This is a genomic window from Reyranella sp., from assembly GCF_004296935.1.
In the GTDB taxonomy this organism is placed as follows: Bacteria; Pseudomonadota; Alphaproteobacteria; order Reyranellales; family Reyranellaceae; genus Reyranella.
In genome coordinates, this window is the sequence record NZ_SCVH01000056.1 from 1 (window position 1) to 49,454 (window position 49,454).

Annotated in this window: 51 protein-coding genes and 1 pseudogene; 36 read left to right on the forward strand and 16 right to left on the reverse strand. The window is 66.5% G+C overall.

Annotated elements, in window-relative coordinates:
* Positions 1-103 precede the first annotated feature (103 nt).
* Complete coding sequence (locus EPO55_RS07030; protein ID WP_296335876.1) at positions 104-544, forward strand: hypothetical protein; 441 nt, start codon at positions 104-106, stop codon at positions 542-544.
* 9 nt (positions 545-553) lie between these two features.
* Here EPO55_RS07030 and EPO55_RS07035 read toward each other — a convergent pair whose 3' ends face one another.
* On the reverse strand, positions 554-1,528 hold the full coding sequence (locus EPO55_RS07035) for a tripartite tricarboxylate transporter substrate binding protein (RefSeq protein ID WP_296335877.1): 975 nt from the start codon (positions 1,526-1,528) through the stop codon (positions 554-556).
* Positions 1,529-1,633: 105 nt separating this feature from the next.
* Here EPO55_RS07035 and EPO55_RS07040 point away from each other — a divergent pair.
* Positions 1,634-1,939: pseudogene (locus EPO55_RS07040) on the forward strand (glutamate--tRNA ligase family protein); the annotation flags it as partial.
* 60 nt (positions 1,940-1,999) lie between these two features.
* Entirely contained in the window at positions 2,000-2,101 is a 102-nt protein-coding gene (locus EPO55_RS07045) for a hypothetical protein (protein ID WP_296335930.1), read from the forward strand.
* On the opposite strand, the gene EPO55_RS07050 is transcribed toward EPO55_RS07045, so the two are convergent.
* Positions 2,082-2,648, reverse strand: coding sequence for a TMEM165/GDT1 family protein (locus EPO55_RS07050; protein WP_296335878.1), 567 nt, complete (start codon positions 2,646-2,648; stop codon positions 2,082-2,084). The genes EPO55_RS07045 and EPO55_RS07050 overlap by 20 nt on opposite strands.
* 154 nt (positions 2,649-2,802) lie before the next feature.
* Here EPO55_RS07050 and cysS point away from each other — a divergent pair, with 154 nt between their 5' ends.
* On the forward strand, positions 2,803-4,134 hold the full coding sequence (gene cysS, locus EPO55_RS07055; protein WP_296335879.1) for a cysteine--tRNA ligase: 1,332 nt from the start codon (positions 2,803-2,805) through the stop codon (positions 4,132-4,134).
* A gap of 77 nt (positions 4,135-4,211) precedes the next feature.
* Here the strand turns inward: cysS and EPO55_RS07060 are convergent, their stop codons facing one another.
* Complete coding sequence (locus tag EPO55_RS07060; protein WP_296335880.1) at positions 4,212-4,520, reverse strand: putative quinol monooxygenase; 309 nt, start codon at positions 4,518-4,520, stop codon at positions 4,212-4,214.
* Between the two features lie 11 nt (positions 4,521-4,531).
* Positions 4,532-5,305 carry a thioesterase family protein gene (locus EPO55_RS07065; protein WP_296335881.1) on the reverse strand — a complete coding sequence of 258 codons (774 nt, stop codon included), beginning with the start codon at positions 5,303-5,305 and terminating at the stop codon, positions 4,532-4,534.
* A gap of 124 nt (positions 5,306-5,429) precedes the next feature.
* Here EPO55_RS07065 and EPO55_RS07070 point away from each other — a divergent pair, with 124 nt between their 5' ends.
* Genes EPO55_RS07070 through EPO55_RS07090 form a run of 5 tightly spaced genes read left to right on the forward strand, consistent with a single transcriptional unit; the run spans position 5,430 to position 7,721 of the window.
* Complete coding sequence (locus tag EPO55_RS07070; protein ID WP_296335882.1) at positions 5,430-5,786, forward strand: metalloregulator ArsR/SmtB family transcription factor; 357 nt, start codon at positions 5,430-5,432, stop codon at positions 5,784-5,786.
* Positions 5,767-6,228 (forward strand): SRPBCC domain-containing protein, encoded by a 462-nt coding sequence (locus tag EPO55_RS07075; RefSeq protein ID WP_296335883.1) that lies wholly within the window; start codon positions 5,767-5,769, stop codon positions 6,226-6,228. The genes EPO55_RS07070 and EPO55_RS07075 overlap by 20 nt, the downstream gene beginning before the upstream one ends.
* Entirely contained in the window at positions 6,225-6,920 is a 696-nt protein-coding gene (locus EPO55_RS07080; RefSeq protein WP_296335884.1) for a thioredoxin family protein, read from the forward strand. The genes EPO55_RS07075 and EPO55_RS07080 overlap by 4 nt, the downstream gene beginning before the upstream one ends.
* 37 nt (positions 6,921-6,957) lie before the next feature.
* The gene (locus EPO55_RS07085; protein ID WP_296335885.1) at positions 6,958-7,443 is read left to right on the forward strand and encodes an SRPBCC domain-containing protein; all 486 of its coding nucleotides are present in this window, start codon (positions 6,958-6,960) and stop codon (positions 7,441-7,443) included.
* On the forward strand, positions 7,440-7,721 hold the full coding sequence (locus tag EPO55_RS07090) for a DUF427 domain-containing protein (RefSeq protein WP_296335886.1): 282 nt from the start codon (positions 7,440-7,442) through the stop codon (positions 7,719-7,721). Before EPO55_RS07085 ends, EPO55_RS07090 begins: the two co-directional genes overlap by 4 nt.
* Before the next feature lie 33 nt (positions 7,722-7,754).
* On the opposite strand, the gene EPO55_RS07095 is transcribed toward EPO55_RS07090, so the two are convergent.
* The 3 genes from EPO55_RS07095 to EPO55_RS07105 all read right to left on the reverse strand — a co-directional run bounded on the left by EPO55_RS07095 (position 7,755) and on the right by EPO55_RS07105 (position 10,513).
* Positions 7,755-8,345 carry a hypothetical protein gene (locus tag EPO55_RS07095; protein ID WP_296335888.1) on the reverse strand — a complete coding sequence of 197 codons (591 nt, stop codon included), beginning with the start codon at positions 8,343-8,345 and terminating at the stop codon, positions 7,755-7,757.
* Between the two features lie 108 nt (positions 8,346-8,453).
* Positions 8,454-9,233 carry an alpha/beta hydrolase gene (locus tag EPO55_RS07100; RefSeq protein ID WP_296335889.1) on the reverse strand — a complete coding sequence of 260 codons (780 nt, stop codon included), beginning with the start codon at positions 9,231-9,233 and terminating at the stop codon, positions 8,454-8,456.
* Positions 9,234-9,238: 5 nt separating this feature from the next.
* On the reverse strand, positions 9,239-10,513 hold the full coding sequence (locus EPO55_RS07105; protein WP_296335890.1) for an LLM class flavin-dependent oxidoreductase: 1,275 nt from the start codon (positions 10,511-10,513) through the stop codon (positions 9,239-9,241).
* Between the two features lie 213 nt (positions 10,514-10,726).
* Between EPO55_RS07105 and ccrA the strand changes: the two genes are divergently transcribed.
* From ccrA to EPO55_RS07165, 12 genes are all read left to right on the forward strand, one after another.
* Positions 10,727-12,016, forward strand: a complete 1,290-nt coding sequence (gene ccrA, locus EPO55_RS07110) for a crotonyl-CoA carboxylase/reductase (RefSeq protein ID WP_296335891.1) — start codon at positions 10,727-10,729, stop codon at positions 12,014-12,016.
* A gap of 145 nt (positions 12,017-12,161) precedes the next feature.
* Positions 12,162-13,802, forward strand: a complete 1,641-nt coding sequence (locus EPO55_RS07115) for an acyl-CoA dehydrogenase family protein (RefSeq protein WP_296335892.1) — start codon at positions 12,162-12,164, stop codon at positions 13,800-13,802.
* A 279-nt stretch (positions 13,803-14,081) separates the two neighbouring features.
* Complete coding sequence (locus EPO55_RS07120) at positions 14,082-14,966, forward strand: TauD/TfdA family dioxygenase (RefSeq protein WP_296335893.1); 885 nt, start codon at positions 14,082-14,084, stop codon at positions 14,964-14,966.
* Between the two features lie 13 nt (positions 14,967-14,979).
* On the forward strand, positions 14,980-15,627 hold the full coding sequence (locus tag EPO55_RS07125; protein ID WP_296335894.1) for an HAD-IA family hydrolase: 648 nt from the start codon (positions 14,980-14,982) through the stop codon (positions 15,625-15,627).
* Positions 15,624-17,042, forward strand: coding sequence for an NAD(P)/FAD-dependent oxidoreductase (locus EPO55_RS07130; protein ID WP_296335895.1), 1,419 nt, complete (start codon positions 15,624-15,626; stop codon positions 17,040-17,042). The genes EPO55_RS07125 and EPO55_RS07130 overlap by 4 nt, the downstream gene beginning before the upstream one ends.
* Before the next feature lie 28 nt (positions 17,043-17,070).
* Positions 17,071-17,283 carry an HIG1 domain-containing protein gene (locus EPO55_RS07135; RefSeq protein ID WP_296335896.1) on the forward strand — a complete coding sequence of 71 codons (213 nt, stop codon included), beginning with the start codon at positions 17,071-17,073 and terminating at the stop codon, positions 17,281-17,283.
* Between the two features lie 4 nt (positions 17,284-17,287).
* Positions 17,288-17,884: a cob(I)yrinic acid a,c-diamide adenosyltransferase gene (locus EPO55_RS07140; RefSeq protein WP_296335897.1), complete on the forward strand. Its 597-nt coding sequence runs from the start codon at positions 17,288-17,290 to the stop codon at positions 17,882-17,884.
* A 10-nt stretch (positions 17,885-17,894) separates the two neighbouring features.
* Complete coding sequence (locus EPO55_RS07145; RefSeq protein WP_296335898.1) at positions 17,895-18,344, forward strand: GNAT family N-acetyltransferase; 450 nt, start codon at positions 17,895-17,897, stop codon at positions 18,342-18,344.
* A 237-nt stretch (positions 18,345-18,581) separates the two neighbouring features.
* On the forward strand, positions 18,582-19,331 hold the full coding sequence (locus EPO55_RS07150; RefSeq protein ID WP_296335899.1) for an electron transfer flavoprotein subunit beta/FixA family protein: 750 nt from the start codon (positions 18,582-18,584) through the stop codon (positions 19,329-19,331).
* A gap of 1 nt (position 19,332) precedes the next feature.
* Entirely contained in the window at positions 19,333-20,268 is a 936-nt protein-coding gene (locus tag EPO55_RS07155) for an FAD-binding protein (RefSeq protein ID WP_296335900.1), read from the forward strand.
* Positions 20,269-20,304: 36 nt separating this feature from the next.
* Positions 20,305-21,177, forward strand: a complete 873-nt coding sequence (locus tag EPO55_RS07160) for a 3-hydroxybutyryl-CoA dehydrogenase (protein WP_296335901.1) — start codon at positions 20,305-20,307, stop codon at positions 21,175-21,177.
* A 10-nt stretch (positions 21,178-21,187) separates the two neighbouring features.
* Complete coding sequence (locus EPO55_RS07165) at positions 21,188-21,646, forward strand: hypothetical protein (protein ID WP_296335902.1); 459 nt, start codon at positions 21,188-21,190, stop codon at positions 21,644-21,646.
* 18 nt (positions 21,647-21,664) lie between these two features.
* Here the strand turns inward: EPO55_RS07165 and EPO55_RS07170 are convergent, their stop codons facing one another.
* Positions 21,665-22,123 carry a TlpA disulfide reductase family protein gene (locus tag EPO55_RS07170; protein ID WP_296335904.1) on the reverse strand — a complete coding sequence of 153 codons (459 nt, stop codon included), beginning with the start codon at positions 22,121-22,123 and terminating at the stop codon, positions 21,665-21,667.
* 143 nt (positions 22,124-22,266) lie between these two features.
* Here EPO55_RS07170 and argH point away from each other — a divergent pair, with 143 nt between their 5' ends.
* Genes argH through EPO55_RS07185 form a run of 3 tightly spaced genes read left to right on the forward strand, consistent with a single transcriptional unit; the run spans position 22,267 to position 27,597 of the window.
* A complete protein-coding gene (gene argH, locus EPO55_RS07175; protein ID WP_296335905.1) occupies positions 22,267-23,709 on the forward strand; it encodes an argininosuccinate lyase in 1,443 nt (480 codons plus the stop codon).
* Positions 23,706-24,992 (forward strand): diaminopimelate decarboxylase, encoded by a 1,287-nt coding sequence (lysA, locus tag EPO55_RS07180; RefSeq protein WP_296335906.1) that lies wholly within the window; start codon positions 23,706-23,708, stop codon positions 24,990-24,992. Before argH ends, lysA begins: the two co-directional genes overlap by 4 nt.
* A gap of 13 nt (positions 24,993-25,005) precedes the next feature.
* The gene (locus EPO55_RS07185; protein ID WP_296335908.1) at positions 25,006-27,597 is read left to right on the forward strand and encodes a TIGR02302 family protein; all 2,592 of its coding nucleotides are present in this window, start codon (positions 25,006-25,008) and stop codon (positions 27,595-27,597) included.
* A gap of 126 nt (positions 27,598-27,723) precedes the next feature.
* Here EPO55_RS07185 and hpt read toward each other — a convergent pair whose 3' ends face one another.
* Entirely contained in the window at positions 27,724-28,263 is a 540-nt protein-coding gene (hpt, locus tag EPO55_RS07190; RefSeq protein WP_296335909.1) for a hypoxanthine phosphoribosyltransferase, read from the reverse strand.
* Between the two features lie 10 nt (positions 28,264-28,273).
* Complete coding sequence (locus tag EPO55_RS07195; RefSeq protein WP_296335910.1) at positions 28,274-28,963, reverse strand: zinc-ribbon domain-containing protein; 690 nt, start codon at positions 28,961-28,963, stop codon at positions 28,274-28,276.
* 150 nt (positions 28,964-29,113) lie between these two features.
* On the opposite strand from EPO55_RS07195, the gene EPO55_RS07200 reads away from it, so the two are divergent.
* Positions 29,114-29,842: a lysophospholipid acyltransferase family protein gene (locus tag EPO55_RS07200; RefSeq protein ID WP_296335911.1), complete on the forward strand. Its 729-nt coding sequence runs from the start codon at positions 29,114-29,116 to the stop codon at positions 29,840-29,842.
* On the opposite strand, the gene EPO55_RS07205 is transcribed toward EPO55_RS07200, so the two are convergent.
* Both EPO55_RS07205 and EPO55_RS07210 read right to left on the reverse strand, forming a co-directional pair.
* Positions 29,839-30,255: a hypothetical protein gene (locus EPO55_RS07205; protein ID WP_296335912.1), complete on the reverse strand. Its 417-nt coding sequence runs from the start codon at positions 30,253-30,255 to the stop codon at positions 29,839-29,841. The two genes, EPO55_RS07200 and EPO55_RS07205, sit on opposite strands and share 4 nt — an antisense overlap.
* Positions 30,252-30,923: a nucleotidyltransferase domain-containing protein gene (locus EPO55_RS07210; protein WP_296335913.1), complete on the reverse strand. Its 672-nt coding sequence runs from the start codon at positions 30,921-30,923 to the stop codon at positions 30,252-30,254. The genes EPO55_RS07205 and EPO55_RS07210 overlap by 4 nt, the downstream gene beginning before the upstream one ends.
* A gap of 113 nt (positions 30,924-31,036) precedes the next feature.
* Between EPO55_RS07210 and EPO55_RS07215 the strand changes: the two genes are divergently transcribed.
* Positions 31,037-33,352, forward strand: a complete 2,316-nt coding sequence (locus EPO55_RS07215; RefSeq protein WP_296335914.1) for an adenosylcobalamin-dependent ribonucleoside-diphosphate reductase — start codon at positions 31,037-31,039, stop codon at positions 33,350-33,352.
* Positions 33,353-33,509: 157 nt separating this feature from the next.
* Here the strand turns inward: EPO55_RS07215 and EPO55_RS07220 are convergent, their stop codons facing one another.
* Entirely contained in the window at positions 33,510-34,511 is a 1,002-nt protein-coding gene (locus EPO55_RS07220; RefSeq protein ID WP_296335916.1) for a tripartite tricarboxylate transporter substrate binding protein, read from the reverse strand.
* 140 nt (positions 34,512-34,651) lie between these two features.
* Here EPO55_RS07220 and EPO55_RS07225 point away from each other — a divergent pair, with 140 nt between their 5' ends.
* On the forward strand, positions 34,652-36,022 hold the full coding sequence (locus tag EPO55_RS07225) for a Do family serine endopeptidase (protein ID WP_296335917.1): 1,371 nt from the start codon (positions 34,652-34,654) through the stop codon (positions 36,020-36,022).
* A 34-nt stretch (positions 36,023-36,056) separates the two neighbouring features.
* Positions 36,057-37,346, forward strand: coding sequence for a replication-associated recombination protein A (locus EPO55_RS07230; RefSeq protein WP_296335918.1), 1,290 nt, complete (start codon positions 36,057-36,059; stop codon positions 37,344-37,346).
* A gap of 4 nt (positions 37,347-37,350) precedes the next feature.
* Here the strand turns inward: EPO55_RS07230 and EPO55_RS07235 are convergent, their stop codons facing one another.
* On the reverse strand, positions 37,351-38,838 hold the full coding sequence (locus tag EPO55_RS07235; RefSeq protein WP_296335919.1) for a L,D-transpeptidase family protein: 1,488 nt from the start codon (positions 38,836-38,838) through the stop codon (positions 37,351-37,353).
* Positions 38,835-39,764: a dienelactone hydrolase family protein gene (locus EPO55_RS07240; RefSeq protein WP_296335920.1), complete on the reverse strand. Its 930-nt coding sequence runs from the start codon at positions 39,762-39,764 to the stop codon at positions 38,835-38,837. Before EPO55_RS07240 ends, EPO55_RS07235 begins: the two co-directional genes overlap by 4 nt.
* 35 nt (positions 39,765-39,799) lie before the next feature.
* Between EPO55_RS07240 and EPO55_RS07245 the strand changes: the two genes are divergently transcribed.
* From EPO55_RS07245 to EPO55_RS07280, 8 genes are read left to right on the forward strand one after another with little or no spacing between them, the layout of a single operon-like run.
* Positions 39,800-40,807, forward strand: a complete 1,008-nt coding sequence (locus EPO55_RS07245; RefSeq protein ID WP_296335921.1) for an RluA family pseudouridine synthase — start codon at positions 39,800-39,802, stop codon at positions 40,805-40,807.
* Between the two features lie 16 nt (positions 40,808-40,823).
* Positions 40,824-42,845 carry an AsmA family protein gene (locus tag EPO55_RS07250; protein ID WP_296335922.1) on the forward strand — a complete coding sequence of 674 codons (2,022 nt, stop codon included), beginning with the start codon at positions 40,824-40,826 and terminating at the stop codon, positions 42,843-42,845.
* Positions 42,842-43,558, forward strand: a complete 717-nt coding sequence (locus EPO55_RS07255; RefSeq protein WP_296335923.1) for an ATP12 family protein — start codon at positions 42,842-42,844, stop codon at positions 43,556-43,558. The genes EPO55_RS07250 and EPO55_RS07255 overlap by 4 nt, the downstream gene beginning before the upstream one ends.
* A gap of 11 nt (positions 43,559-43,569) precedes the next feature.
* On the forward strand, positions 43,570-44,442 hold the full coding sequence (locus EPO55_RS07260) for a phosphonopyruvate hydrolase (RefSeq protein WP_296335924.1): 873 nt from the start codon (positions 43,570-43,572) through the stop codon (positions 44,440-44,442).
* A gap of 50 nt (positions 44,443-44,492) precedes the next feature.
* Positions 44,493-46,025: an acyl-CoA carboxylase subunit beta gene (locus EPO55_RS07265; protein WP_296335925.1), complete on the forward strand. Its 1,533-nt coding sequence runs from the start codon at positions 44,493-44,495 to the stop codon at positions 46,023-46,025.
* 10 nt (positions 46,026-46,035) lie between these two features.
* Positions 46,036-46,254 carry a 2TM domain-containing protein gene (locus EPO55_RS07270; protein ID WP_296335926.1) on the forward strand — a complete coding sequence of 73 codons (219 nt, stop codon included), beginning with the start codon at positions 46,036-46,038 and terminating at the stop codon, positions 46,252-46,254.
* Positions 46,255-46,256: 2 nt separating this feature from the next.
* The gene (locus tag EPO55_RS07275) at positions 46,257-48,338 is read left to right on the forward strand and encodes an acetyl/propionyl/methylcrotonyl-CoA carboxylase subunit alpha (RefSeq protein WP_296335927.1); all 2,082 of its coding nucleotides are present in this window, start codon (positions 46,257-46,259) and stop codon (positions 48,336-48,338) included.
* Positions 48,339-48,345: 7 nt separating this feature from the next.
* Complete coding sequence (locus tag EPO55_RS07280) at positions 48,346-48,627, forward strand: acylphosphatase (protein ID WP_296335928.1); 282 nt, start codon at positions 48,346-48,348, stop codon at positions 48,625-48,627.
* Here the strand turns inward: EPO55_RS07280 and lipB are convergent.
* The gene (gene lipB, locus EPO55_RS07285) at positions 48,605-49,285 is read right to left on the reverse strand and encodes a lipoyl(octanoyl) transferase LipB (protein WP_296335929.1); all 681 of its coding nucleotides are present in this window, start codon (positions 49,283-49,285) and stop codon (positions 48,605-48,607) included. The genes EPO55_RS07280 and lipB overlap by 23 nt on opposite strands.
* Positions 49,286-49,454 lie beyond the last annotated feature (169 nt).

Sequence of the window (49,454 nt, forward strand, 5' to 3'; positions counted from 1 at the left end):
AAAAAGGCCCGTCCTTGCGGACGGGCCTTTTTGCTGTCCGTTCGGCCCTTTCGGGCGCCGACCGGTTTCCGCTATGATGAGCGTCGAAGTTTGGGGAAAGCTGATGGTCGCGAGAAAATTGGTTGCCGCAATGGTGGGGGGACTGGCGCTCGCCGGCTGCGATCCGCTGCCCAAGCCCCTTTACACAGAAGTGGCGCCGCCGGCTTCCTTCCGGACCGAACCGGACGGTACGCGCGTCGACAACGAGGGTTACCTGCTCGATTCGCAGGGCTATCGCGTCAACAAGCGAGGCGAGCGGATCGGCATGGTCGATGTCCAGGCCAAGACGGCCGGAGACAAATCCAACGCGGTCGCCGGCTACTGGATCAGCACGACCGGCACCAGGGCACCCGGCAGCGTGGCGACACCGAGCGAGGGTGCTGGAACAGGCGGCGGCGCCGGCAGCATCATGAACCCGAACCTGCCGACGCCGGCCACCATGCCTCAGCAGGCGCCGATCAGCCCTTCGCCTGGGACCACCGCGCCGCCGGCCGGCTATCGCTGATCGGACCGATTACTCGATTTTGATGCCGCTTGCCTTCACGACAGGCGCCCATTTGGCGATCTCGTCGCTGATGAACTTCGCCGTGCGCTGAGGCGTCGTCTCCGGCGTCGGCACCGCGGCAATGTCCTCCAGGAACTTGATCATCTCCTTGTCGGCCATCAGCTTGCGCGTCGCCTGGTCGATCGTCTCGACGACCTCGGGTGGCGTGCCCGCCGGCCCGATGATCAGGTTGAAGGTATAGGCCTCGAAGTTGGGCACGCCCGCCTCGATGATGGTGGGAATATCCGGCGCAATCGGCGCCCGCTTGGAATGGGCATAGCCCAGGATGCGCACCTTCCCGGCCTTCTGATTCTGCAGCATTGTCGAGAAGGTCTCGAACATCCACTGCACAGTGCCCGGCAGCAGGTCCTGAATGGCCGGCCCCGAGCCGCGATAGGGGACGTGCACCACGTCGAGGCCGCCAGCCTCGCGCTTGAAGTACTCCGACGTGAGATGAAGGATCGAGCCCGTGCCCGACGAGGCGTAGGAATATTTGCCGGGATTGTTCTTCATCAGATCGATGAACCCCTTCATCGAGTCGGGCATCGACGGGTGGGTCACCAGGATGAGCGGGTTGAGGCACACCGACGACATCGGCGTGAAATCCTTGATCGCGTCGTACTGCGGCTTGACCACGGCGGTCGGCAGGATGGCGTGCGTCGAGGACGTGGCGAACAGCAGCGTGTAGCCGTCAGGCTTGGCGTTCTTGACATCGACCGCGCCGATCTGACCGGCGGCCCCGGCCTTGTTTTCGATCACCACGGTCTGGCCGAGGATGGCGGTCAGCTTCTCCGCCGCCTTGCGGCCGATGATGTCGGTCGGGCCGCCGGCGGAGAACGCGACGACGAGCTTGATCGGGCGCTCCGACGGGTACTTGCTCTGGGAGCGGGCAACCGACGGAGCGGCAAGGGCCACAGCGCCGGCGATCAGCGTACGGCGTTTCATTTTGAAGTCCTCCCTATGGTGCACTTTGTGTGCGCTTTCCCCAGGCCCCGACCTTAGCGAAGCGCGCTTGACCCGCCAACGGCCTCTCGCCACAAGTCGGGCCGCATGGTTGCCCCGATCGTCCGATTCGCGCCGAGCCCGACCGGGTTGCTGCATGTCGGCAATATCCGTGCGGCGCTGTTCAACTGGCTGTTCGCCAGGCGCCACGGCGGCACCTTCATCCTGCGCCTCGACGACACCGATCGCGGGCGCGGCAAGCCGGAGTTCGAGGCGGCGATCGAACGCGATCTCGGGTGGCTCGGCCTCGGCTGGACGCGCAAGGAGAAACAGTCGGATCGACTGACGCATTATGACGTCGCGCGTGACCGGCTGATTGCCGCCGGCCGTCTCTATCCCTGCGACGAGACGCCCTGGAAGGCTTTTACCTCGACGCTGGGCCGCGAGGGCCGCGCGCTGTTCCACCCCCTCAGGCTGGCACTCACCGCGCGTGAGACCGGTCCGGAGATGGCGAGGTTGCTGCCGCTGATCGGGCGGGCGAAGGCCGAGGCGCGGCTCAGAGGCCAGAAGGCATAAAGATCGCGGCGACGCCCAGTGCCGCGAACAGGATCGCCGCCACCAGGCGCACGATCTTGAGCGGCAGGCGCCTGGCGATGGCATCGCCGAACAGCACCACGGGTGCATTGGCGAGCATCATGCCGAGCGTCGTGCCGGCGGTGACCAGCAGCAGCGAATTGAAGCGCGCGGCCAGCGCCACCGTGGCGATCTGGGTCTTGTCGCCGATCTCGACGATGAAGAAGGCCACCAATGTGGCGAGGAATGCGCCGGCTTCGCGCGCCGCTTGCGGTCCCTCGTCGGCCTTGTCCGGCACCAGGCACCACGCCGCCATGGCAAGGAAGGTCGCGACCAGGATCCAGCGCATCGACTCGGCGCCGACCCAGCCGGCGACGGCGGCGCCCGCCCAGGCGGCCAGCGCATGGTTGGCCAGCGTCGCGATCAGGATGCCGAGGATGATCGGCACCGGCTTGCGATAGCGCGCCGCCAGCACCAACGCGAGAAGCTGCGTCTTGTCGCCGATCTCGGCCACGGCGACGAGCGCCGTGGAGAGGAAAAATGCTTCCATTGGCCGCCATTTGCACGACAAGAACGCTTCGGATAAACTAGCAAAATGTCGCTCCTTCTGTTCCCCGGCGCACACACCGCGCGATGTAAGTGAAGCCCGCGCCTGTTCAGGCGCGTCCGGCCTTCGTACTATCTTGATCGGGGAGTAGGGGACCATGTCCCTCGTCATCTACAACACGCTGTCGCGCGAAAAAGAAGCGTTCGCACCGCTCGATGCAGGGCACGTGCGCCTCTATGTCTGCGGCCCGACCGTCTACGACTACGTGCATATCGGCAATGCGAGACCGGTCGTGGTCTTCGACACGCTCTACCGGCTGCTGAAGCGCACCTATCCGCGCGTTACCTACGTACGCAACATCACCGACATCGACGACCGCATCATCGTGCGCGCCGCCGACAATGGCGAGAGCATCGAGGCGCTGACCAACCGCACCGCCGACGCTTATCAAAGCGACATGCGCCGGCTGGGCGCGCTCGCGCCCGACGTCGAGCCGCGCGCCACCCAGTACGTCGCCGAGATGATCGGCATGATCCAGCGCCTGGTCGACAACGGCCACGCCTATGCGGCCGACGGCCATGTGCTGTTCAGCGTGCCGAGCATGGACGACTACGGACGCCTGTCGCGGCGCTCGCGCGACGAGCTGATCGCCGGCGCCCGCGTAGAAGTCGCGCCCTACAAGAAGGACCCGGCCGACTTCGTGCTGTGGAAGCCCTCGACCGACGCGCAGCCGGGCTGGGCGAGCCCGTGGAGCCGTGGCCGGCCGGGCTGGCACATCGAGTGCTCGGCGATGAGCGCCAGGCACCTCGGCGAGACTTTCGACATCCATGCCGGCGGCCTCGACCTCATCTTCCCGCATCACGAGAACGAGATCGCGCAGAGCCGCAGTGCGTTCGGTCATCCCTTCATGGCGACCTACTGGATGCACAACGGCTTCCTCAACATCTCCGGCGAGAAGATGAGCAAGTCGCTGGGCAATTTCTTCACCGTGCACGAGCTGCTCGACCAGTTTCCCGGCGAGGCGATCCGCCTGCTGCTGCTCTCGGCACATTATCGTCAGCCGCTCGATTTTACGCACGAGGGGCTGACGCAGGCCAAGGCGACGCTCGATCGCTGGTATGGCGCGCTGCGCGGCAAGGACGCGCGGCCGTCCAGTGTCGTGCCGCAATCCGTCGAAGACGCCCTGAACGACGATCTCAACACACCGCAGGCGATCACGGCCATCCATCAGCTCGCCGATCCGGCCGAACTGCGAGCCGGTGCGAATGCACTGGGCCTCCTGCAGCAAGATGCCGAAGCCTGGTTCCGCTGGACGCCGGCCGATTCATCGGGACCGAGCGAGGCCGACATCGACGCCGCGATCGCGGCCCGTCAGGCCGCGCGCAAGGCCAAGGACTTCAAGGAGTCCGATCGCATCCGCGACGATCTCAAGGCCAAGGGCGTGATCCTCGAGGACGGGCCCAAGGGGACCACTTGGAAGAGAGGTTAATTGTCATCTCGCGCGGAGTAGTCTCCGCGCTGGAGCGAAGCGAAGGATCCTTCGGCTTCGCCTCAGGATGACAGGGATCACGCGTTCGGCATCTTCCGCTCGTGGCCAAGCTCGTAGCACTTCACGGTGACGGACTTCGGCCTGAGGTCGCGCAGGCCTTTTAGGAAAGCAGCCATGTGCGGCGTGGCGAAATGGTCTTTCAGCGCCTGCTCGTGCCTCCACCATTCGCGCACCCGCATCAGGTCGGGTTCGAGCAGGTCGAAGGCATAGTCGTAGCCGGCGCAGCCGGGCTCGGCGCGCGATGCCTCGATCATCGGCCGCGCGACGGCGCGGACCTGCTCGGCCTGTGCCGGATCGAAGCGGGCATCTGCAAGAACGATCAGCATGGCGGCCTCCCTCAACGCTTCTCGAAGATGACGCTCTGCACGGCCCGGCCGAAATAGCCCTTCGTGTCGGCAAGGCGTGCGGCGGCGATGCCGACCGAGTCCGGCCCGACCCAGGTCTCGGCGTCGAGCAGGATCCAGTCGCCGACAGGTTCGCGGCCGAGGCTGACGGTCAGGTCGGCATTGATGAAGGTCCAATCCTTCATGTCGAACACCGACGACGTGCCGTTGCAGAAATCAGCGGCGATGACGGTGCGCATCAGCGGCGAGATCGCGCCCTCGGCTATGATTGGCCGGGTGGCGCGATACCAGACGGCGGCCGGCCCGGGGATGCGGAAGCCGCCCTTGGCGACGCGCATCTCGATGCCCCTGAGGAACGGCGTCTCGGTGGCGAAGAAATCGGGTGCACTGCAGAGATCGGGAAACGGCAGTTCGACCGGAGGCCCGCCGGCGATCGCCGGCATTTCCTGGGGGTCGACGCGGATGCGGAGTGCGCTCGCCCGCACGACCTCCACGCCGCCGGCGAGCAGGCGCACGGAGACGAGCTGGATCTTGCGGCCCTCGCGGACAATCTCGGTCTCGACGGTGAGCGGCGCCACCGGCACCGGCCGCATCAGATCGACGGTGAGTCGGGCCACGCGCATCGGCACCGGCGACGGCAGTCTCTCCACCGCCCAGCAGATCAGCGAGGAGGGCGCAGCACCATGCTGCAGCCTGGGATCCCAGGGACCGCCGGCGAAGGCGCTGGTCTCGGCGGTGATGCCGTCGACGCGGTAGATCGCTTCCATTCACTCAACTCCATACCAACCCGCGGGCGCGCCTTCATAGGTTTCGCGCGGATATCCTGCAATCGCGATGACAGGACAGGTAATGACTTGACGGCGGGATTTGTATTTAACATACTAGTTAAATATGGATTACCTTTCGCAAACCTTCTCGGCCCTCGCCGACCCCACCCGCCGCGCCATCCTGGCGCGCCTTGCCACGGGCGCGGCCACGGTGGGCGACCTCGCCGAGCCGTTCGACATGTCCCTCCCGGCGGTGTCGCGCCACCTCAAGGTGCTGACCGAGGCCGGCCTGATCGAGCGCCATACCGAGGCGCAATGGCGTCGCTGCGAGCTGCGTGGCGAGGGCATGCGGGCGGCGGCAGAGTGGATCGAGTTCTATCGGAAGTTCTGGGAGGGTCAGCTCGACCGGCTCGACGCCTTCCTCAAGCGCACCGCACCCGAACCCACGAAAGGAAAGAGCCGTGCCCGACGCAAGCCTTGATACCAACACGCTGCGCATCACGCGCCTCTTCGACGCCACGCGCGAGCGCGTGTTCGACGCCTGGGCGAAACAGGACCACTTCGTGCAGTGGATGTGTCCGCCCGGGGTGGAGATAACGGTTTGCGAGATCGACGTGCGGCCAGGCGGCGCCTGGCGTGTCGGGGGCCGACATAGCGGCGATCGCGTCTTCGCCTCGTCGGGCAAGTACCTCGAGGTCAAGCGCCCGGAGCGTCTGGTCTTCACCTGGGCGCATCATGCCGATGGCGATTATGCCAAGCCACGCGGTCACGAGACGGTGGTGCGCATCGAATTCCGCGACATGGGAAGCAAGACCGAGATTACCCTGGTGCATGGTGCCTTCATGGATGGCTATGCCGAGCACAATCGCGGCTGGACCGGCTCGTTCGACAAACTCGAGATATTTCTCAGGAGGGCGACATGACTCACCAGATCGTTTCGCACGAGGAATGGCTGGAAGCGCGCAAGCAGCACCTGGCCAAGGAGAAGGAGTTCACCCGGCTCCGCGAGGAACTTTCTCGCGAGCGTCGCGAACTGCCCTGGGAGCGCGTCGAGAAGAGCTACGTCTTCGACGCGCCCGAGGGGCGCGTCACCTTGGCCGACCTGTTCGGCAAGCATGGCCAGCTCATCGTCCAGCATTTCATGTTCGGGCCCGACTGGAACGAAGGCTGCCCGAGTTGTTCATTCTGGTCCGACAATTTCAACGGCATCGACGGCCATCTTGCCGCCCGCGACACGGCGTTCGTCCTGATTTCGCGCGGACCCCTCGACAGGCTCGAGGCCTACAAGAAGCGCCTGGGCTGGACATTCCGCTGGGTCTCGTCGGCCGGCTCCGACTTCAACTTCGATTTCGGCGTGTCGTTCGTCAAAGGCAGCGACGCCAATGGGCCCAACTACAACTACGGGTCGATGAAGGTCGGGGGCGAGGAGATGCCGGGCATCAGCGCCTTCCGCCGCGGCGACGATGGCGCGATCTACCATACCTATTCGACCTACGGGCGCGGCGTCGACATGCTGAACGGCACTTACCAGCTGCTCGACATCACCTCGAAGGGCCGCGACGAGAGCGAATTGCCCTACCCGATGGCCTGGGTGAAGCGGCACGACCGGTACTGACTTGACCGAGAGCCGATCGGCACCACATCGTCTGACGATGATCGCTCCCTATCCCGCCGACGACCGCATCACGACGCTGCGAATGGTCCGGCTCTTCAGGGCGCCGCGCGAGCGGCTGTTCGCGGCCTGGACGGACTCCCGCCAGATGGCCGCCTGGTTCGGGCCGCCGGACGTCTCGGTGCAATCCTGCGATCTCGACGTGCGCGTGGGCGGCACCTGGCGCCTGTCGGGCGGCCGGGTCGGTCAACCACTGCTGGCGGTGTCGGGAAAATATCTCGAGGTGACGCCGCCGGAGCGGCTGGTCTTCACCTGGGCCTGGCACGAGGGCGGCGACTTCGCGGCGCCGCGCGAGCACGAGACCGAAGTCAGGCTGGTGTTCAAATCGGTCGGGGATCGCACCGAAATGACGCTGACTCACGGGCCGTTCCGCGACCGCACCGGTGTCGACAATCACACCCGCGGCTGGACGGGGTCGTTCGACAAGCTCGAGACGATGCTGGCGACCGAAGGAGCTTCGGCATGAAGGCGATCTGGCGCGGCAAGACCATCGCGGAAAGCGACGGCACCCTCGAAGTCGGCGGCTATCGATATTTCCCACGCGACACCGTGCGCATGGACCTGCTGCAGGCGGCACTCAAGACCGCCCGCGATCTCGAATGTCCGCATGGCGTGCAGTTCTACGACGTGGTCGAGGGTGGCACGCGCAGTCCGCGGGCGGCGTGGTCCTACGAGGCGCCGCAACCCAGGATGAAGCCCGTCGACCATTGGATGGGCTTCTGGGAAGACGTCGAGATCAAGTAGCCGCCGGGGGCGCCCCCGGCAATCGAGTTCGGCCTACTTGGCGATCGACGTGATCGTGAGCGGTGTCGTCATGCCGATCACCACGTCGCCGACCTTGATCTTCTTCAGCATGTCCTGCTTGGCGATCGAGTTGGCGGAATAGGTCCGAACGGCACCACCGTCGCCGCTGATCACCGAGACGGTGTTCTTGGCGAGGTCGACGCCGACGACCGTGAGGGTAAACCGGCCGGTCGCCACATCGAGCGCATCGGGCTTGGCCATCTGGTCGCGGCGCGCTTCCCTCGAACCCGGGCCCTTCTGGCGCAGGTTCAGCATGGTCACCACTTCCGAATAGGTCACGGTCGCGAGCGAGCCGTCGTCGATTGCCGCGAGGTTGGTCACGCCGCTCGCGACCGGCAGGACCACGGTCCGGCCGGTGGGCAGGGTGATGGCGACGGTGCGGCTCTCTTCGTCGACCGTCTCCACCGTCACGCTCGCCGTCACGGTGTCGTGGAAGGAAACGCCCTCGCGCGGCACGGCCTGGACCTGGGCCGACGCCTGCCGCTCGGGCAGGCCGATCCCCACCGCCAGAATCGCCGCGAAGGTCGAAAAGCCCGCAGCCAACTTGATCGAACGGATAGTCATCGGCGTGTACCTCTTGAAACCCATAACGCGCCGGACAATAGCGATCCGAACCGGGCGCGCAACCACGAAGCCACAAGGCAAGCCTGGAGAGGAAATCCGCGCCCGATTTCAGCCGAAATGGCCGAGGACGGCGCCGGCGACGGCGTCGGGCTGGTCGAGATAGGCCAGATGGCCGGCGCCAGCGATGACTTCGACCCGGCTCTTGCCGTTGATCCCGGCCGCGAATTTGCGCGCATAGCTCGGCGGCAGGACGGCGTCGCGCTCACCCCACAGGATCAGGGTCGAGGCGGCGATCAGGCCGAGCCGCTTTTCCAGCCCGGTGTTGCCGAGCGGCCAAAAGGCGCGGGCGGCGGCTTCGGCCGCGCGCGTCATCTCGATCGGCCATTCGATCGAGTTCGCACCTTCCGGCGGCGCCATCAGGGCATTCCACTTTTCGCCGTCGGCGCACATCAGGCCGGGCACGGCGTCCTTGCGTTGCGCCCATGGGTCGGCCGCCGGGGCATCGTCGTCGAACAGGCCGAAGGGGCTGATCAGCGCCAGGCGGCGGACGTGTCCAGGAAAGATCGCGGCCATTTCGGCGGCAAACGCGCCGCCTACGGAAGCACCCACGAGATCCGCGCCGGCGAGGCCCGCCTTGTCGATCAGCTGGCGCACCGCCAGCACCCAGTCGAGATGCGTGTCGAGTTCGGTGTGGCCGGTCGCCCCGGGGTAGCCCGGCAGCGACGGCACGATCACCGTGCGCTTCTCGGCGAGTCTGTCGAGAAAGGGCAGCCAGCGCGGCAGGCCGCCGAGGCCGGCGAGGAAGCCGAGCTTGGGGCCCTGGCCTTTGGTCCAAACGCGGCAGGGGAAGCCGTTCACATCGACGGTCGTCGTCTTCGGATCAGACACGAGACTTACTCCGCGGCGGCGAGCTGCGGGCGGAAGGCGGGGACGGCGGCGCGCTGGCCCTTGGCCATGGGCTTGGGCCACCACTTGTCCTCCCACTCGCCGAACAGGTCCTTCACCTTGGGCATCACCTTCTCGGCGAACAGGCGCGTGTTGTACTTGGTCATGTCCTTGCTCATGTTGCCGTACTGCAGCAGCAGCATGAGATGGCCGACGTTCAGGCTGGTGCCGACGTGGCGGATCTGTTCCACCACCTCGTCCGGCGTGCCGATCAGGACATAGCCGCCATCGACGATGTCCTTCATGTTGGTGGCCTTGAGCGCGGCCTTGGTCGCGGGACTGGCGACGTTGGCCGCCTTCTGCATCATGCCCTGGATGCCCGAGCGCTGCGTCGCCTCGGTGACGTACCCCGGCGGCGTTGCGAAGCGCGCATCGACGTGCAGGCAGCGGCCATAAAAGTATTCGGCCGGCTCCGTATAAAGGTCGAGCGCCTGCTGGCGGCTTTCGGCGACGCCGACGAACTGCAGGAAGCCGGCGCGGTACGGATTGCGGTCCTTGCCGAGCTTCTCCATCTCGTTCCAGAAGCCCTGCATCGTCGTGAGCCCGGCCTTGTAGCCGTAGTAGGAGAGGTAGCAGTAGACGTAGTCCATCTCCGCGCACCACCGCCACGTCTCGATCGAGCCGCCGCCCGGAATCCAGATCGGCGGATGCGGATCGTTCTGGATCGGGCGTGGCCAGATGTTGACGTAGCGCTGCTGGTTGTAGCGGCCGTTGAAGGCGAAGGTGTCCTTCTCGGTCCAGGCCTTCTTCACCAGGTCATGCGCCTCGAGATAGCGCTCGCGCAGCAGGCTCGGGTTCTGGCCGTAGGCGTAGCAGGTGTCCATCGGCGAGCCGACCGGGAAGCCTGCGATCAGGCGGCCGCCCGAGATGCAGTCGATCATCGCGAATTCTTCGGCGACGCGCGTCGGCGGATTGTAGAGCGCCAGCGAATTGCCCATGACGCAGAGCGCGGTGTCGGTGGTGCGCCGGGCGAGCGAACTCGCGATCAGGTTGGGCGAGGGCATGAGGCCGTAGCCGTTCGAATGGTGCTCGTTCACGCACACCGCGTCGTAGCCGAGCTCGGCGGCATACTCGAGCTCGTCCATGAAGTCGTTGTACATGTGATGGGCGCGCTTGGGGTCGAACAGCGACGAATGGATGTCGACCCAGACGCTGGGATGCTTCTTGTTGAAGTCCTCGGGCAGCTCCGTGTACGGCATCAAGTGGAACCACATGAGCTTCATGGTGCGCTCTCCCTAAACTCGAGCTGCATTTGGTAAACGACCGTTTACCTAGTCAGCCTGCCCCGACTCAAAAGCCCATGCAATGTGGGATTTCCGCAGATTGCGGGTAATTTTGTTGTTTTTCCCCTGCGTCATTCGTTCCGATTCGTATTTTGTGCATTGCACTCTCGCGAGCGCAGCAATAGTTTCGCTGCATCGCAGGAGGCTTTGCCCATGTCCGTTGTCGCTTTCGCGGCCCGCCCGCATCCGACGGCCAACCAGCCGCAGAAGGATCTCTACGAGGTCGGCGAAATTCCGCCGCTCGGTCACGTGCCGAAGAACATGTACGCTTGGGTGATCCGGCGCGAGCGTCACGGTCCGCCCGAACAATCCATGCAGCTCGAGGTCGTGCCGACGCACACCATCGGCGAGGACGAGGTGCTGGTCCTCGTGATGGCTGCTGGCGTCAACTACAACGGCGTCTGGGCGGGCCTCGGTCTGCCGATCTCGCCGTTCGACGTCCATAAGCAGCCGTTCCATATCGCGGGCTCCGATGCCGCCGGCATCGTCTGGGCGGTCGGCGCCAAGGTGAAGCGCTGGAAGGTCGGCGACGAGGTCGTGATCCATTGTAACCAGGACGACGGCGACGACGAGGAGTGCAACGGCGGCGATCCGATGTTCTCCACCAGCCAGCGTATCTGGGGCTACGAGACGCCGGACGGCAGCTTCGCCCAGTTCTGCAAGGTGCAGGCGCGCCAGCTCATGAAGCGGCCGCAGCATCTCACCTGGGAGGAGAGCGCCTCCTACACGCTGACGCTCGCTACCGCCTACCGCATGCTGTTCGGTCACCGTCCGCATATCCTGCGGCCCGGCCACAACGTGCTGGTGTGGGGCGCGGCCGGCGGCATCGGCTCGATGGCGGTGCAGCTCATCGCCGCTGCCGGCGCCAATGCGATCGGCGTGATCTCTGATCCGTCGAAGACCGACTTCGTGATGTCGCTGGGCGCCCGCGGCGTCGTCAACCGCAACGACTTCGACTGCTGGGGCCAGTTGCCCGACGTCGACGACCAGAAGGGCTACGCCGAATACATGAAGAAGTGCCGCAAGTTCGGCGCGGCGATCTGGGAGCACACCGGCAAGGGCAACGACGTCGACTTCGTGTTCGAGCATCCCGGCGAGCAGACCTTCCCGGTATCGTGCTTCGTGGTGAAGCGCGGCGGCATGGTGGTCTTCTGCGCCGGCACGACGGGCTACAACCTCACCATGGACGCGCGCTTCGTGTGGATGCGCCAGAAGCGCATCCAGGGCAGCCACTTCGCCAACCTCCTGCAGGCGAGCCAGGCCAACCAGCTCGTGATCGAGCGCCGCGTCGATCCCTGCATGAGCGAGGTCTTCGACTGGGCCGACATTCCCAAGGCCCACACCAAGATGTGGAAGAACCAGCACAAGCCCGGAAACATGGCGGTGCTCGTCTCCGCCAAGCGCCCCGGCCTGCGCACGCTGGAAGACGCGCTGGAGGATTAACTCTCTCTTAACCTCCCCCGTCTGACGGGGGAGGTGGCCCGAAGGGCCGGAGGGGGAAAGCCCCAGTCCGTGTTGTTGCCTTCCCCCTCCGCCCCCTTCGGGGGCACCTCCCCCGTCAGACGGGGGAGGAGATGAGAGTCCCGAGATGTCCCTGATCCTTCCAGACCTCCTCTCATGCTGCGCCGAGGCCGAGTCCGCTGCCGACCGCTACGAGGCCGAAGCGCGCGAAGCGGTGCGCCGGCTGATCGCGCCCGCGGGCAAGGTCGATGCGAAGCTGCTGGAGCGCGAGCAGTTCGCGGCGCATGGCTTCGCCTGGATCGCGACCTATGTGTCGGCCATCCGCCAGATGCGGCGCTGGGCCGAGGCGGGCGCCGGTGGTGAACTCGAGCAACTCATTCTTCAGGTGGCGCTCGGCGAATATCTCGCCCAGCTGAAAGGCGGCATCGCCATCAGCCAGGTCGAGATCGTGCGGCCGGCGGATCTCGGTGCGGACGCGTCGGCGCTCGATGCACCGGCGGTCCAGAAGCTGATCGCGGCCAACACCTCGGCCGCGCGGCTGCGGATCGCCGAACTGATTGCCGACGGACTCGATACCGGTGACTTCGGCGCACTGGGCCTGGGCGACGAGGCCATGGAAGAGGTGCGCCGCCAGTTCCGCCGCTTCGTCGACACCGAAGTCGGCCCACACGCGCACGGCTGGCATTTACGCGACGAGTTGATCCCGCTGCCCGTGGTGCAGCAGATGGCCGATCTCGGCGTCTTCGGCCTTACCGTGCCGGAGGAGTGGGGCGGTCTCGGCATGGGCAAGCTCGCGATGTGCGTCGTTACCGAGGAACTGTCACGCGGCTACATTGGTGTGGGCTCGCTCGGCACGCGCTCGGAGATCGCCGCCGAGCTGATCCGCGCCGGCGGCACCGAGGACCAGAAGAAGCGCTACCTCTCGCGCATCGCCTCGGGCGAGATCCTGCCGACGGCGGTGTTCACCGAACCCAACACAGGGTCGGACCTCGCATCCTTGCGCACGCGCGCCGTGCTCGACGGCGACACATATAAGATCAACGGCAACAAGACCTGGATCACCCACGCCGCCCGCGCGGACATCATGACGCTGCTCGCGCGCAGCGACGCCTCGAAGCCCGGCTATCAGGGCCTGTCGATGTTCCTGGCCGAGAAGCCGCGCGGCGACGAGGCCGATCCGTTCCCGGCCAAGGGCATGAGCGGCGGCGAGATCAAGGTGCTGGGCTATCGCGGCATGAAGGAATACGAGATCGGCTTCGACGGCTTCGAGGTGCCGGCCGAGAACCTTCTTGGCGGCAAGGAAGGGCAGGGGTTCAAGCAGCTCATGGCGACCTTCGAGAGCGCGCGCATCCAGACCGCGGCGCGCGCCGTCGGCGTGGCACAGAACGCACTCGAACTCGGCCTGCGCTATGCCAAGGACCGCATCCAGTTTGCCAAGCCGTTATACGCTTTCCCGCGCGTCGCCGGAAAGATCGCCTGGATGGCGGTCGAGACCATGATCGCCCGCCAGCTGACCTACTTCGCCGCGCGCGAAAAGGACCAGGACCGGCGCTGCGACATCGAGGCCGGCATGGCGAAGCTTCTGGCCGCGCGAGTCGCCTGGAGCAATGCCGACAATGCGCTGCAGATCCACGGCGGCAACGGCTACGCGATGGAATATCCCATCAGCCGAGTGCTGTGCGACGCGCGCATCCTCAACATCTTCGAGGGCGCGGCCGAGATCCAGGCGCAGGTCGTCTGCCGCGGGCTGCTCGAGGGCCGGAACTAGATCTTTCCTGCTTAGTTCGAGACCAGCAACGCTCGACAGCCTGGCCTGATCCAACCCTGACACATGTCCAGTCCAAGAGGGTCACTCCACCGCGATTCGGGCCTGCGTTGAAAAGGATCGTTCCGTTCAATCGGGCCGGCGCTTCGCGAATTTTCAGGCAGACAGAGTCTGGACAACTCGTGTCCGAAAAAAGGGCCGGATTCCTCTCGCGCTCGGCCTGTTTCCCCCGGGTGCTTATTCCACGCTATAGTCGACGAGGAGTTCGGAGGAACGAGAGCCATGCAGGGATCGCTGAGCGGAAACGCCGGGCCTCGCTATCGGCACACGGCCGAGGAGGGCGCGCCTTTTGAGACCCTCACCGTCGACAAGCTGACGCCGATCATCGGCGCCGAGATCGCCGGCGTCGATCTCAGCAAGCCGTTGAGCAATCGCCAGCAGGACGAGATCCACCGGGCGCTGGCCGAGAACCTCGTCATCTTTTTCCGCGACCAGCACATCACGCAGGATCAGCACCTGGCCTTCGGTCGTCTGTTCGGCGAGTTGCACACCCATCCCGCGGCGCCGAGCGAGCCGGGCAAGCCCGAGCTGATGATCATCCACGCCGACAAGGATTCGCCGCGCGCCAACGGCGAGGGCTGGCACACCGACGTGAGCTGCGACCTCGAGCCGCCGATGGGCAGCATCCTCTACATCAAGAAGTGCCCGCCCAAGGGTGGCGACACGCTGTTCGCCAGCATGTATGCGGCCTACGAGGCGCTGTCGGACCGCATGAAGAAGTATCTCGAGGGCATGACCGCCATCCATGACGGCGAGTCGGTCTATCGCGGCCTCTATGCCAACTACGGCGTCGCCGACAAGCCACAGTATCCGCGCGCCGAGCATCCTGTGGTGCGCACGCATCCGGTGACCGGCAAGAAGGGCCTCTACGTCAACCGCGGCTTCACGCGCGCGCTGGTCGGCGTGCCGCGCGACGAGAGCGATGCCATGCTGCGTTATCTCTACGAGCACATGGAGAATCCGCTGTTCCAGTGCCGCTTCCGCTGGCGCGAGAACTCGATTGCCTTCTGGGACAATCGCTGCGCCCAGCATCGCGCCATGTGGGACTACTGGCCGCACACCCGCAGCGGCAACCGGGTCACGGTGGCGGGCGACAAGCCTTACTGATACTTCTGGCGGCGTGCTGGTCATCTTCGATTGCGACGGAGTGCTGGTCGACAGCGAGCCGCTCGCCAACACCTGTTTTGCCCGCGCGCTGGCGCGTGAAGGGCTCGACTGGAGCGTCGAGGAGACGATGCGCCGCCTGATGGGTCGCTCGATGAAGTCCTGCGTCGAGATCGTCGAGGGCGTGCTCGGCCGCCGGCTGCCGGACGACTTCGTCGATCGCCTGCAGGCCGACACGATGCAATCCTTCCACGAGGCGCCGCTGAAGCCGGTGACAGGTGTTGCCGAGGCGATCGACGCCATCGAGAGGGCGGGGACTGCGACCTGCGTGGCGAGTTCCGGCAGCCTCGACAAGATGCGCGTGACGCTCGGCATCACCGGCCTGTGGTCGCGTTTCGAGGGCCGCATCTTCAGTTCCTCCGAGGTGCCGCGTGGAAAGCCGTTCCCGGATCTTTTCCTGCACGCGGCGCTGCGCATGAACGAGCAGCCCTTCGCCTGCACGGTGATCGAGGATTCGCCGCCCGGCCTCCAGGCGGCGCGCGCCGCCGGCATGCGGGCGCTGGCCTACGTCGGCGCCCCCTATGCCGATCGCGATGCCCTGGTGGTCGCCGGCGGCGAATGGTTCGACGACATGAGGAAGTTGCCGGCACTGGTGGCGATGTGACCGGCTCCTGGTCCATGGGGGCGGGTCGCCCCGAGCACGTCATCGTGGTCGGGGCCGGAATGGCCGGCCTGGTGGCCGCCCGGCTGCTGCGAGATTCGGGTTTTGCCGTCACTGTCCTCGAGGCGCGCCCGCGTTCCGGCGGCCGTGTGTGGACCGACGACGGTCTCGGCGCGCCGCTCGATCTCGGCGGCTCGTGGGTCCACGGCGTGGAAGGCAATCCGCTGACGCTGTGGTGCGGGAAGCTCGGGGTCGAGCTGGTCGAGAACCAGGGCGAGCGCCTGCTGATCGACAAGCGCGCCACGGCGCCGACGCGCGAGGGCCAGCGCCGCCGCGCCGTGATGGGCCGCCTGGCCTTCAAGGCCGCGATCGAATGGGCGAGCTGGAAGAGCAAGGCGATGGCCCGTGTGAACGGCCCGCGCTCGATCTCGGTGAAGCAGGCGGTCGAGCCGCTGCTGCGCGCCGGATGGCTGCCGGAGATCGACAAGCTCGTGGTGGCGACCTTCGTCGAGATGAGCGAGGGCGTGCAGAGCGCGCCGTGGGACCTCGTGTCGGCCGAAGAATGGTTCCCGACCGAGGGACTCGATCGCAACGCCCAGCCCAAGGGGGGCTTCCGCACGCTGATCGACGACGCGGCCGAGGGTCTCGACATCCGCCATGGCGCGATCGTCGAGCGGATCGGCTGGACCGGCGCCGGCGTGACGGCGGTCCTGCAGGGCGGCGAGCGTCTCGCCGCGGACCGCGCGGTGATCACTGTGCCCATCGGATTGCTGCGCGCGGGTCTGCCGGCCCTCGATCCGGAGCCGCCGGAAACACAACGCGCCGCGCTCGGCCGGCTGGGCTACGGCGGCGGCATCCTGGCCAAGCTCTACCTGCGCTTTCCCAGGCGCTTCTGGCCCGAGCAGCCGAAATGGTTCGGCCGCCTGCCCGATGCGCCCGACCGGCGCGGCGGCTTCAACACCTGGGTGAGCCACGAGCAGGAGACCGGCCTGCCGATCCTTCTGAGCTTCGCCAACGGCCACACCGCCATCCATCTCGACCGCGCGGCGAGCGACGCCGAGGTGACGGCAGTGGCGATGAGGTCGTTGCGCGCCATGTTCGGCAACGGCATCCCCGAACCGGAGGCGATGCTGTTTCCGCGCTGGCTGAGCGATCCCTGGTCGCGCGGCGGCTACTCCTATCCCGGCGTCGGCAGCGATCCGGACGACGGCACTGCCTACGCCCGGCCGCTGGGTGGCCGCGTCTTCTTCGCCGGCGAGGCGACCGAACCGGTCGAATACGGCACGGTTCACGCCGCCCTGTGGTCGGGCGAGCAGGCGGCAGAGGCGATCTTCCGGACCGCCACCGGCACAGCAGCCTCGCGTGCCGCGCGGCCCTGGGCCGCCGCGCGTACTGGCGCGGGCCGGCACAACGGCTAAGTTAGGCCGTGACTATTGGAGCTCATGAATGACACTCGCCGGCGTCCTGTTCGTTCTGGTGATCCTGTCGGGCCTCGCCACGCTCGGCATGCTGTTCGCGGGCCTGATCAGCATGAGCCGCAACGTCGAGGGGACGGTCGAAGGCGGGCGGCGCAGCAACCGGCTGATGTGGTGGCGCGTGCGCCTACAGTTCCTGACGATCGTCCTCATTCTCCTGTGGTACCTGGCCAGCCGGAGCTGAACTGATGGCCGTCAAACTCACCCGCATCTACACGCGCGGCGGCGACGCAGGACAGACGTCGCTCGGCCGCGGCGAGCGCGTCGACAAGCACGATATCCGGGTCGAAGCCTATGGGACGGTCGACGAAACCAATTCCGTCATCGGCCTTGCCCGCAGCACCATCGCCCACACCATCCTGGGCGATCCCAGGCTTCCCGAAGCGGACGCCATGCTGGGCCGCATCCAGAACGACCTGTTCGACCTCGGCGCCGACCTCTGCACGCCCGAGGGCGAGAGCAAGCGCGGCGAGGGCGCCCTGCGCATCGTGGCGAGCCAGGTCGAGCGCCTCGAGAAGGAGATCGACGCCATGAACGCCGAGCTGGCGCCGCTCAACTCGTTCATCCTGCCCGGCGGCAGCGAAGTCGCCGCGCGGCTGCATCTCGCCCGTACGGTGTCCCGCCGCGCCGAGCGCTGCATGACGCGGCTCGCAGCCGAGCAGGCGATCAACCCGGAGGCGATCAAGTACATCAACCGCCTCTCCGATCACCTGTTCGTGCTGGCGCGGCGGCTCAACGACAATGGCGCGACGGACGTCCTGTGGGTGCCGGGCGGGGCAAGATAACGATGCATCAATGGTAATTCGCGAAGCAGAGGCGGCCGACTGGCCGGCTTGGCACCGGATGTGGCGAGCCAATTGCGCGCATTTCGAAGCATCGCTCCCGGTAGCGGAAAATGAAGAGTTGTGGCGCCGGATCATGGACCCGGACAATCCGGTGAGCGCGCTGGTGGGCGCAAGGCCCGGTGCCGAAAGCATGCTGGTTGGCTTCGCACACTACGTCCTCCATCCCCACACCTTCAGCAGTCGGATGGTTTGCTATCTTGAAGATCTCTGGGTCGAACCGTCTGCCCGTGGCGCCGGGGTAGGGAGAAAGTTGATCGATGCCTTGGTCGCGCGTGGCCGGGACCGCGGCTGGCGCCGGATATATTGGCATACCGAGGCCGACAATGTGGCGGCGCGCGCGCTGTACGATCGCGTCGCCCAGCTCACCCACCACGTCCGCTACGACATCGCTCTGCCATGACGGTGGTTGCCAGCCGGCGCTCCGACTGCTTGCTCATAGCTGCGTACCGGATGTGCCGTGGATGTCTGGCGGCGAGCGCCAGAGGCCCCAAGCTGTTGAAAGATCAAGGAAAAAGCTTCCACCCTGCGATTTTGTGCAGCGCGACATAGTCTTGACATGATCGGCTGAGGCCCCGTACACGAAAACCCCTTCGCCGGGCGGGAGGTCCGGCCGCAACTCACCAATAGGCGCAACGCGATGAAAGTGCTGGTCGCGGTCAAGCGGGTCATCGACTACAACGTCAAGATCCGCGTAAAGGCCGATAACACGGGTGTCGAGACGGCGAACGTCAAGATGTCCATGAACCCCTTCGACGAGATCGCCGTGGAAGAGGCGCTCCGCATGAAGGAGAAGGGGCTCGCGACCGAGGTCATCGCCTTTTCCGCAGGCCCCGCGCAGTGCCAGGAGACGATCCGCACCGCGCTTGCCATGGGCGCTGACCGCGGCATCCTCGTCCAGACCGATGCCGAACTGCAGCCGCTGGCCGTCGCCAAGCTCTTGAAGGCTGTCGTCGACAAGGAGCAGCCCGGCCTGGTGATCGTCGGCAAGCAGGCGATCGACGACGACTCCAACCAGACCGGCCAGATGCTGGCCGCCCTTCTCGGCTGGTCGCAGGGCACTTTCGCCAACAAGCTGCATGTCGCCGACGGCTCGGCCGAGGTGAAGCGCGAGGTCGACGGCGGGCTCGAGAACATCAAGATCAAGCTGCCGGCGGTGATCACCACCGACCTGCGCCTCAACGAGCCGCGCTACGCCTCGCTGCCGAACATCATGAAGGCCAAGAAGAAGCCGATCGAAGTCCTGGCGCCGGACGCGCTCGGTGTCGATGTGGCGCCGCGCATCAAGACGCTGAAGGTCGAGGAGCCGCCCAAGCGCAAGGCCGGCATCAAGGTGAAGACGGTCGCCGAACTGGTCGACAAGCTGCGCAACGAAGCGGGAGTGATCTGACATGGCCATCCTCGTTGTCGCCGCGCATGACGGCAAGACTGTCCGCGCCAACGTTGCCAACGCCGTCGCTGCCGCCTCCCAGATGGGTTCGGACGTGCACGTGCTGGTGGCCGGCAGCAATGCCGGCGAAGCCGCCAAGTCGGCCGCCGCCCTCCAGGGCGTGGCCAAGGTGCTTCAGGCCGAGGATGCGGCCTATGGCAACTGGCTGGCCGAGGATATCGCGCCGCTCGTGGTCAAGCTGGCGCCGAACTACAGCCACATCGTGATGGCCGCCGATTCGGTCGGCAAGAACGTCGCCCCGCGTGTCGCGGCCCTGCTCGACGTGGCGCAGATCTCCGAGGCCATCCAGGTCGTCTCGCCCGACACGTTCGTGCGGCCGATCTATGCCGGCAACGCCATGGCGACCGTGCAATCGGGCGACAAGATCAAGGTCGTGACGATCCGCCCGACCAACTTCAAGGCCGGCGCCGGCGGCGGTTCGGCCGCGGTCGAACAGATCGGCGGCACCGGTGCGACAGGCCTGTCGTCGTTCGTGGGGGCCGAGCTCTCCAAGAGCGAGCGGCCCGAACTCACCAGCGCCAAGATCGTCGTGTCCGGTGGACGTGGCCTGGCGAGCGGCGAGAACTTCAAGATGCTCGAGACCTTGGCCGACAAGCTGGGCGCTGGCCTCGGCGCCAGCCGCGCGGCGGTGGACGCGGGCTACGTCCCGAACGATTATCAGGTCGGGCAGACCGGCAAGGTGGTCGCCCCTGATCTCTACATTGCCATCGGCATTTCCGGCGCGATCCAGCATCTCGCCGGGATGAAGGACAGCAAGACCATCGTGGCGATCAACAAGGACGAGGAAGCGCCGATCTTCCAGGTGGCCGACTACGGCATCGTCGGCGATCTGTTCCAGATCGTTCCGGAGCTGACCGCCGCGGTCGAGAAGAAATAGTTCACCCGTTCCACGGGATAGTTAGAGGTACCCACCATGATCAAGCGCATCGGCGTCATCGGCGCCGGCCAGATGGGCAGCGGTATCGCCCATGTCTGCGCACTCAAGGGGTTCGATATCCGGCTCGCGGATGTCGATCAGGCGCATCTCGACAAGGGCATCGACGCCATCGGCCGCAACATGGACCGCCAGATCGGTCGCGGCATGATCCGGCCCGAGGACAAGGACCAGGCGTTGCGGCGTATCACGACCGCTGTCGACTACAAGGCGTTCGCCGATTGCGACCTGATCGTCGAGGCCGCGACCGAGAACGAGTCGGTGAAGCGCGAGATTTTCAAGAAAGTCTGCGTCGACCTGCCGGCGAACGTGCTGCTCGCCACAAACACCTCGTCGATCTCGGTCACCCGGCTTGCGTCGGTGACCGACCGCCCCGGCAAGTTCATGGGCATGCATTTCATGAACCCGGTCCCGTTGATGGGACTGGTCGAGCTGATCCGCGGCATCGCCACCGAGGAAGAGACCTTCCGTACGGTGCGCGAGGTGGTGGTCAAGCTCGACAAGAAGCCGGTCAATGCCGAGGACTTCCCGGCCTTCATCGTCAACCGCATCCTGCTGCCGATGATCAACGAGGCGGTCTACGCCCTCTACGAAGGCGTCGGCAATGTCGAGGCGATCGACACCGGCATGAAACTCGGCGCCAACCATCCGATGGGCCCGCTCGAGCTCGCCGACTTCATCGGCCTCGACACCTGCCTGTCGGTCATGCAGGTCCTGCACGAGGGCCTGGCCGATTCCAAGTACCGTCCATGTCCGCTCCTGGTGAAGTATGTCGAGGCCGGCTGGGTCGGCAAGAAGGTCAAGCGCGGCTTCTACGATTACTCCGGCGAGCGTCCCGTCCCGACACGATAGGTGAGCGGCCATGGCGCGGTTTCTTGTCGTCTTCGCAGTCGCTCTCGGCACCATCCTGGCGGCCATTCCCTTCAGCCCGGCCGAGGCGCAGTGGGTGTTCGTTGCCCGCAAGGCGCTGGGGCGGATTCATCAGATGACCGAGGGGCCGCAGAATGGCCGGCCGGGCTACGACTTCGCCACGGTCATCCTCGATGCGCCGGCGGCCAAGGTGTTCTCGACGGCGCTGGAAATGGCGCGCAAGAACACATCGGTCCGCATCCTGATGCACGATTCGGGGACGCGTCGCCTGCAGATCGCCGAGGGTGACCGCACCGCCACCCTGAATGTCGCTTCCTTCAACGACGATGTTTCCCAGCTCATGATCGCCGGCCATGCCGGTCCGGGCGAAGGCTCCACGTCGTCGATGGTCGTGCAGGCCGTGCTGCGCGTCTGCAAGGAAATGAACAAGCACTGCGAAGTCGGCAACTAGGCCGACAGACGCCTTTCGTCAGCTCTGGCTGGCGATGGCAGCCTTCATGAGGGCGACGCCCTCCGGCATGTCCCAGTCGGCGTCGCCTTCCAGGCGGCCCAGCTCCCGGCCTTGCGGATCGACCAGGATCGAGGTCGGCAGCAAGGTGACCCCAAGTCCCTGCATGGCCTTGCGGCCCGGGTCGAAGTAGATGCCGAGGTTGGTGAGTTTCTTGTCCTTGTAGAACGGCGCGACCTTGGGCTTGGTCGGCCCGTCGATCGACAGCGGCAGGATGATGAACTTGTCCTGAGGGAACATCGCCTGGAGCCGGTCGAGGCTCGGCATCTCCTTGACGCAGGGTACACACCACGTCGCCCAGAAATTGATCAGCAGGGCGCGCCCGCGGAATTCGGCGAAGCGCAGCGGCTTGTCATTGGCATCCTGGAACGCGATATCCGGCAGCGGCTTGGGCGTCTTTGCCTTTTCGAACAGTCGCATGTCCCCCGACGCCTGCGCGGGGAGCGCAAGGGCCGCCACCGCTCCGGCGAGGCCGCCGGAGAGAATGTACCTCCGGCCGGGGAGGAAATTAGGGTCGGGATATGTCATAAGCCGCGTTCCTACAGGATCAATGGCTCGAATTCATGGCACGAAAGAACACGACTGCGCGAGTAGTGAAGAGCCGCTCCAACACGATGTGGGGCGGCCGTTACAAGCTCGGCCCGGCGGAAATCATGGAGCGGATCAACGCTTCCATCGGTTTCGACCGGCGGCTGTACGCGCAGGACATCGCGGGCTCGCTGGCGCATGCCGACATGCTGGTGGCCCAGGGCATCCTCACGGCCAAGGACGGCCGCGCCATCAGGCGCGGGCTGCTCCAGGTGCGCGCGGAGATCGAGAGCGGCCGCTTCAAGTTCTCGACCAAGCTCGAGGACATCCATTTCAATGTCGAGGCGCGGCTGACCGAGCTGATCGGCCAGGCCGGCGGCCGGCTGCACACCGCGCGCTCGCGCAACGACCAGGTGGCGCTCGACGTCCGGCTGTGGGTACGCGACACCATCGACCGCCTGGAGCCGATGCTGGCCGATCTGCAGGCCGCGTTGATCGACCGCGCCGAGGAATATGCCGCCACCATCATGCCGGGCTTCACGCACCTGCAGACGGCGCAGCCCATCACCTTCGGCCATCATCTCATGGCCTATGTCGAGATGTTCGGGCGTGACCGCAGCCGGCTCGCCGACTGCCGCGTGCGCCTGAACGAGTCGCCGCTGGGCGCCGCAGCGCTTGCCGGCTCGCCGCACCCCATCGATCCCCGGCACACCGCCAGGGCGCTGGGCTTCGACCGGCCGATGGCGAACTCGCTCGATGCCGTCTCGGACCGCGACTATGTGGTCGAATTCATCGCCGCGGCCTCGCTCGCGGCAGTCCATCTGTCGCGACTGTCGGAAGAGATCGTGATCTGGTGCTCGGCGCCGTTCCGCTTCATTGCGCTCTCGGACGCCTTCACCACCGGCAGCTCGATCATGCCGCAGAAGCGCAACCCGGACGCCGCCGAGCTGACGCGCGGCAAGACCGGCCGTATCGTCGGCGCCTTCGTGGCCCTCTGCACCATGCTGAAGGGCCTGCCGCTCACCTACGGCAAGGACATGCAGGAGGACAAGGAGCCGCTGTTCGACGCCGCCGACTCCCTGGAACTCGGCATCGCCGCGATGGCCGGGATGGTGCGCGACCTCAAGGCCAACCCGGCGCGCATGCGTGCCGTCGCCTCGGCCGACTATTCGGTGGCGACGGATCTCGCCGACTGGCTGGTCCGCGAGGTCGGCTTGCCGTTCCGCCAGGCCCACCACGTCACCGGCCGCCTCGTCGGCATCGCCGCCGACAAGGGCGTCGACCTCGACAAGCTCTCGCTCGCTGAGATGCGGGCCGTCGAGTCCCGGATCGATCGCAGTGTCTATCGCGTGCTCACGGTCGAGGCCTCGGTCAAGGCGCGCAAGAGTCTGGGCGGCACGGCGCCGGCCAATGTGGCGCGCGCCGTCAAGGAAGCGCGGCGCCGTTTTCCGGGGCGCACCAAGGGATCGCGGCGATGAGCTTCTTCGAGTATCGCAACGGCGAGATGCACGCCGAAGGCGTGACGCTTGCCGCCATCGCGGCCCAGGTCGGCACGCCCTTCTACTGCTATTCCGCCGGCGCGCTGCGCGCGGGATGGCGCGAATTCGCCGACGGCATCAAGGGCATGAAGGCCCCCCACAAGGTTGGCGTCTGCTATGCCATGAAGGCCAACAGCAACCTCGCCGTCATCCGCGTCTTCGCCGAGATGGGCGCCGGCGCAGACATCGTCTCGGTGGGCGAGATGCGCCGCGCTCTCGCGGCCGGCATCCCGGCCAGTCGCATCATCTATTCCGGCGTCGGCAAGAAGGCCTCGGAGCTCATGGAGGCCCTGCAGGCCAAAGTCGGCCAGATCAATGTCGAGAGCACGGCCGAACTCGAGACTCTGAACGCCGTCGCGGGTCAGCTCGGCGTCCGGGCCGACATCACCATTCGCGTCAATCCCGACGTCGATGCCGGCACGCATGCCAAGATCACCACGGGCCGCAAGGAGAACAAGTTCGGCATCGACATCGACCTCGCGCGCGAGGCCTTTGCGCTGGCCGGCCGGCTGCCCAACCTCAAGGTCGTTGGGGTGGCGATGCACATCGGCTCGCAGCTCACCTCGCTCGAGCCCTACCGCGCCGCAATCGTGCGGGTGCGCGAGCTGATCGGCCAGTTGCGCGCCGACGGCCACCGCATCGACCGCTTCGATATCGGTGGTGGCCTGGGGATTGTTTATGCCGACGAGAAGCCGCCCTCGATCGCCGAATTCATGGCCGTGGTCGCCCGGGAAACGGCCGGGCTCGGCTGCGAGCTCACCTTCGAGCCTGGCCGGCGCCTGGTCGGCGAATCCGGCGTCCTGGTGAGCGAGGTCATCCTCGTGAAGCCCGGTGCGGCAAAGACTTTCGTCATCGTCGACGCCGCCATGAACGATCTCATCCGGCCGACCCTCTATGAGGCCTGGCACGACATCCTGCCGGTCCGCGAAGCCCGTCAAGATGCCGCCACGATCCGCTGCGACATTGTCGGTCCGATCTGCGAATCGGGCGATTTCCTGGCACAGAACCGTGATCTGCCCCCGCTGGCTGCCGGAGACCTCGTCATGATACGCTCGGCCGGGGCCTACGGGGCGGTCATGGCTTCCAGCTACAACACCCGCCCCCTGGCTCCGGAAGTGATGGTCGATGGCACGCGATTTGCGGTCATTAGGCCCAGGCCGACGATCGACGAGATGCTCCGGGCCGAGCGGTTCCCGCCCTGGATGGAGCCTGTAAAAGCGTAACGAAAGGACGGCGATGGACGCCAGCCAGACCCCCACGATCGAAGCGCCCGGCTTGCGGCGCAAGATCAGTGTGGCGTGGATGGCGCTCGCCTGGGAAGGCCTCTGGCCTCGCCTGGTGCCGATCCTGGCCTATGCGGCCCTGTTCGTGGCGGCCGCCCACCTCGACCTCTTCGCCGGCCTCGAGCCTTGGACTCATACCGGCCTGCTGGCGCTGCTGGCGCTCGCGCTGGGCGGGCTCGGCTGGTGGGAGCTGCGGGATTTTGCCTGGCCCGCGCGGGAAGACGCGATCCGCCGGCTCGAGCGCGACAGCGGCGTGCCGCACCGGCCGCTGGTGGCCGTGCAGGATCGCCTCGCTGCCGGCCAGGACGATCCGATGGCCGCCGCCCTGTGGGACGCCCATCGCCGCCGCGAGGTCGAGCGCCTGGCTGGCCTCGGCAACAGGCCGGCCCATCCCGGCCTTGCCAGGCTCGATACCTGGGCGCTTCGCCTGGTGCCGGTGCTGCTGCTGATCGTGGCGGTCGCGAGCGCGGGCGGCTGGCGGGCCGACCGCATGACCGCCGCCTTCACGCCGGCCTTTCCGCCGCCGCCGCCGGTGGTCGCCAATCTGTGGATCGCGCCGCCGGCCTACACCGGCAGGCCGCCGATCTATCTCGACGTCAACGATCGCGACAAGGTTCTGCGGGTGCCGGTCGGCAGCAAGCTGGCCGGTTTCGTCGACGACGTGCGCGGCCGCAAGCCGCCGCTGCTCGCGATCGACGGCAAGACGACCGAATTCACCACCGTCGGCAAGGGCAAGTACCAGGTCGAGCAGGTCATCACCGAGGGCAAGCAGATCGCGCTTCAGGCGCGCGGCGACGAACAGGCCCGTTGGAAGCTGCACGTCATTCCCGACCTGGCGCCGACCATCGAATTCTCCCGCCCGATCGGCGTCGACAAGTGGTCGACCAAGATCGAGTACATCGCCGGCGACGATTTCGGCGTGAAGGGTGTCCAACTCCAGATCCGGCTGCACGGCAGCGTGCTGGGCGACGATGCGCTCAGCAGCGACGAGGAGCCGGAAGTCCTGCGCATCGACCTGCCGGTCGCCGGCAACACCAGGAAGGTGTCGGATACTTTCATCCGCGACCTCACCAGCCATCCGTGGGCCGGCCTCAAGGTCACGGTGATGCTGTTTGCCACCGATGCCATCGACCAGAAGGGCCGGAGCGCCGTCGAGACCTTCCTGCTGCCCGAGCGTGTGTTCAACGATCCGACGGCGCGGGCGCTGATCGTTCTGCGCAAGGCGTTGACGCGCGACCCCAAGGGCTATCGCGCCGATGTGACCGACGGCATGCGCATGATCCAGGTCAAGCCGGAAAGCTATCGTGACGATCCGGTCGTCCAGCTCGGACTTCGCATCGGCGCGGCGCGCCTCGCCCAGAACGGCGACAAGGAGAACATCACCGAGACCCAGAAGCTGCTCTGGGATCTCGCCATGCGCCTCGAGAGCGGCGCCACGTCCGAGGCCGAGCAGGCGCTCGAACAGGCGCGGCAGGAGCTGCGCGACGCCATGCAGCGCAATGCTGGCGACGAGGAGATCGAGCGCCTGATCCAGCAGCTCTACGACGCCATGGCCCGCTGGCAGCGCGAGCTCGCCGAGAAGATGAAGGATCCGGACGAACGCCGCCGCATGCAGGAGCAGGCGGAGAAGATGGATCCCAACAACACCATCACCGGCGACGACCTGCAGAAGATGCTCGACAAGATTCGCGAGATGGCGAAGAACGGCGACCGCGAGGGAGCCAAGCGGCTGCTCGAAGAGCTGCGCAAGATGATGGAAAACGCCACGCCGATGATGGCCCAGCCCGGCCAGCAGCGCCAACCCGGCCAGCAGCGCGGCCAGCAGGGCCAGGGCAATCAGCAGGGCCGCGAGATGATGAACCAGCTCGACCGGTTGTCGCGCCGCCAGAACCAGCTTCTGGGCGAGTCCGAGCGCGAGGGCCGCCAGCAGGGGCAGCAGGGACAACGCGGCCAGCAGGGACAGCGTGGCCAGCAGGGTCAGCAAGGCCAACAGGGCCAGCAGCCGGGCCAGGGACAGCCTGGGCAGGGCCAGGGCCAGCCAGGTGAAGGCCAGTGGGGCGAGCAGCAGCGCGGCCAGCAGGAAGGCCTGCGCCGCCAGCTCGGCGACCTCATGCGCCGCCTCGACGAGAACGGCATGCCGATGCCCGAGGCGCTGGGCCGGGCCGAGCGCTCGATGCGCGAGGCTGAGGAAGCGCTGCGCCGCGGCGATCCACGCGAGGCGTCGCGCTCGCAGCGGCGCGCCCTCGACAATCTGCAGCAGGGCATGGGCGACATGGCCGACCAGATGCGCCAGCGCGGGCCGGGCAACAGCCAGGATCTTGCCGAGATCGAGGAGCGCGAACGCAAGGGCGAGGATCGCGATCCGCTCGGCCGTTCCGACGGCAACTACGGCGATGCGGTCGATACCGGCACCGACAAGATCCCGCTCGAGCTGGAGCGCCAGCGCAGCCGCGAGATCCTCGACGAACTGCGCCGCCGCGCCGGCGAACAGCTGCGGCCGAAGGAAGAACTCGACTACATCGATCGTCTGCTGAAGACGTACTAGCGTCGTTCGATCAAGGATCCCTCGCTACGCTCGGGATGACACGAGTAGGCCGGGGTGATCAGCCTTTGTCATCCCGAGCGTAGCGAGGGATCCTTTCTCGGCGTTCGAGATGGTGCAGGTGGCCCGTTAGCCTGTCTTCTCCACCACACCGATATACGGCAGGCCGCGGAAGCGGTGGGCCCAGTCGAGTCCGTAACCCACGAGAAACTCGTCGCCGGCCTGGAAGCCGACGAAATCGGCCACCAGCGTGGTGCGCCGCTTGCCCGGCTTGTCGAGCAGCGTGCAGACCCAGACCCGGTGCGCGTTGCGCTCGAGCAGAAGCTTCTTGGCGAAACTGAGGGTCAGTCCCGATTCCAGGATATCGTCGACCAGCAGGACGTCGCGGTTGCGCACGTCGTCGACGATGTCGCGCACGATCCGCACGCTGCCGCTGGTCTCGGTGGCGCTGCCGTAGCTGGAGAGGGTGAGGAAATCCATCGACCAGTCGGCGCCGGCCAGGCTGAGCGCGCGGATGAGGTCGGCGGCGAACACGAAGCTGCCCTTCAGCACCGAGACCACCAGCGTGTCGGCCGGAAGCTTGGCCGCGAGCTCGCCGGCCATGACGTCGACGCGGGCGGCGATCTCGGCGGCGGAAAAGCGGATCGAGACGGTGGGACGGTTGGGCATGGCGGACTCGTTATTCGATGGCGGGCACGATCTCGGTGGTGCCGGAAGGCGGATCGTCGAGCGTCTGGCGAAAGCTCACCCGCCCGCCCGGCCCGATCGGGCCATGGACCATCGGGTAGGCGCGTTCGCCCAGCACGTCGTTGTCCTTCCGGAAGGTCAGTTTCAGTCGGCTGGTCGACCCCGGCGCGCGGCCGGTATTGATGACGTCGCCCTGCACGACATAGCGGCCGTCGACCAGCTCGACCTTGCTGTTGTCGAGGTCGATCTCGAGTCGCGCCTGGCTGGCCGGGGCGGGGCGGGCCGTCGTCGACGGTCCGAACAGGGAGCGAAGCGTGTCGAGACTGAGGATCGGGCGCCATTCGGCCGGCAGCCGCTCCCGGATCTCGCCGCGCCAGGCATAGGCGGCAACGCTCAACAGCAGGAACAGGACGAGGGCGCCCAGCAGCCACTGGCCCCACGGGCTTTTCGGGCGCGGTCGCGTCAGCGCCGGCAGGCCCGCGCCTGGGGCTTGGGGGCGGATCACGAAATCCGGCACGGATTGCGCCCGCGGCGCGGCGGGCGAGGAGGCCGCGGGTGCGGCCTCGGGCTTCGCGAACCAGCGATGGCTGCATCGAGCGCACTGGACGGTGCGTCCGCCCTCGCCGAGCGCCGCCGGATCGACGGCGTACCGGGCGCCGCAGTTTGAACAAGTGACGTGCATGATGAGTGGGGAAGTTCCCCTAGATGTGCTTGCGGGCGGACGTTAGGCCACTAAAACTGGCCTTACAAGCAACACGGTTCCCTCGCGCCCCCGTTTCATGTTCCATCCCGCTTCCTCCCTCGATCATGGCGCCGTCACGGTGAGACGGCCGTGATCGGTCTTGGCATCCGTTCGTTTCTCTTCAATGTCGGCTGGTATGTCGGGTCGACCGTGATCGCCATCGTCGGCGCGCCGATCCTGCTGCTGCCGCGCCGTCGGGTGATCGCCTGGTCGCATTTCTGGATCGCCTTCTGTCTCGGCTGGCTGCGGCTCACCTGTCGCCTCACGCATCGCCTGGGTGGTCTCGAGAACATGCCGGCGGGTCCCGTCATCATCGCGGCCAAGCATCAGTCGACGTGGGAGACGCTGGCCTTCGCCCTGCTGTTTCCAAATGCCGCAATCATCCTGAAGCGCGAGCTGTTGTTCATTCCCGTTGTCGGCTGGGCGATGGCGCGGGCCGGCCACATCGGTGTCGAGCGCGGCGACGGCGCCAAGGCGCTGCGTAGCCTGGTGAAGCAAACAAAGGCAGCACTGGCCGACGGCCGCTCCATCCTGATTTTCCCGGAGGGCACACGCACACCTGTTGGGGCGCAGCCGCCCTATCAAGTCGGCACGGCCGCGCTCTATCGCCAGCTCGGCGTGCCGGTCGTGCCGGTGGCCCTCAATTCGGGCGTCTTCTGGGGGCGGCGGAAATTCATCAAGTGGCCGGGCGTCATCGACGTCGAGGTATTGCCAGAAATCCCGCCGGGCCTCGATCGCAAGACTTTCATGGAGACGCTGCGGGAGCGCATCGAGGGGGCGACGGCGAAGCTCGTTCAAGACCCGAAACGCCGGCCCTAGCGGGCAAGCTCCGTCTCGGCCCACCGAGCAAATTCCTGCAGTTCCGAAAGCAACTGCTCTGCCTCGTCTTTGCGCAAGAGCCGCACCCCGTACTGCACGGTGTCTTTTGAATCGACTATTCGCCGTAGGCGCCTGGCCTGGGCGACGGGAAGGGCATTGCCCAAGGCATCTCTTAGGAGTTTGTGAATACCCTCATGATCGCGTTGGTTTACCTGTCCCAATCGCATCGCCGTTATCGCATCTGCGTAGGCGATGGCGGCTTTGACGATTTGGGACGCAATCGGGTTGCCGAGGGAAGTTGCGTCGGCGAGCGTCGCTTCGTCCTGAGCTGCCTTTAGATATGCCTTGGCGATGGCCAGCCTGCGATTTCCATAATCCTTGTCTACGGGTTTGGAGGGGCCTGTCCGCGTCACGTAGCCATCGCTTTGTCGTTGGCCCGTACGAGGCGCGTCAACAAGAGGTCAGGAGAGTCTCCCAGGATCGTCATCGCGTCACTTCGGAGATTTGTCCAGAACGGGTCGCTTTGGCTGGAAAGCTGGATGACATCCTTTGTGCCAAGGGTGACCACGGAAGCATGAAAGACTAATTCCTCTTCCGCGGGCAGAAGCGCCTCACGGACCAGACGTTCAACGCTTGCCACGGCTTCGGGAGAAGCAACGAGGGCAATATCCAGATCGCTGTCGGGGCGGTCCTGGCGGCGAGCGACGCTGCCGTAAATCCAAGCTGCCATGAGCTGAGGACGACAAGCTTCGGCCGCCTCGCGCACTTTGCCTACGATCGAGGCAAAGCGGTTCTCCTCTTCTCGGAAGAGTTCGACAAGGACCTGCGAGAGCGGGTGTGAACGTCGCCGGCGATAAAGACGTGTGCGCCCCGAGCCCAAGCTACGAATTACTCCCATTTCTTCCAAGGCGCGCAGGCTCAACTGAACGGCGCGCGTAGAAAGCCCGGTGCTCACGCAAAGAGACGGAGCGGACAATTCTCCCCCGTGCCGTACCAGCTCGCGTAACGTCTTGACGTTCGCGACCGAGCCGAGAACCCGGGTCAAGGGGAAGCGAAGGGCACTTTGCTTGGGACTATTCATAGAGAACTAATAAGTGGTTTAGAGATACAATTTTATCAATAGAGATAATATATTTCTATAAGAACAAAAGAAGAACTGTTGATATCTATCGAGCCGACGCCTAACTTCATCTGATGGAATGGGCGCCGGTCTCCCAGCGTATCTGGGACATGAAATATCGCTTCCGCGACACCACAGGACAGGCCGACGCCGACCTGGAGGCCACATGGTGGCGGGTGGCGCGCGCGCTTGCCGTGCCGGAGCGCGACCCGGAGCTCTGGGCCGGGCGGTTCCACGACGCGCTGTCCGGCTTCAAGTTCCTGCCGGCCGGCCGGGTGATCGCAGGCGCCGGCACGGGCCGCACGGTCACGCTCTTCAACTGCTTCGTCATGGGAACGATCGGCGACGACATGTCGTCGATCTTCGAGAACCTGCGCGAAGCAGCACTCACCATGCAGCAGGGTGGCGGCATCGGGCACGATTTCTCGACGCTGCGGCCGCAGGGCGCGCCGGTGAAGGGCGTCGGTGCCGATGCCTCCGGTCCGCTGTCGTTCATGGATGTGTGGGACGCGATGTGCCGCACCATCATGAGCGCGGGCTCGCGCCGCGGCGCCATGATGGCGACGCTGCGCTGCGACCATCCCGACATCGAAGCCTTCGTCGATGCCAAGCGCGACTCGGCACGCCTGCGCATGTTCAATGTCTCCGTGCTGGTCACCGATGCCTTCATGAAGGCGGTCAAGGACGATGCCGACTGGAACCTCGTGTTCGGCGGCAAGACCTTCAAGACGGTGAAGGCGAAGGCGCTGTGGGAGCGCATCATGCGCGCCACCTACGACGTTGCCGAACCTGGCGTGATCTTCATCGATCGCATCAACCGGCGGAACAATCTCCACTATTGCGAAACGATCCAGGCGACCAATCCCTGCGGGGAGCAGCCGTTGCCTCCCTACGGCGCCTGTCTGTTGGGTTCGATCAATCTCGCGGCGCTGGTGAAGAATCCGTTCACCCCGCAAGCGATGCTCGACATGGACGCGCTGGAACGGCTGGTGCCGGTTGCCGTGCGCATGCTCGACAACGTGGTCGACGTGTCGCGCTTTCCCCTGCCGCAGCAGGACAAGGAGGCCAAGGCCAAGCGCCGCATCGGGCTCGGGGTCACGGGCCTGGCCGACGCGCTGATCTTCTGCGGCGTGCGCTATGGCTCGCCCGAGGCGGTTCGTCTCACGCGCGACTGGCTGGGCGCGGTCCAGCGCTTCTCCTATCTCGCCTCGGCGGATATCGCGGCGGAAAAGGGCAGCTTCGAACTCTACGATCGCACCAGGTACCTGGCCGGTGAGACGATCCGCGGCCTGCCCGAGGACGTGCGCACCGCCATCGGCCGCTACGGCATCCGCAACGCGCTGCTGAACTCGATCGCGCCTACCGGCACGATCTCGCTGCTGGCCGACAACGTCTCCTCGGGCATCGAGCCGGTCTTCGCCTTCGGCTACGTGCGCCATGTGCTGCAGCCCGACGGCAGCAAGCGCGAGGAGAGCGTGGAAGATCACGCCTTCCGCGTCTGGCGCGATCTCAAGGGCAACGAGGCGCCGCCGTCGGACGTGTTCGTCGATGCCCAGACGCTCTCGCCCGCCGATCATCTCGCCATGCAGGCAGCAGCCCAGGATTACGTCGACAGCTCGATCTCCAAGACCATCAACCTGCCGCGCGACATCTCCTTCGAGGCCTTCAAGGGCGTCTACGAGGAGGCCTATGCGCAGGGCTGCAAGGGCTGCACGACTTACAGGCCGAACGACGTGACCGGAGCTGTTCTGGAAGTGAGGCCCGCGGAAATGCCGCGTGCCGTGCCGGCGCTTGTTCCGGCCTCTTCACGTGACAGGGGGCGTGAAGACGGCGTGGTCTATATCGCCCAGCCGCTCGACCGGCCGGAGGACCTGCCGGGCCGCACCTACAAGATCAAATGGCCGGGCAGCGACCACGCCATCTACATCACCATCAACGACGTGATGCAGGACGGCCGCCGCCGGCCGTTCGAGATCTTCATCAACTCCAAGAACATGGAGCATTACGCCTGGACCGTGGCGCTGACGCGCATGATCTCGGCGGTGTTCCGCCGGGGCGGTGATGTCTCGTTCGTGGTCGAGGAACTGAAGGCGGTGTTCGATCCGCGCGGCGGCCAGTGGATGGAGGGCCGCTACGTGCCCTCACTGCTGGCAGCGATCGGCGGCGTGATCGAGCGCCACCTGATCGAGATCGGGTTCCTGAGCCCCGCCGACGCGCCGCTGCTCGCCGAGGCGGCCGACCAGCGGGTCCGGCTGGCGGCCGGCGCCCGCGAACCGTCAGGCGGCGGTGCCACGACAATGGGGCAATGCCCGAACTGCGGCGCCGCCTCGCTCACGCACCAGGAAGGCTGCGACGTCTGCCTCAACTGCGGCTACTCGCGCTGCGGCTAATAGAGATTGACGTCATTGCTAGCGTTTTTATATGCGCCATTCCGTGTCCCACGGCGGATCGTGTCTCAGCTGGACTTTGTGAGGATTGACAAGGTGTTAGCCGTTGCGCCGGACGCTTCCGCCGACGTGAGCCGGTGTCCCATCGACTCGTCCGCTTTCAGCCCAGTTCGAGCGAGATTCCGGCAGACTTGCTGACCCCCGCCCACAGCGTGGCGAAGTCGCCGACGAAGGCGGTGTATTCGGCCGGTGTCATCGGGTTGTCGCCGGGCAGCAGCACCACTTCCTTGAAGCGCTCCACGACCTCCGGCGCCTTATAAGCCTTCTGCAACTCGTCGTAGAGCCTGGCGACGACGTCCGGCGACATGCCCTTGGGGCCCGAGACGCCGACCCAGGTCGAGGTCGTGAGCTTCGGAAAGCCCTGCTCGGCGAAGGTCGGGGCGTTGGGATACATGTCGATGCGCTTGTCCGAGCTGATGGCTAGCAGGCGGACCTTGCCGGCGTTGATGTGCGGCACGTTGGTGGTGATCGGATCGAACATCGAGGGAATGGTGCCCGCCAGCATGTCCTGCAGCGACGGCGCCGAGCCGCGGTAGGGGACGTGCTTCAGCTTGATGCCGGCCAGGCTGGACAGCAATTCGCCCATCAGATGGGTGTTGGAGCCGATGCCCGAACTGCCGAAGGCGATCTGGTCGGGCTTGGCCTTGGTGGCGGCGATGTAGTCGGCCAGCGTCTTGTAGGGCGAGTCGCCCGGCACGATCAGGACGTTCGGTGTATGGCCGATCAGGGTGACATGGGTGAAGTCGGTGACCACGTTGTAGGGCAGCTTTGGGTAGATTCCGGGCGCGATGCCCAGCGGCGAGGCATGGGAGATGACCAGCGTGTAGCCGTCGGGGACCGCCTTGGCGGCGAGGTCCGAGCCGATCGTGCCGCCGGCGCCGGGGCGGTTCTCGACCACGACCTGGGTACCGAGGGCTGCCGAGAGCTTGGGCGCCAGGATGCGCGAAATCGTGTCCGCCGTGCCACCGGGCGGGAAGGTGGCGATCAGCTTGATCGGCGCCTTGGTCGGCCAGCCGGCACTGGCCCTGACCGCCGGCGCGGCGAGCGCTGATCCAAGCGTGGCGGTGGAGGCGGCGAGGACGGTGCGGCGGGTCAATTTCATGATGGACTCCCGGTCAGGGGCGCCGGTTGCTGGCGCGTTGTGTCCAATGCCGCAGCAATGGATGTGCCAGCCGGGTGATTCGGCCCTTGATTTGCCATATGAGTGACCGCAAATCCTCGGCCGGACACGGAGACAGGCGGATGATGTGGCGTAGACTTCTGGCGGCGACGATCCTGATCGGAGCGGCGGCGATGGCCGCATCGCCGGGGGCCGTCGCGCAACCCCTGCCGAATTCGCGCAGCGACCTCGCCTATTCCTATGCTCCGCTGGTCAAGCGTGTGTCGCCGGCCGTCGTCAATATCTACACAACGACGACGGCGCGGGTGCCGCGCCGCCTGCCGTTCCCGTTTCCCGGCATGCCGCAGGCCGGCGAGCGGGTGCAGAACTCGTTGGGCTCGGGCGTCGTGGTCCGGCCCGATGGACTGATCGTGACCAATGCCCATGTGGTCAAGGGCGCCGACGAGGTCCGGGTCGTGCTGGCCGACCGGCGCGAGTTCGAGGCCAAGGTGCTCACCCAGGACGAACGCTACGACCTGGCGCTGCTGCGGATCGACGGGGCCGGCGAGAAGTTTCCCTTCCTCGAGATGCGCGATTCGGACTCGATCGAGGTCGGCGATGTCGTGCTGGCGATCGGCAATCCGTTCGGCCTCAACCAGACGGTGACCAGTGGCATCGTCTCCGCCGTCGCGCGCAGCGCCGGCGGCATCAACGACTCGAACTTCTTCCTGCAGACCGATGCCGCCATCAATCCGGGCAATTCCGGCGGCGCCCTGGTGAGCCTGGACGGACGGCTGATCGGCATCAACACGGCCATCTATTCGCAGTCCGGCGGATCGGTCGGCATCGGCTTCGCCACGCCGTCGAACATCGTGGCGCGCATGGTCGCCATCGGCGAACAGGGCGGCCGCATCGTGCGGCCGTGGCTGGGGGCCAGCATGCAGCGCGTGACGCCCGACCTCGCCGCCGGCTTCGGCCTCGCGCGGCCGGCCGGCCTGGTGGTCAAGGAGGTCTTCGCCGAGGGGCCTGGTGCGGCTGCGGGGCTCAAGCGCAATGACGTGATCGTGGCGTTGCGTGACCAGCCGATCGACGACGAGGCGAGCCTCAGGTTCCGGCTTTCCACGCTCCAGGTCGATGAGACGGTGGCGGTGCGCGTCATCCGTGCGGGCAAGGAGGTGACCATCCAGCTGAAGCTGGCGGCTCCGCCCGAGATCCCGGCGCGCGAACGCTCGGCGCTCGACGGCCGCCAGCCGCTCTCCGGCGCCACCGTGGTCAACATGTCGCCCGCAGTCGCCGAGGAGATGGGCCTCGCCGAGTGGCGGCCGGGCGTGGCCGTCGTCGAGGTCAAGCCGGGCGCCTACGCCGGCCGTTTTGTCCGGCCGGGCGACATGATCCTGGCGACCAACGGCCAGGACTTGAAGAGCGTCGCCGACCTCAAGAAGCGCATTGCCGCCGGGATCACCAGCGTCTCGATCGGCCGTGAAGGCATGGTATCCACCATCCAGTTCCGCTGAGGCGTGGTCGCGTTGGCCATGCTAGCGTTCGGTCGTGCCGGCTGAACTCTTCGCCTCGCTCGCCCCGACGCCCCTTGCCGAACGCCTGCGGCCGCGGGCGCTCGCCGAGATTCTCGGCCAGGACCATCTGCTCGGGCCGGAAGGTCCACTCGGCCGCATGCTGGCGGCGCGCAAGCTCAGCTCGCTGATCCTGTGGGGGCCGCCGGGCTGCGGCAAGACGACGATCGCCCGTCTGCTCGCCGAGGCGACCGACCTGCATTTCGAGCCTTTGTCGGCGGTGTTCTCCGGTGTCGCCGACCTGCGCAAGATATTCGAGGCGGCACGCCAGCGCCGCAAGGACGGCAAGGGCACGCTGCTGTTCGTCGATGAGATCCACCGCTTCAATCGCGCCCAGCAGGACGGCTTTCTGCCTTATGTCGAGGATGGCACCGTCACCCTGATCGGGGCGACCACGGAGAATCCGTCCTTCGAGCTCAATGCCGCGCTTCTGTCGCGCTGCCAGGTGCTGGTGCTGCGCCGTCTCGACGAGGCGGCGCTCGAAACCCTGCTGGCGCGGGTCGAGCAGGCCTTGGGTCGCCAGCTCCCGATCGACGAGACCGGGCGGCAGGCGTTGTTTGCCATGGCCGACGGCGACGGCCGCTACCTGATCGGGCTGGCCGAGCAGCTCGCCCAGCTGAAGGAGAAGGGGCCGCTGGCACCGGCCAGGTTGGCGACGCTGCTGCAGAAGCGCGCGCCGCTCTACGACAAGGCGCAGGAAGCGCACTACAACCTGATCAGCGCGTTGCACAAGTCGCTGCGCGGCTCCGACGTCGATGCGGCGCTCTACTGGTTCGCCCGCATGCTGGATGGCGGCGAGGACCCGAAATACATCGCCCGTCGTCTGGTCCGCTTCGCCGTGGAAGACATCGGCATGGCCGATCCGCAGGCGCTCACCCAGACACTCGCGGCGTGGGACACCTACGATCGTCTCGGCTCGCCCGAGGGCGAGCTCGCCATCGCCCAGGCGGTGATCTATCTCGGCACGGCGCCGAAATCGAATGCCGGCTATGTCGCCTACGGCGCCGCCAAGCGGGCCGCCAAGGCGCATGGCTCGCTCACACCGCCGATGCACATCCTGAACGCGCCGACCAAGCTCATGAAGGACATCGGTTACGGCCAGGGCTACGAGTACGACCACAACGCCACCGACGGCTTCTCCGGGCAGAACTACTTTCCCGACGGCATGGCGCGCGAGGAATTTTATAAGCCGGTCGAGCGCGGCTTCGAGCGCGAGATCGTGAAGCGTCTCGACTATTGGAAGAAGCTTCGCGAGAAAAAGCGCTGAGCCCTCAGGGCTTCGGCATCGCCTTCACGACCAGACGATCGCGGCCATAGACGTCGTCGCGGAATGTCGCCGCGCCGGCCGCGTCGGCCGCTACCGTGCGATAGGTGACGTAGAGCGTGACCGGCTCGGGAAACGAGTAGTGCGCCTGCTGGCCGGAATCGATGACCTGCCGCACGCGCTCCTTGCTGAAATTGTTCTTGCCGTTGAAGACCTTCTCGACGAAGTCGAGCGGATTGAGCAGGCGAATGCAGCCATGGCTGAAATTGCGGCTGCCCTCGGTGAACAGCCAGCGGCTGGCGGTATCGTGCATGTAGATCCCGTACTTGTTGCTGAACGGGAAGAAGATGTAGCCGAGCGCGTTGGTAGCGCCGGAATCCTGCCGGATGCGGTAGGGGAACGCCTTGGGATGGATCGAATGCCAGTCCACCGTGTTCGGGTCGAGTTCCGTGTCGTCGCTCCAGTTCGCGAAGATGCGGAAGCTGCCGCCGGTCAGCGCATTGGGATCGCGGCGCAGCAGCGGGAGGTATTCCTCTCCGGCGATCGACTGCGGCACGGTCCAGTAGGGGTTGGTCTGGAAGCCGCGCATCACCGATTGAATCTCGGGTGTGGGGTCCTTGGGCGTGCCGACGATCACCAGGCTCTGGAAGGCCACCTTGCCAGCGTCAACGAACATCATCGAATAGTCGCCGGCATTGACGAATACGTAGCGGCTGCCGAGATCCTCGGGCAGCCAGCGCCGGCGTTCCAGGTTGGCAATGATCTGGCCAATGCGTTCGTCGATCGTGGTGTTGAGCGAGCGGACCGTCTTGGCGCCGATGACACCATCGACCGTGAGGCCCTTGGTCTCCTGGTAGGACTTCACGACCGCGGCCAGCGCCTCGTCGTACTGGTCGGCCACCGGGCCGGGATCGGGCAGTGTGAGCTCGAGCTCGGCCAGACGCTTGCGCAGCAGCGGCACGCGGGTATCGATCATGCCGGGCTTGAGGGCGACGCCATCGGGCAGGGGCGTGAAGGCTGCCTTGGCGCGCTTGTCGCGCCAGATGGCGAGGGCCTTCTGCAATCCGGGATAGTCGCCCTTGGGCGGCAGGGAGGCGAGGTAGGCGGCAAAGTCGGTCGCCTCGCTCGCCGCTTTCAGCAGGTCCGCTCGCTCGACCTTCCGCTGGTCGATCGAGATTTCCTTGTCGATGCGGTTGGCCCGCACGCGACCTGTCGACACGTCGCTGGCGTAGGACACGAACGCCGCAGTCAGAAGCGCCTCGGCCACCGCGGGGTCGGCACCCGGCGCGGCCGCCTTTTCGATCTCGGCAAGGCTGTACCAAGCCGGGTCAAGCCCGTGATCGGAAGAGGCACGGATGGCGCTGATAAGCGCCGCCGTACGGGCGGTTGCCGCCCGGGATCCAATCCACAGCGAGTCGCTGGCATGGGAGGAAAGCGGACCGAACGCGGACGCTGCGAATGCCAGGAAACCGGCGAGAAAAGGACGGCGAATCACGCTTCTTCTATAGCCGGAAACTTCCGATTCGTCCACGGAGCGGCGAAATCATGGGCCGCGAGGAAGCCGAGCAGGTCCGCCGTTGCCCGTTGCTTCAGCTCCGGCGTGCCGCCGCCGGCCCGGGCGCCCCGGGTGACGCAGTGCTGCCGCGCCCAGGCCTGGTATTCAGGCTCGCTCATCGCCCGTCCGGCCGCCGGGATAAAGTGAGTGCCGTCGTCCTCGATGACGTTTCGGCAGCACGACCAGTTTTCGGCATCCTTGATGTCGAAGACCGGCCCGATCGATTCCCAGCCATGGTGCGCGTTGCCGTAGACTTTGACCTTGATGCGACCGTTGCCGGCGGCGCGCATGCGCTCGGCATATTCGACGGCGAGCGGAGCGGGGGTGTAGTCGTCGCGCGCAGCCAGCATGAAGAACATCGGCCGCCCGTGTGTCGTCGGGTCTCGGTGCTGGGCGGTGGCGCCGGGGCAGATTGCCACATGAAGGTCGAACAGGTGGGGAAAGTCGCCGCGCCAACGCTGGCGGACGGCGATGGCGGCATTGAGGGTCGCCACGCCGCCCTTGGAGACGCCCATGATGCCGATCCGCCGCGGGTCGATGCGGGAGTCGTCACGCAGAAGGGCAAGAGCTGCGAAGGCATCGCCCTCCATCTGCGCGCCGGAAACCAGGGTCTGGTCGGCCACGGTGCGGCGCACGCCGCGACCGGTGAAGCTGTCGATGATCAGTGCCGCCGTCCCGGCCTCGTTGAGGACCTCCGCGTAGTAGTGCTCGCGGTGGCGTTGCACGCCGGCGCTGCTGGTCAGGATCACCATGCAGGGGGCCGGGCGCTCGCCGGGAGCCGGCAGGTGCAGGCTGGCGCTCAGTTGCGCCGGCCGGCAGGCCGCAGGGTGATCGAACGTCAGTGTGTGGAACGACACCGATTCCATGGACCCTGTTTAGCTTGTCCCTTAGGTTGCGCGCCATGAGCGACAGCCCCGCCCGCAACGCATCTCCGGCCGGCCCGCGTGGCCAGGTCCAGATGCGCGCCGTTTCCGACGACGAGGCCGGTCTGCGCCTCGATCGCTGGTTCCAGCGCCATTTCCCGGGCCTCAGCCACGGCGCACTGCAGAAACTGCTGCGGACCGGCCAGGTCCGCGTCGACGGCAAGCGGGCCGAGGGCAAGGACAGGGTCGAGCCCGGGCAGCAGGTTCGCCTGCCGCCCGGCGTCACCCTGGCCCCGCCGCCCAAGCCGCGGGAGATACCGACCGTTTCCGACCGGGACGCCGCCGAAATCCAGTCGCTGGTGATCCATCGCGACGATCACGTCATCGTCCTCAACAAGCCGCCGGGGCTGGCGGTGCAGGGAGGGACCGGCACGGAGCGGCACATCGACGGCATGCTGGACGCACTTCGTTTCGGCTTCGAGGACCGGCCGCGGCTGGTCCATCGGCTCGACAAGGATACCAGCGGCCTCCTGCTGATCGCCCGCACCGGGCAGGCCGCCAAGCGCCTCGCGGAGTCGTTTCGCGACCGTGAGACCGAAAAGCTCTACTGGGCCGTCGTGGTGGGCGTGCCGCCGAAGCCGGAAGGCGCCATCGACCTGCCACTTGCGAAACGGCCGGGCGCACGCGACCGGGAGATGATGCAGGTCGACAAGGAAGAGGGCCAGAAGGCGCTGACGCACTACCGTGAACTCGACCGCCTGGCCAAGCGGGCAGCTCTGCTGGCGCTATGGCCGCGCACCGGGCGGACGCATCAGTTGCGCGTCCATTGCGCGGCGATCGGCTGCCCCATTCTCGGCGACGGCAAATACGGCGGCGAGGAAGCCCTGCTTGCCGCTGTCGCCGATGCACGCCGGCTGCATCTTCATGCCCGCCGACTGTTGCTGCCGCATCCCTCGGGCAAGGGCGAGTTGAAGGTCACAGCCGAGCCGCCGCCTCATTTCCGTCGTACCGTCGAGGCATTCGGCTTTTCGACGGACGGCGATTGAGCGAGAATCGGGCGGCATGCGCATTCCCTGGAGGCGGCTGGCCTGGGTTCTCGTAGCGGCGATTCCGTTGGCCGTGATCGGCGGTCTGATCTGGGGCGCCACCCGCGACCTGTCCCGCTATCAGGCTCGGCTGACCGAACAGATCCGCAAGGTGACCGGTCGCGAACTCGCGGCGAAGGTGCCACTGGCCGTCCGGATCGGCAGGTATCCCGCGATGGTGGCCGAGGGCGTGACCTTGTCCAACGCCCCGTGGGGTTCGCGCCCCGACCTGGCGCGGGTCCGGAAGCTGACGCTGTTCCTCGATCCGGTCGCGCTTCTCCTGGGTGAGGTCAAGATCGGGCGGATCCTGCTCGAGGGTGCCGACATCCTGGTCGAACGCAACGAAGCGGGCGACGCCAACCTCGAGATGTTGCCGCCTCCGGACGGATCGGGCCCGCATCCCGGTGAGAGTCGTTCCCTGCGCCTGCGCACGACGCCAGCCTTTCCGTGGATCGGCGTGATCGATGTGCAGGACTCAGTGCTGACAATCGCCGAGGGCGCCGGCCGGCCGCCGGTCGTCCTGGAGGTGGCGAACGGTACGCTGCGATCGTCGGCGCCCAACCAGCCGCTGCAGATCGAGGGACGTTTCAGCGCGCCCCAGGCCAGCCCGTTCAACCTCACTGGCACCGCCGGAACGTTCGACGGCTGGATCAGGGGGCTGCCGGGCAACATCGATCTGCAAGGTGGGTTCGGCGACGGCAAGATCGCGATCAAGGGCGGCGTCGGCGTCAAGGGCACCAACATCCAGATCACGTCGGAAGGTCCTGACGTGGCCGCGTTCGGGCCCTACATCCGACTGCCGGTGCCGCAGGGCGGCCCTTATGCGTTGAGCGCCAAAGCGGCGACCCAGCGCAACGGATTCAAGGTCGAAGTGACGACGCTGAAAGTCGGAGCGAGCGAACTTGTCGGCGAGGCGCTGTTTCGGGCGGATCGCAAGGGCGTTCCCACAGTCGCGGTCAACGCCGACATCAGCCGGCTCGACGTGAGTGAACTCCGATGGCCGACCGCGCCGGCGCCTGCCAGCGGTTCGCCGCCGCCCGCACAGCCCCGGATCGTACCGGTCTTGCCTTTCGCGGCGAGCTGGCTAGGCCGTTCCGCCGTTTCGGTGACTGTGCGACTGGGCGAAGTCGTAGGCCTCGGAGCCAAGATGCAGAACGGCTCGGTCACGCTGATCTCGAACGAGCAGCGCTTCGCCTTCCGCGCCGCCGCGACGGTCGGCGGCGGATCCGCCGGCTTCGATCTGGTCTACGACCCGACCGGCAGGATCGGGCAGGCGACGCTCACCGCGTCGGCCAACCGTGTGTCGCTCGGCGAACTGGCGGGCGTGCTCGGCTTCGATATCGGCCTGCGTGACGCGGTCGGCGACATCGACCTGCGCCTGCGCGGCGGGGGACGGACCTCGCGCGATGCCCTGAACTCAGCCGGCGGTTCGATCGACATCGCCATCACCAAGGGAGTGTGGCCCCGCGACCAGATCGCCAGTTGGCCCGCCGAAACGCAGCGCCTGCTCGGCATCACCGATCGGGGCGTGCCATTCAATTGCATTGCCGGTCGCTTCGACGTGAGCGGTGGTGTCGCCAGTCTGCGCCGGCTGGTCGTCGACACGCCGCGCGCCACCATGGTGGGGGGCGGCTACGTGCATCTGCGCACGGAGGGATGGGAATTCATTCTCGCTCCCGAGGCGCGCGACAACCAGAACATCGCTCTGGCCTCGCCGCTCCGCCTGAGAGGCGGCAGCGGCCGACCGGCATCGGCCGCACTCGAGCCCAATCTTGCCCGGTTGATCGTGGGAGCCGGCGTCATCCCGAGCCTGACGGCGCAGATCAACCAGGCGGCCCGCCAGACGGGGGTCAATCCCTGCACGGCCGTCGCGCCCCGCGTCGAGGCTCTGAGGCCGGGCCTGCGGGCCCAGATGCCCGTGCCATCGGCCGACCTGCGCCAGCGGCCTGGCCGTGCCACGACACCGGCGCAGCCTCAACCGCCAAGGCGCGCGCCATGAAACGCTTCTACAAGGAGACAGCGGTCGAGCAGGCCGAGGATGGGTTCCGTGTGCTGCTTGACGGCAAGCCGATGCGCACACCCGCGAAGGCCGTCCTGATCGTGCCGACGAGGCCGTTGGCCGACGCCATCGCCGCCGAATGGGGCGGCGTGCCGGACAAGGCGGAAATCAATGCCGCCCATCTGCCGTTGACGCGACTGGCGGCAACCGGCCTCGATCGTGTCGTTCCGCGACGCGGGGAGATCGTCGCCGATACCGCAAAATACGCCGGGTCCGATCTGCTGTGCTATCGCGCCACTACGCCGGCCAGCCTTGTGAAACTGCAGCATGACGCCTGGCAACCGCTGCTCGACTGGGCCGAAGAGACGTACGGTGCACGACTGATCGTCGCGAACGGGATCGCCTTCGTCGACCAACCCAAGGAGGCAATGGGACGGCTGCGCGACGCCGTTGCCGCGCACACCGATCTCGCCCTGTCCGCACTCTACAATCTCACCCACACCGCCGGATCGGTGGTGATCGCGCTCGCGGTGGCGGAGGGACGGTTGAGCTCTGAAGCTGCGTTCACCGCGGCGCAGGTCGACGAACTCTATCAGGTCGACCGCTGGGGCGACGATCCGCTGGCGGTCAAGCACCGCGACGGGGTCGCCAAGGATATCGACGCCGGGGCCCGGTTTCTGGCACTGCTGGCGCGGGCGCGACTGCGCGATTGAAGGGGGAAGTCATGGGATCAGGCAGCAGACTCCGTCAGGTTCTGGCGAAGAACGGTCTCGTCGAGGCGATGGCGGCGCACAGCCCGCTGTCGGCAATGCTCGCGGCCGAAGCAGGCTTCGACGCGATCTGGGCCAGCGGATTCGAGCTCTCGGCAATGTATGGCGTACCCGACGTCAGCGTCGTGTCGATGACCCAGCATCTCGACATGACGCGCGCGATGGTCGACCGATCGGGACTGCCGGTGGTGGCCGACATCGACACCGGCTTCGGCAATGCCATCAACGTGCTCTACGCCATCGAGCAGTACGAGCGGGCCGGCGCCGCGGCGATCGTGATGGAGGACAAGAGCTTTCCCAAGGTTACCAGCCTGATCGCCGGTGGCCGCCAAGACATGGTCCGCATCGAGGAATTCCAGGGCAAGATCGAGGCGGCACGCGCGGCGCGTCGTGATCCGGATTTCGTCATCGTGGCGCGGACCGAGGCATTGATCGCAGGCCTTGGCCAGGACGAGGCGCTGAAGCGGGCGCGTGCCTACGAAGCGGCGGGTGCCGACATGATCCTGGTGCACTCCAAGCAGAAGACGCCGGACGAGATCGAGGCCTTCGTGCGTGCCTGGGACGGCAAGGCGCCGATCGCCCTGGTGCCGACTGCCTATCCGCAAATGACGGTCGCGAAGGTGAGGGAACTCAAGAAAGTCGGCCTGCTGATCTGGGGCAACCACGCCATCCGTGCCTCCGTGAGTGCAATGCGCGCGACCTTTGCGCAGATTCGCAAGGACCGGGGCATCCACGGGGTCGAAGCGGGCATCGCCACGGTCGAGGACGTGTTCGACCTGCAGGGCATGGGCACGGTCAAGGACAACGAGAAGCGATTCCTGCGCTAGACGCCGCCGTGCTAATGGCTGAAAACAGTCGCGGAAGGCCGGAGACATAGATGCAGCATATGTTGGACGAACTCGAGCGCCGGCGTGCCGGTGCCCGTCTTGGGGGCGGGCTGCGCCGCATCGAGGCGCAGCACGGCAAGGGCAAGCTGACGGCGCGCGAACGCATCGACGCCCTCCTCGATCCGGGCTCGTTCGAGGAATACGACATGTATGTCGAGCACCGCTCGATCGACTTCGGCATGGAGACCCAGAAGATCCCGGGCGACGGCGTGGTCACCGGCCACGGCACGATCAACGGCCGGCTGGTCTATGTCTTCAGCCAGGACTTCACGGTGTTCGGTGGCGCGCTGTCGGGCATGCACGCGGCCAAGATCTGCAAGGTCATGGACATCGCCATGAAGGTCGGTGCCCCCGTGCTCGGCCTCAACGACTCGGGCGGCGCGCGTATCCAGGAGGGCGTCGATTCGCTGGCTGGCTACGCCGACGTGTTCCAGCGCAATGTCATGGCCTCGGGCGTGATCCCGCAGATTTCGATGGTCATGGGCCCGTGCGCCGGCGGCGCCGTCTATTCGCCGGCCATGACCGACTTCATCTTCATGGTGAAGGACAGTTCCTACATGTTCGTGACCGGCCCCGACGTCGTGAAGACGGTGACGCACGAGACCGTGACGCAGGAGGAATTGGGCGGCGCGCTCACACACACGCAGAAGTCAGGCGTCTCCGATCTCGCTTTCGAGAACGATGTAGAGGCGCTGCTGCAGCTGCGCCGCTTCGTCGATTTCCTGCCGGCCAACAACCGCGAGAAGGCGCCGGTGCGCGCCACGCTCGACCCGGCCGATCGCGACGATGCCTCGCTCGATACACTGGTGCCGGAGAACCCCAACAAGCCCTACGACATCAAGGAGCTGATCCTGAAGGTCGTCGACGAAAGCGACTTCTTCGAACTGTCGCCGGAATGGGCAGGCAACATCGTCGTCGGCTTCGGTCGCATGGCCGGCCGTACCGTGGGCTTCGTCGCCAACCAGCCGATGGTCCTGGCGGGCTGCCTCGACATCGACTCTTCACGCAAGGGTGCGCGGTTCGTGCGCTTCTGCGACGCCTTCAACATCCCGATCGTGACCTTCGTCGACGTGCCGGGCTTCCTGCCGGGCACGGCCCAGGAGTTCGGCGGCATCATCAAGCACGGCGCCAAGCTGCTCTATGCCTATGCCGAGGCGACGGTGCCCAAGGTGACGGTGATCACCCGCAAGGCCTATGGCGGGGCTTATGACGTGATGGCCTCCAAGCATCTGCGCGGCGATGTGAACTATGCCTGGCCGGGCGCCGAGATCGCCGTCATGGGCGCCAAGGGTGCGGTCGAGATCATCTTCCGATCCGATATCGGTGATGCCGCCAAGATCGCCAAGCGCACCGAGGAATATCGCGAGAAGTTCGCCAATCCGTTCGTGGCCGCCAACCGCGGCTTCATCGACGACGTGATCATGCCGCACGGCACGCGGCGGCGGGTTTGCCGCGCGCTCGCCACGCTCGAGACCAAGAAGCTCGAGAACCCGTGGCGCAAGCACGGCAACGTACCGCTGTGAAAGGGCCGCTGTGAGCCTGTCACCCGAAGAGCGCATCAGGCGGGGCCGGGCCGTACGCCTGCACGTGATCGTGGCGTTGTTCGCCCTGCTGGTGCTCATCGCCGTCAATGCGATCACCAGCAGCCGCTATCCCTGGTGGCTGTGGGTGCTGATCGCCTGGATGCCGCTGATCGCCGCGCACACCGCCTGGGCCATGGGCCTGTTCGAACGCCGTAGAGAAGGATCCTGAGAATGGCCGCCAAGAAGAAGGTCGCCAAGGCCGCACCGAAGAAGGCCGCCGCAAAGGCCAAGGCGAAGCCGGCCGGCGGCGAGAGCGTTGGCAAGCCGCCCTTCGACAAGATCTTGATCGCCAACCGCGGCGAGATCGCCTGCCGGGTGATCCGGACAGCCAAGCGCCTCGGCATCAAGACGGTCGCGGTCTATTCCGAGGCCGACGCCGACGCGCTGCATGTGAGGCAGGCCGACGAAAAGGTGCTGATCGGGCCGGCGCCCTCGGCGCAGTCCTACCTGCAGATCGACAAGATCGTGGCCGCTTGCAAGAAGACCGGCGCGCAGGCCGTCCATCCCGGCTACGGCTTCCTCTCCGAGAAGCAGGAGTTCCAGAAGGCGCTGGCCAAGGCCGGCATCGCCTTCATCGGCCCCGATGCTTTCGCCATCCACGCCATGGGCGACAAGATCGAGTCCAAGAAGCTCGCCCAGAAGGCCGGCGTCAGCACGGTTCCGGGCTATCTCGCCGCCATTGCCAATGCCGACCAGGCGGTGAAGATCGCCCGGAAGATCGGCTACCCGGTCATGATCAAGGCGTCGGCGGGCGGCGGCGGCAAGGGCATGCGCATCGCCTTCAACGACGCCGAATGCCACGAGGGATTCGGTTCGGCCACCAACGAGGCCAAGGCCTCGTTCGCCGACGATCGCGTGTTCATCGAGAAGTACATCGAGGAGCCGCGCCACATCGAGATCCAGCTCATCGCCGACGGCCACGGCAACTGCCTCTACCTCTGGGAGCGCGAGTGCTCGATCCAGCGCCGCCACCAGAAGGTGATCGAGGAGGCGCCCAGCCCATTCCTCGATGCGAAGACGCGGAAGGCAATGGGCGAGCAGGCCGTGGCGCTGGCGAAAGCCGTCAAATACAAGAGCGCCGGCACGGTCGAATTCATCGTCGACAAGCACCGCAAGTTCTATTTTCTGGAAATGAACACCCGCCTGCAGGTCGAGCATCCGGTGACCGAGCTGATCACCGGCCTCGATCTTGTGGAGATGATGATCCGCGTGGCGGCCGGCGAGAAGCTGCCGCTCGCCCAGAAGGATGTGAAGCTCGAAGGCTGGGCGGTCGAGGCGCGGCTCTACGCCGAGGATCCGTTCCGCAACTTCCTGCCGTCGACCGGGCGCCTGGTGAAGTACCGCGAGCCCAAGCCCGGGCCCGACGTGCGCGTCGATACCGGCGTCTACGAAGGCGGCGAGATCTCGATGTTCTACGATCCGATGATCGCCAAGCTCTGCAGCTACGGCAAGACGCGCACCGCCGCCATCGACCGCATGCGCCGCGCCCTCGACGAATTCTACGTTCGCGGCGTGTCGCACAACGTGCCGTTCCTGGCGGCGCTGATGGCGCATCCGCGCTTCGTCGCCGGCAACCTGACGACCAACTTCATCGCCGAGGAGTTCAAGGGCGGCTTTACGGCGGCGCACCTGCCGCCGCGCGATCCCGCCGTGCTGGCCGGCATCGCGGCCGTGATCGATCGCATCCAGGCACAGCGTGCGGCCGCTGGGACGGGCAAGATGCCAGGCCACGTCGCGTTGGTGCAGGATGGCTGCGTCGTCATGCTGAACCGCGCGCCTGTAGCGTTGGCGGTGAGCGGCGGCGGCTCGGATTTCGTGGTCGACGTCGCCGGTCGCCGCATCGAGATCGAGACCGACTGGTCGCCGGGCGAGCCCCTGTTCCATGCCAAGGTCGATATGCAGGCGGTCGCCGTGCAGGTCGATGCCGTCGGGCCGGGGTGGCGCCTCATCCTCGAGGGCGGCCAGGCCGATGTGCTGGTGCTGACGCCTCGTCAGGCCGAGCTCTATGCCCTGATGCCGGTCAAGGCGGCGCCCGACACCTCCAAGTTCCTGCTGTCGCCGATGCCCGGCCTGCTGGCCTCGGTCGCCGTCGCCGAAGGGCAGGAGATCAAGGCCGGCGAAGCTCTGGCCGTGGTCGAGGCGATGAAGATGGAGAACGTGCTGCGCGCCACGCGTGACGGCACGGTCAAGACGCTCCACGCCAAGGCCGGCGACAGCCTGCGCGTCGACCAGAAGATCATCGAGTTCGCTTGAGAGCCCGATGCCCCTGCAGGCACGCCTCATCATCACGGGCCGGGTGCAGGGTGTGGGCTATCGCGATTGGGCGAGCACGGCGGCCCGGAGGCTCGGCCTCGCCGGCTGGGTGCGAAATCGCCGCGATGGCTCGGTCGAAGCGCTGATCGTGGGCGAGGAGCAGGCCGTTGGCGAAATGATCGCTGCCTGCCAGCGCGGTCCTCAAATCGCCCGGGTCGACGCCGTCGATGTCGAGCCGGTCGATCTCGATGTCCTGCCCGAAGGCTTTACGCAGCTGCCGACGGCCTGACGTCGCGGCCGAACACTTCCACGAACGTCTCCGCCAGCGCCACGTCGAGATCGGCCAGGGTGACCGGCAATCCGAGATCGACCAGCGAGGTCACGCCGTGGTCGGCGATACCGCAGGGCACGATGCCCTCGTAATGCGACAGGTCGGGCTCGACGTTGATCGAGATGCCGTGGAACGACACCCAGTGCCGGATGCGGACACCAATGGCGGCGATCTTGTCCTCTCGGGGGCTGCCGTCGGGCAGGGGCTGCTTGTCGGGACGGCCGACCCAGACGCCGACCCGGCCGGCGCGGCGTTCGGCCGCGACGTTGAAGCGGCCCAAGGTGCGGATGGTCCATTCCTCCAGGTCCGACACGAAACGGCGGACGTCCTGGCGACGGCGGCGCAGGTCCAGCATCACGTAGGCCACGCGCTGGCCGGGACCATGATAGGTGTATTGCCCGCCGCGCCCGGCGACATGCACGGGGAAGCGTGCCGGCTGCAGGAGATCGGTTTCCCTGGAACTGGTGCCGGCGGTATAGAGGGGCGGGTGCTCCAGCAGCCACACCAGCTCGGGCGCGCGGCCGGCACGAATGTCGGCGACGCGCGCCTCCATGGTGGCCAGCGCCTCCTCGTAGGGCACCGTGCGGTCGGAAATCAGCCAATCCGGCTTGCTCATCGTGGCAAAATCGTGCCTTCGGGCGCTCATTGCAATGGAAAGTGCCGCGCGCCTTGCCACTGGGGGGGCGATTTGGTATCCCCCGCGCCATCGAACCGGCGCGGCCATGGCGGAATTGGTAGACGCGCTAGCTTGAGGTGCTAGTGCCGCGAGGCGTGGAAGTTCGAGT

Excerpts from the sequence above, each read along its gene's own strand:
- EPO55_RS07030 (WP_296335876.1), top strand. The coding sequence starts at position 104 with ATGGTCGCGAGAAAATTGGTTGCCGCAATGGTGGGGGGACTGGCGCTC.
- EPO55_RS07035 (WP_296335877.1), bottom strand. The coding sequence starts at position 1,528 with ATGAAACGCCGTACGCTGATCGCCGGCGCTGTGGCCCTTGCCGCTCCG.
- EPO55_RS07050 (WP_296335878.1), bottom strand. The coding sequence starts at position 2,648 with ATGGAAGCATTTTTCCTCTCCACGGCGCTCGTCGCCGTGGCCGAGATC.
- cysS (WP_296335879.1), top strand. The coding sequence starts at position 2,803 with ATGTCCCTCGTCATCTACAACACGCTGTCGCGCGAAAAAGAAGCGTTC.
- EPO55_RS07060 (WP_296335880.1), bottom strand. The coding sequence starts at position 4,520 with ATGCTGATCGTTCTTGCAGATGCCCGCTTCGATCCGGCACAGGCCGAG.
- EPO55_RS07065 (WP_296335881.1), bottom strand. The coding sequence starts at position 5,305 with ATGGAAGCGATCTACCGCGTCGACGGCATCACCGCCGAGACCAGCGCC.
- EPO55_RS07070 (WP_296335882.1), top strand. The coding sequence starts at position 5,430 with ATGGATTACCTTTCGCAAACCTTCTCGGCCCTCGCCGACCCCACCCGC.
- EPO55_RS07080 (WP_296335884.1), top strand. The coding sequence starts at position 6,225 with ATGACTCACCAGATCGTTTCGCACGAGGAATGGCTGGAAGCGCGCAAG.
- EPO55_RS07085 (WP_296335885.1), top strand. The coding sequence starts at position 6,958 with ATGATCGCTCCCTATCCCGCCGACGACCGCATCACGACGCTGCGAATG.
- EPO55_RS07090 (WP_296335886.1), top strand. The coding sequence starts at position 7,440 with ATGAAGGCGATCTGGCGCGGCAAGACCATCGCGGAAAGCGACGGCACC.
- EPO55_RS07095 (WP_296335888.1), bottom strand. The coding sequence starts at position 8,345 with ATGACTATCCGTTCGATCAAGTTGGCTGCGGGCTTTTCGACCTTCGCG.
- EPO55_RS07105 (WP_296335890.1), bottom strand. The coding sequence starts at position 10,513 with ATGAAGCTCATGTGGTTCCACTTGATGCCGTACACGGAGCTGCCCGAG.
- ccrA (WP_296335891.1), top strand. The coding sequence starts at position 10,727 with ATGTCCGTTGTCGCTTTCGCGGCCCGCCCGCATCCGACGGCCAACCAG.
- EPO55_RS07115 (WP_296335892.1), top strand. The coding sequence starts at position 12,162 with ATGTCCCTGATCCTTCCAGACCTCCTCTCATGCTGCGCCGAGGCCGAG.
- EPO55_RS07120 (WP_296335893.1), top strand. The coding sequence starts at position 14,082 with ATGCAGGGATCGCTGAGCGGAAACGCCGGGCCTCGCTATCGGCACACG.
- EPO55_RS07135 (WP_296335896.1), top strand. The coding sequence starts at position 17,071 with ATGACACTCGCCGGCGTCCTGTTCGTTCTGGTGATCCTGTCGGGCCTC.
- EPO55_RS07140 (WP_296335897.1), top strand. The coding sequence starts at position 17,288 with ATGGCCGTCAAACTCACCCGCATCTACACGCGCGGCGGCGACGCAGGA.
- EPO55_RS07145 (WP_296335898.1), top strand. The coding sequence starts at position 17,895 with ATGGTAATTCGCGAAGCAGAGGCGGCCGACTGGCCGGCTTGGCACCGG.
- EPO55_RS07150 (WP_296335899.1), top strand. The coding sequence starts at position 18,582 with ATGAAAGTGCTGGTCGCGGTCAAGCGGGTCATCGACTACAACGTCAAG.
- EPO55_RS07155 (WP_296335900.1), top strand. The coding sequence starts at position 19,333 with ATGGCCATCCTCGTTGTCGCCGCGCATGACGGCAAGACTGTCCGCGCC.
- EPO55_RS07160 (WP_296335901.1), top strand. The coding sequence starts at position 20,305 with ATGATCAAGCGCATCGGCGTCATCGGCGCCGGCCAGATGGGCAGCGGT.
- EPO55_RS07165 (WP_296335902.1), top strand. The coding sequence starts at position 21,188 with ATGGCGCGGTTTCTTGTCGTCTTCGCAGTCGCTCTCGGCACCATCCTG.
- EPO55_RS07170 (WP_296335904.1), bottom strand. The coding sequence starts at position 22,123 with ATGCGACTGTTCGAAAAGGCAAAGACGCCCAAGCCGCTGCCGGATATC.
- argH (WP_296335905.1), top strand. The coding sequence starts at position 22,267 with ATGGCACGAAAGAACACGACTGCGCGAGTAGTGAAGAGCCGCTCCAAC.
- lysA (WP_296335906.1), top strand. The coding sequence starts at position 23,706 with ATGAGCTTCTTCGAGTATCGCAACGGCGAGATGCACGCCGAAGGCGTG.
- EPO55_RS07185 (WP_296335908.1), top strand. The coding sequence starts at position 25,006 with ATGGACGCCAGCCAGACCCCCACGATCGAAGCGCCCGGCTTGCGGCGC.
- hpt (WP_296335909.1), bottom strand. The coding sequence starts at position 28,263 with ATGCCCAACCGTCCCACCGTCTCGATCCGCTTTTCCGCCGCCGAGATC.
- EPO55_RS07195 (WP_296335910.1), bottom strand. The coding sequence starts at position 28,963 with ATGCACGTCACTTGTTCAAACTGCGGCGCCCGGTACGCCGTCGATCCG.
- EPO55_RS07210 (WP_296335913.1), bottom strand. The coding sequence starts at position 30,923 with ATGAATAGTCCCAAGCAAAGTGCCCTTCGCTTCCCCTTGACCCGGGTT.
- EPO55_RS07215 (WP_296335914.1), top strand. The coding sequence starts at position 31,037 with ATGGAATGGGCGCCGGTCTCCCAGCGTATCTGGGACATGAAATATCGC.
- EPO55_RS07220 (WP_296335916.1), bottom strand. The coding sequence starts at position 34,511 with ATGAAATTGACCCGCCGCACCGTCCTCGCCGCCTCCACCGCCACGCTT.
- EPO55_RS07225 (WP_296335917.1), top strand. The coding sequence starts at position 34,652 with ATGATGTGGCGTAGACTTCTGGCGGCGACGATCCTGATCGGAGCGGCG.
- EPO55_RS07240 (WP_296335920.1), bottom strand. The coding sequence starts at position 39,764 with ATGGAATCGGTGTCGTTCCACACACTGACGTTCGATCACCCTGCGGCC.
- EPO55_RS07245 (WP_296335921.1), top strand. The coding sequence starts at position 39,800 with ATGAGCGACAGCCCCGCCCGCAACGCATCTCCGGCCGGCCCGCGTGGC.
- EPO55_RS07250 (WP_296335922.1), top strand. The coding sequence starts at position 40,824 with ATGCGCATTCCCTGGAGGCGGCTGGCCTGGGTTCTCGTAGCGGCGATT.
- EPO55_RS07255 (WP_296335923.1), top strand. The coding sequence starts at position 42,842 with ATGAAACGCTTCTACAAGGAGACAGCGGTCGAGCAGGCCGAGGATGGG.
- EPO55_RS07260 (WP_296335924.1), top strand. The coding sequence starts at position 43,570 with ATGGGATCAGGCAGCAGACTCCGTCAGGTTCTGGCGAAGAACGGTCTC.
- EPO55_RS07265 (WP_296335925.1), top strand. The coding sequence starts at position 44,493 with ATGCAGCATATGTTGGACGAACTCGAGCGCCGGCGTGCCGGTGCCCGT.
- EPO55_RS07275 (WP_296335927.1), top strand. The coding sequence starts at position 46,257 with ATGGCCGCCAAGAAGAAGGTCGCCAAGGCCGCACCGAAGAAGGCCGCC.
- EPO55_RS07280 (WP_296335928.1), top strand. The coding sequence starts at position 48,346 with ATGCCCCTGCAGGCACGCCTCATCATCACGGGCCGGGTGCAGGGTGTG.
- lipB (WP_296335929.1), bottom strand. The coding sequence starts at position 49,285 with ATGAGCAAGCCGGATTGGCTGATTTCCGACCGCACGGTGCCCTACGAG.